The 56,242-nt window shown below is 72.4% G+C and carries 49 protein-coding genes and 2 pseudogenes (2 of these 51 running past the window's edge); 27 read left to right on the top strand and 24 right to left on the bottom strand.

The annotated features are described in order from the left end of the window. The 10 genes from AC3CH1_RS05900 to AC3CH1_RS05855 all read right to left on the bottom strand — a co-directional run. Positions 1 to 44: the 5' portion of an aliphatic sulfonate ABC transporter substrate-binding protein gene (locus AC3CH1_RS05900; protein ID WP_488461884.1), read on the bottom strand. The gene continues 1,072 nt to the left of window position 1, outside the view; only the first 44 of its 1,116 coding nucleotides appear in the window; its start codon is at positions 42 to 44; the stop codon falls past the left edge of the window. Positions 45 to 272: 228 nt separating this feature from the next. Further along, positions 273 to 1,628, bottom strand: coding sequence for a sulfate adenylyltransferase subunit 1 (locus tag AC3CH1_RS05895; RefSeq protein WP_488461883.1), 1,356 nt, complete (start codon positions 1,626 to 1,628; stop codon positions 273 to 275). Between the two features lie 2 nt (positions 1,629 to 1,630). Continuing rightward, entirely contained in the window at positions 1,631 to 2,566 is a 936-nt protein-coding gene (gene cysD / locus AC3CH1_RS05890; RefSeq protein WP_488461882.1) for a sulfate adenylyltransferase subunit CysD, read from the bottom strand. Then, the gene (gene cysC, locus AC3CH1_RS05885; RefSeq protein WP_018956815.1) at positions 2,563 to 3,108 is read right to left on the bottom strand and encodes an adenylyl-sulfate kinase; all 546 of its coding nucleotides are present in this window, start codon (positions 3,106 to 3,108) and stop codon (positions 2,563 to 2,565) included. Before cysC ends, cysD begins: the two co-directional genes overlap by 4 nt. 23 nt (positions 3,109 to 3,131) lie before the next feature. Continuing rightward, complete coding sequence (locus AC3CH1_RS05880; RefSeq protein WP_488461881.1) at positions 3,132 to 3,848, bottom strand: phosphoadenylyl-sulfate reductase; 717 nt, start codon at positions 3,846 to 3,848, stop codon at positions 3,132 to 3,134. Further along, entirely contained in the window at positions 3,845 to 4,024 is a 180-nt protein-coding gene (locus AC3CH1_RS05875; protein WP_488461880.1) for a hypothetical protein, read from the bottom strand. Before AC3CH1_RS05875 ends, AC3CH1_RS05880 begins: the two co-directional genes overlap by 4 nt. Continuing rightward, positions 4,021 to 5,718, bottom strand: a complete 1,698-nt coding sequence (locus tag AC3CH1_RS05870; protein ID WP_488461879.1) for a nitrite/sulfite reductase — start codon at positions 5,716 to 5,718, stop codon at positions 4,021 to 4,023. The genes AC3CH1_RS05875 and AC3CH1_RS05870 overlap by 4 nt, the downstream gene beginning before the upstream one ends. Positions 5,719 to 5,832: 114 nt before the next feature. Then, the gene (locus tag AC3CH1_RS05865; RefSeq protein WP_310738857.1) at positions 5,833 to 5,916 is read right to left on the bottom strand and encodes a putative leader peptide; all 84 of its coding nucleotides are present in this window, start codon (positions 5,914 to 5,916) and stop codon (positions 5,833 to 5,835) included. A 190-nt stretch (positions 5,917 to 6,106) separates the two neighbouring features. Further along, the gene (locus AC3CH1_RS05860; protein WP_488461878.1) at positions 6,107 to 6,703 is read right to left on the bottom strand and encodes a GNAT family N-acetyltransferase; all 597 of its coding nucleotides are present in this window, start codon (positions 6,701 to 6,703) and stop codon (positions 6,107 to 6,109) included. 305 nt (positions 6,704 to 7,008) lie between these two features. Next, positions 7,009 to 8,304, bottom strand: a complete 1,296-nt coding sequence (locus AC3CH1_RS05855) for a helix-turn-helix domain-containing protein (protein WP_488461877.1) — start codon at positions 8,302 to 8,304, stop codon at positions 7,009 to 7,011. A 641-nt stretch (positions 8,305 to 8,945) separates the two neighbouring features. On the opposite strand from AC3CH1_RS05855, the gene AC3CH1_RS05850 reads away from it, so the two are divergent. Both AC3CH1_RS05850 and AC3CH1_RS05845 read left to right on the top strand, forming a co-directional pair. Continuing rightward, positions 8,946 to 10,094 (top strand): YihY/virulence factor BrkB family protein, encoded by a 1,149-nt coding sequence (locus AC3CH1_RS05850; protein ID WP_488462159.1) that lies wholly within the window; start codon positions 8,946 to 8,948, stop codon positions 10,092 to 10,094. A 91-nt stretch (positions 10,095 to 10,185) separates the two neighbouring features. Then, on the top strand, positions 10,186 to 10,992 hold the full coding sequence (locus AC3CH1_RS05845) for a DUF6597 domain-containing transcriptional factor (protein WP_488461876.1): 807 nt from the start codon (positions 10,186 to 10,188) through the stop codon (positions 10,990 to 10,992). Here the strand turns inward: AC3CH1_RS05845 and AC3CH1_RS05840 are convergent. Then, complete coding sequence (locus tag AC3CH1_RS05840; RefSeq protein WP_488461875.1) at positions 10,920 to 11,324, bottom strand: VOC family protein; 405 nt, start codon at positions 11,322 to 11,324, stop codon at positions 10,920 to 10,922. The two genes, AC3CH1_RS05845 and AC3CH1_RS05840, sit on opposite strands and share 73 nt — an antisense overlap. 64 nt (positions 11,325 to 11,388) lie before the next feature. Next, the gene (locus AC3CH1_RS05835; protein ID WP_488461874.1) at positions 11,389 to 12,939 is read right to left on the bottom strand and encodes a 3-hydroxyacyl-CoA dehydrogenase NAD-binding domain-containing protein; all 1,551 of its coding nucleotides are present in this window, start codon (positions 12,937 to 12,939) and stop codon (positions 11,389 to 11,391) included. A 357-nt stretch (positions 12,940 to 13,296) separates the two neighbouring features. Between AC3CH1_RS05835 and AC3CH1_RS05830 the strand changes: the two genes are divergently transcribed. Together AC3CH1_RS05830 and AC3CH1_RS05825 are read left to right on the top strand one after the other, a co-directional pair. After that, a complete protein-coding gene (locus tag AC3CH1_RS05830) occupies positions 13,297 to 14,229 on the top strand; it encodes a LysR substrate-binding domain-containing protein (RefSeq protein ID WP_488461873.1) in 933 nt (310 codons plus the stop codon). 147 nt (positions 14,230 to 14,376) lie between these two features. Further along, on the top strand, positions 14,377 to 15,597 hold the full coding sequence (locus AC3CH1_RS05825) for an acetyl-CoA C-acetyltransferase (protein ID WP_488461872.1): 1,221 nt from the start codon (positions 14,377 to 14,379) through the stop codon (positions 15,595 to 15,597). 320 nt (positions 15,598 to 15,917) lie between these two features. On the opposite strand, the gene AC3CH1_RS05820 is transcribed toward AC3CH1_RS05825, so the two are convergent. Beyond that, positions 15,918 to 16,628, bottom strand: coding sequence for a chaplin (locus AC3CH1_RS05820; protein ID WP_488461871.1), 711 nt, complete (start codon positions 16,626 to 16,628; stop codon positions 15,918 to 15,920). Positions 16,629 to 17,170: 542 nt separating this feature from the next. On the opposite strand from AC3CH1_RS05820, the gene AC3CH1_RS05815 reads away from it, so the two are divergent. The 6 genes from AC3CH1_RS05815 to AC3CH1_RS05790 all read left to right on the top strand — a co-directional run bounded on the left by AC3CH1_RS05815 (position 17,171) and on the right by AC3CH1_RS05790 (position 19,875). Further along, positions 17,171 to 17,572 (top strand): rodlin, encoded by a 402-nt coding sequence (locus AC3CH1_RS05815; protein WP_361874722.1) that lies wholly within the window; start codon positions 17,171 to 17,173, stop codon positions 17,570 to 17,572. Between the two features lie 143 nt (positions 17,573 to 17,715). Beyond that, positions 17,716 to 17,904: a chaplin gene (locus AC3CH1_RS05810; RefSeq protein ID WP_488462158.1), complete on the top strand. Its 189-nt coding sequence runs from the start codon at positions 17,716 to 17,718 to the stop codon at positions 17,902 to 17,904. Between the two features lie 251 nt (positions 17,905 to 18,155). Continuing rightward, positions 18,156 to 18,446: a hypothetical protein gene (locus tag AC3CH1_RS05805; protein ID WP_488461870.1), complete on the top strand. Its 291-nt coding sequence runs from the start codon at positions 18,156 to 18,158 to the stop codon at positions 18,444 to 18,446. Between the two features lie 69 nt (positions 18,447 to 18,515). Beyond that, positions 18,516 to 18,926, top strand: a complete 411-nt coding sequence (locus AC3CH1_RS05800; protein WP_018956796.1) for a rodlin — start codon at positions 18,516 to 18,518, stop codon at positions 18,924 to 18,926. 189 nt (positions 18,927 to 19,115) lie between these two features. Beyond that, positions 19,116 to 19,334 carry a hypothetical protein gene (locus AC3CH1_RS05795; RefSeq protein ID WP_488461869.1) on the top strand — a complete coding sequence of 73 codons (219 nt, stop codon included), beginning with the start codon at positions 19,116 to 19,118 and terminating at the stop codon, positions 19,332 to 19,334. Between the two features lie 133 nt (positions 19,335 to 19,467). Beyond that, positions 19,468 to 19,875, top strand: a complete 408-nt coding sequence (locus AC3CH1_RS05790) for a rodlin (RefSeq protein WP_329161201.1) — start codon at positions 19,468 to 19,470, stop codon at positions 19,873 to 19,875. A 180-nt stretch (positions 19,876 to 20,055) separates the two neighbouring features. Here AC3CH1_RS05790 and AC3CH1_RS05785 read toward each other — a convergent pair whose 3' ends face one another. Next, complete coding sequence (locus tag AC3CH1_RS05785) at positions 20,056 to 20,556, bottom strand: DUF5949 family protein (RefSeq protein WP_488461868.1); 501 nt, start codon at positions 20,554 to 20,556, stop codon at positions 20,056 to 20,058. Positions 20,557 to 20,919: 363 nt separating this feature from the next. On the opposite strand from AC3CH1_RS05785, the gene rsgA reads away from it, so the two are divergent. Continuing rightward, complete coding sequence (gene rsgA / locus AC3CH1_RS05780; RefSeq protein ID WP_488461867.1) at positions 20,920 to 22,071, top strand: ribosome small subunit-dependent GTPase A; 1,152 nt, start codon at positions 20,920 to 20,922, stop codon at positions 22,069 to 22,071. A 72-nt stretch (positions 22,072 to 22,143) separates the two neighbouring features. Further along, a complete protein-coding gene (locus tag AC3CH1_RS05775; protein ID WP_488461866.1) occupies positions 22,144 to 23,517 on the top strand; it encodes a DNA-3-methyladenine glycosylase 2 family protein in 1,374 nt (457 codons plus the stop codon). Positions 23,518 to 23,539: 22 nt separating this feature from the next. On the opposite strand, the gene AC3CH1_RS05770 is transcribed toward AC3CH1_RS05775, so the two are convergent. Both AC3CH1_RS05770 and AC3CH1_RS05765 read right to left on the bottom strand, forming a co-directional pair. Next, positions 23,540 to 24,022 carry a DUF456 domain-containing protein gene (locus tag AC3CH1_RS05770; protein ID WP_488461865.1) on the bottom strand — a complete coding sequence of 161 codons (483 nt, stop codon included), beginning with the start codon at positions 24,020 to 24,022 and terminating at the stop codon, positions 23,540 to 23,542. An 81-nt stretch (positions 24,023 to 24,103) separates the two neighbouring features. Continuing rightward, a complete protein-coding gene (locus tag AC3CH1_RS05765) occupies positions 24,104 to 25,093 on the bottom strand; it encodes a helix-turn-helix domain-containing protein (protein ID WP_488461864.1) in 990 nt (329 codons plus the stop codon). 412 nt (positions 25,094 to 25,505) lie between these two features. Here AC3CH1_RS05765 and AC3CH1_RS05760 point away from each other — a divergent pair, with 412 nt between their 5' ends. The 3 genes from AC3CH1_RS05760 (at position 25,506) to AC3CH1_RS05750 (ending at position 29,827) form a co-directional block, all read left to right on the top strand. After that, positions 25,506 to 27,245: a protein phosphatase 2C domain-containing protein gene (locus AC3CH1_RS05760; RefSeq protein ID WP_488461863.1), complete on the top strand. Its 1,740-nt coding sequence runs from the start codon at positions 25,506 to 25,508 to the stop codon at positions 27,243 to 27,245. 111 nt (positions 27,246 to 27,356) lie between these two features. Continuing rightward, complete coding sequence (locus tag AC3CH1_RS05755; RefSeq protein WP_488461862.1) at positions 27,357 to 29,099, top strand: pyruvate dehydrogenase; 1,743 nt, start codon at positions 27,357 to 27,359, stop codon at positions 29,097 to 29,099. 362 nt (positions 29,100 to 29,461) lie between these two features. Then, the gene (locus AC3CH1_RS05750; RefSeq protein WP_488462157.1) at positions 29,462 to 29,827 is read left to right on the top strand and encodes an ATP-binding protein; all 366 of its coding nucleotides are present in this window, start codon (positions 29,462 to 29,464) and stop codon (positions 29,825 to 29,827) included. Between the two features lie 24 nt (positions 29,828 to 29,851). On the opposite strand, the gene AC3CH1_RS05745 is transcribed toward AC3CH1_RS05750, so the two are convergent. Together AC3CH1_RS05745 and AC3CH1_RS05740 are read right to left on the bottom strand one after the other, a co-directional pair. Further along, positions 29,852 to 30,946, bottom strand: a complete 1,095-nt coding sequence (locus AC3CH1_RS05745; protein WP_488461861.1) for a DUF2637 domain-containing protein — start codon at positions 30,944 to 30,946, stop codon at positions 29,852 to 29,854. Positions 30,947 to 31,138: 192 nt separating this feature from the next. Beyond that, complete coding sequence (locus tag AC3CH1_RS05740) at positions 31,139 to 31,987, bottom strand: (2Fe-2S)-binding protein (RefSeq protein WP_488461860.1); 849 nt, start codon at positions 31,985 to 31,987, stop codon at positions 31,139 to 31,141. Positions 31,988 to 32,133: 146 nt separating this feature from the next. Here AC3CH1_RS05740 and AC3CH1_RS05735 point away from each other — a divergent pair, with 146 nt between their 5' ends. Beyond that, positions 32,134 to 32,988 carry a GntR family transcriptional regulator gene (locus AC3CH1_RS05735; RefSeq protein WP_488461859.1) on the top strand — a complete coding sequence of 285 codons (855 nt, stop codon included), beginning with the start codon at positions 32,134 to 32,136 and terminating at the stop codon, positions 32,986 to 32,988. Positions 32,989 to 33,099: 111 nt separating this feature from the next. Here AC3CH1_RS05735 and AC3CH1_RS05730 read toward each other — a convergent pair whose 3' ends face one another. Both AC3CH1_RS05730 and AC3CH1_RS05725 read right to left on the bottom strand, forming a co-directional pair. After that, a complete protein-coding gene (locus AC3CH1_RS05730; protein ID WP_488461858.1) occupies positions 33,100 to 33,882 on the bottom strand; it encodes a hypothetical protein in 783 nt (260 codons plus the stop codon). Between the two features lie 173 nt (positions 33,883 to 34,055). Next, positions 34,056 to 35,807 (bottom strand): PucR family transcriptional regulator, encoded by a 1,752-nt coding sequence (locus AC3CH1_RS05725; RefSeq protein ID WP_488462156.1) that lies wholly within the window; start codon positions 35,805 to 35,807, stop codon positions 34,056 to 34,058. Positions 35,808 to 36,145: 338 nt separating this feature from the next. Here AC3CH1_RS05725 and AC3CH1_RS05720 point away from each other — a divergent pair, with 338 nt between their 5' ends. From AC3CH1_RS05720 to AC3CH1_RS05685, 8 genes and pseudogenes are all read left to right on the top strand, one after another. Then, positions 36,146 to 37,036 carry an FAD binding domain-containing protein gene (locus tag AC3CH1_RS05720; protein WP_488461857.1) on the top strand — a complete coding sequence of 297 codons (891 nt, stop codon included), beginning with the start codon at positions 36,146 to 36,148 and terminating at the stop codon, positions 37,034 to 37,036. A gap of 2 nt (positions 37,037 to 37,038) precedes the next feature. After that, positions 37,039 to 37,638: a (2Fe-2S)-binding protein gene (locus AC3CH1_RS05715; protein ID WP_018956779.1), complete on the top strand. Its 600-nt coding sequence runs from the start codon at positions 37,039 to 37,041 to the stop codon at positions 37,636 to 37,638. Next, positions 37,635 to 40,052, top strand: coding sequence for a xanthine dehydrogenase subunit D (pucD, locus tag AC3CH1_RS05710; protein ID WP_488461856.1), 2,418 nt, complete (start codon positions 37,635 to 37,637; stop codon positions 40,050 to 40,052). Before AC3CH1_RS05715 ends, pucD begins: the two co-directional genes overlap by 4 nt. 370 nt (positions 40,053 to 40,422) lie before the next feature. Further along, complete coding sequence (locus AC3CH1_RS05705; RefSeq protein WP_488461855.1) at positions 40,423 to 41,880, top strand: NCS2 family permease; 1,458 nt, start codon at positions 40,423 to 40,425, stop codon at positions 41,878 to 41,880. A gap of 36 nt (positions 41,881 to 41,916) precedes the next feature. Next, positions 41,917 to 43,059 carry an XdhC family protein gene (locus tag AC3CH1_RS05700; RefSeq protein WP_488461854.1) on the top strand — a complete coding sequence of 381 codons (1,143 nt, stop codon included), beginning with the start codon at positions 41,917 to 41,919 and terminating at the stop codon, positions 43,057 to 43,059. A gap of 205 nt (positions 43,060 to 43,264) precedes the next feature. Next, positions 43,265 to 46,920 (top strand): annotated as a pseudogene (locus tag AC3CH1_RS05695) (S8 family serine peptidase). A gap of 172 nt (positions 46,921 to 47,092) precedes the next feature. Continuing rightward, entirely contained in the window at positions 47,093 to 47,791 is a 699-nt protein-coding gene (locus tag AC3CH1_RS05690) for a DUF1326 domain-containing protein (protein WP_488461853.1), read from the top strand. A gap of 86 nt (positions 47,792 to 47,877) precedes the next feature. Beyond that, positions 47,878 to 48,549, top strand: a pseudogene (locus AC3CH1_RS05685) (hypothetical protein). A gap of 203 nt (positions 48,550 to 48,752) precedes the next feature. Here AC3CH1_RS05685 and AC3CH1_RS05680 read toward each other — a convergent pair. The 3 genes from AC3CH1_RS05680 to AC3CH1_RS05670 all read right to left on the bottom strand — a co-directional run bounded on the left by AC3CH1_RS05680 (position 48,753) and on the right by AC3CH1_RS05670 (position 52,135). Beyond that, positions 48,753 to 50,306 (bottom strand): peptidoglycan-binding protein, encoded by a 1,554-nt coding sequence (locus AC3CH1_RS05680; RefSeq protein WP_488461852.1) that lies wholly within the window; start codon positions 50,304 to 50,306, stop codon positions 48,753 to 48,755. Between the two features lie 314 nt (positions 50,307 to 50,620). After that, entirely contained in the window at positions 50,621 to 51,352 is a 732-nt protein-coding gene (locus AC3CH1_RS05675; protein WP_488461851.1) for a nitroreductase family protein, read from the bottom strand. 336 nt (positions 51,353 to 51,688) lie between these two features. After that, the gene (locus tag AC3CH1_RS05670) at positions 51,689 to 52,135 is read right to left on the bottom strand and encodes a nitroreductase family deazaflavin-dependent oxidoreductase (RefSeq protein WP_361874805.1); all 447 of its coding nucleotides are present in this window, start codon (positions 52,133 to 52,135) and stop codon (positions 51,689 to 51,691) included. Between the two features lie 242 nt (positions 52,136 to 52,377). Here AC3CH1_RS05670 and AC3CH1_RS05665 point away from each other — a divergent pair, with 242 nt between their 5' ends. From AC3CH1_RS05665 to AC3CH1_RS05655, 3 genes are read left to right on the top strand one after another with little or no spacing between them, the layout of a single operon-like run. Then, entirely contained in the window at positions 52,378 to 52,611 is a 234-nt protein-coding gene (locus AC3CH1_RS05665) for an acyl carrier protein (protein WP_488461850.1), read from the top strand. Beyond that, positions 52,608 to 53,873, top strand: coding sequence for a beta-ketoacyl-[acyl-carrier-protein] synthase family protein (locus AC3CH1_RS05660; protein WP_488461849.1), 1,266 nt, complete (start codon positions 52,608 to 52,610; stop codon positions 53,871 to 53,873). Before AC3CH1_RS05665 ends, AC3CH1_RS05660 begins: the two co-directional genes overlap by 4 nt. A gap of 22 nt (positions 53,874 to 53,895) precedes the next feature. Then, positions 53,896 to 54,804 (top strand): alpha/beta fold hydrolase, encoded by a 909-nt coding sequence (locus AC3CH1_RS05655; protein ID WP_488461848.1) that lies wholly within the window; start codon positions 53,896 to 53,898, stop codon positions 54,802 to 54,804. A gap of 97 nt (positions 54,805 to 54,901) precedes the next feature. Here the strand turns inward: AC3CH1_RS05655 and AC3CH1_RS05650 are convergent, their stop codons facing one another. After that, positions 54,902 to 56,242 carry the 3' portion of an endonuclease/exonuclease/phosphatase family protein gene (locus tag AC3CH1_RS05650; RefSeq protein WP_488461847.1) on the bottom strand. It continues 1,068 nt past the right edge of the window, so the window shows 1,341 of its 2,409 coding nt (coding positions 1,069-2,409); its start codon lies off the right edge, out of view; it ends in the stop codon at positions 54,902 to 54,904.

Genomic DNA, 56,242 nt, shown 5'->3' with positions numbered 1-56,242 from the left:
ACGGCGGCGATGGAGCGGCGAACGGTGGAACGGGGGGCAGGCACGGGAGGCTTTCCTCTCGTTGGCCCGGCGCTCACGTCCCGCTGTCTTCTCAGGGGGGCGTGGCCGGGAGGTCGGCAGGTCTTCGGCGGTACGGACGGTGCGGGAGGGCGCGCGAGCAGTGCGCGTACGTCATCACGCACATCGCCCGACCCCGCCCTGACCGCTGCCGAGGGCGCCGCTGCCGACCCGGCCGCCCTCCTTCGCGAAGGTGGAGAAGAAGTCGGTGGCCATCAGAAGTCCCATGCGGCGTCGTCGTCGGCGGCCGGGGCGGCGGCTTCGGCGACCGCGGCGAACGAGGCGCCCGCCATGCCGGCGCTCAGCGTCGTACCGTCCGCCGGGTCGATCAGGAGGAACGAACCCGTGCGCCGGGAGTCGGCGTAGGCGTCGAGGGCGAGCGGTTCGGCGGTGCGCACGACGACCCGGCCGATGTCGTTGGCGACCAGCTGCCCGGGCGCCGGGTGCTGGGAGAGGTCGTCCAGGGTGAGCCGGGAGGGGATGTCCTTGACGATCGCCTTGACCGTACGGGTGGTGTGCTTGAGCAGCACCCGCTGGCCCACCGAGAGCGGCTGGTCGGCGACGTGGCAGACGGTCGCCTCGACGTCCTGCGTGACGGCGGGGGAGTCGTCGACCGGGGCGATCAGGTCGCCGCGCGAGATGTCGATGTCGTCGGCCAGCCGGAGCGTCACCGACTGCGGCGCCCAGGCGACGTCGACGCTCTCCCCGAGCGCGTCGATGCCCGTGATGGTGGTGGTGCGACCCGAGGGGAGTACGGAGACGGACTCGCCGACCCGGAACACCCCGGCCGCGATCTGACCGGCGTAGCCCCGGTAGTCGGGGTGCTCGGCGCTCTGCGGGCGGATCACGTACTGCACGGGAAAGCGCGCGTGGCAGGCGGTGAGGTCGTGGCTGACCGGCACCGTCTCCAGGTGCTCCAGGACGGTCGGCCCGCCGTACCAGTCCATGTGCGCGGACGGCTCCACCACGTTGTCCCCGGCCAGCGCCGAGATCGGGATCGCGGTGATCTCCGGGACGCCGAGCGAGGCGGCGTACGCGGTGAACTCCTCGGCTATCGCGGCGAACACGGGCTCCGCGTAGTCGACGAGATCCATCTTGTTGACCGCCAGCACCACGTGCGGGACGCGCAGCAGCGCGGCGACGGCGGCGTGCCGGCGGGTCTGCTCGACGACGCCGTTGCGGGCGTCCACCAGGACCACGGCCAGCTCCGCCGTGGAGGCGCCGGTCACCATGTTGCGGGTGTACTGCACATGGCCCGGGGTGTCGGCGAGGATGAACCGGCGACGGGCGGTGGCGAAGTAGCGGTAGGCGACGTCGATGGTGATGCCCTGCTCGCGCTCGGCCCGCAGCCCGTCGGTCAGCAGCGCCAGGTCCGGCGCTTCCTGACCCCTTTTCAGCGAGGCCTGCTCGACGGCCTCCAACTGGTCGGTGAGGACCGACTTGGAGTCGTGCAGCAGGCGTCCCACGAGGGTGGACTTGCCGTCGTCGACCGACCCGGCCGTGGCGAAGCGCAGCAGGGTGGTGGACGACACGTCGGCGAACTGCTCGGCCGACTGGAGTTGGGTGGTCATGGTTAGAAGTACCCCTCGCGCTTGCGGTCTTCCATCGCGGCCTCGGACATCTTGTCGTCGGCACGGGTCGCGCCCCGCTCGGTGAGCCGGGAGGCGGCGATCTCGGTGATCACGGCGTCCAGCGTGGTGGCGTCGGAGTCGACGGCGCCGGTGCAGGACATGTCGCCGACCGTGCGGTAGCGCACCAGACGGGTCTCGGTGGTCTCGTGCTCCTTGGGACCGCCCCAGTGCCCGGCGGTCAGCCACATGCCGTTGCGGTCGAAGACCTCGCGCTCATGGGCGAAGTAGATCTCCGGGAGCTCGATCCCCTCGCGCTCGATGTACTGCCAGACGTCCAGCTCGGTCCAGTTGGAGATCGGGAAGACCCGCACGTGCTCGCCCGGGGCGTGCCGGCCGTTGTAGAGCTGCCACAGCTCGGGCCGCTGCCGGCGCGGGTCCCACTGGGAGAACTCGTCGCGCAGCGAGAAGACCCGCTCCTTGGCCCGCGCCTTCTCCTCGTCGCGCCGCCCGCCGCCGAACACCGCGTCGAAGCGGTGCTGCTGGATCGCCTCGGTGAGCGGGACCGTCTGGAGCGGGTTGCGGGTGCCGTCGGGGCGCTCGCGGAGCTTCCCGGCGTCGATGTACTCCTGCACGGAGGCGACGTGCAGCCGCAGCCCGTGCTTCTTCACCGCACGGTCGCGGTACTCCAGGACCTCGGGGAAGTTGTGCCCGGTGTCCACGTGCAGCAGGGTGAACGGCACCGGCGCGGGCGCGAACGCCTTGAGCGCCAGGTGCAGCATCACGATGGAGTCCTTGCCGCCGGAGAACAGGATCACCGGCCGCTCGAACTCTCCCGCCACCTCACGGAAGATGTGGACCGCCTCCGACTCCAGGGAGTCCAGGTGGCTGAGCGCGTACGGGTTGACGGTGCCTTCCGGCACGGTGGCGACGGTGCTCACGCCAGGCCCCTCTCGGTGAGCAGCGCGTGGAGCGCCGCTGCGGACTCCTGCACGGTCTGCTGGTGCGACTCGATCCGCAGGTCGGGCGATTCGGGCGCCTCGTAGGGGTCGTCGACCCCGGTGAGACCGCTGATCTCGCCGGCCGCCTGCTTGGCGTACAGCCCCTTCACATCGCGTACGGAGCACACCTCGACGGGGGTCGCGACGTGCACCTCCAGATAGGTGGTGGACTCGGTGGCGTGCCGCTTGCGGACGGCCTCGCGGCTGTCGGCGAACGGGGCGATGACGGGGACCAGCACCTTCACGCCGTTGGCGGCGAGCAGTTCGGCGACGAAGCCGATCCGGGCCACGTTCGTGTGCCGGTCCTCGCGGGAGAAGCCGAGGCCCGCGGAGAGGAACTCGCGGATCTCGTCGCCGTCGAGCACCTCCACCCGGTGTCCCTCGGTCCGCAGCCGGCCCGCCAGCTCGTACGCGATGGTGGTCTTGCCCGCGCTCGGCAGACCGGTCAGCCAGATCGTGGCTCCCGTCTCCGTCACGCTCATCGAACTCTCCTGATCAGTCGTCATCAGCCGTGCAGCCCGCATTCGGTCTTGCCCCGTCCGGCCCAGCGGCCGGCCCGTGCGTCCTCGCCCTCCAGCACCCGGCGGGTGCAGGGCGCGCAGCCGACGGAGGCGTAACCGTCCATCAGCAGCGGGTTGGTGAGCACCCCGTGCTCGGCGACGTAGGCGTCCACGTCGTCCTGGGTCCACCGGGCGATGGGGGAGACCTTCACCTTGCGGCGCTTGGCGTCCCAGCCGACGACCGGGGTGTTCGCCCGGGTCGGGGACTCGTCGCGGCGCAGGCCCGTCGCCCACGCGGCGTACGCGGTCAGGCCGTCCTCCAACGGCTTGACCTTGCGCAGCGCGCAGCACAGGTCGGGGTCACGGTCGTGCAGCCTCTCGCCGTGCTCGGCGTCCTGTTCGGCCACGGTCCGCCGAGGGGTGAGCGTGATGACGTTGACGTCCATCACCGCGTCCACCGCGTCCCGGGTCCCGATGGTCTCCGGGAAGTGGTAGCCGGTGTCCAGGAAGACCACGTCCACGCCCGGCATCACCCGCGACGCCAGATGCGCGACCACGGCGTCCTCCATCGAGGAGGTGACGCAGAAGCGCGGCCCGAAGGTGTCGGTCGCCCACTTCAGGATCGTGGACGCGGAGGCGTCCTCCAGCTCCCGTCCGGCCTCCTCGGCCAGATCCCGGAGGTCCTCGTCGCTGAGTTGTCCGATCAGCAGAGCGTCCGTCATATCCCGTCTCCCTCACCGTCGTTGCGCCGAACGCCCCGGGTCAGCAGACCCAGGAACTTCAGCTGGAACGCACGGTTGCAGGAAGCGCATTCCCAGGCGCCGTGACCGGTCTCGTTGGGACGCAGGTCCTCGTCGCCGCAGTACGGGCAGTGGAACGGGGCGGCTCGCTCGCTCATGACAGCGACTCCGCACTGGCCCGGGCCGCCCAGGTCGCGAAGCGCTCGCCGTCCTCGCGCTCCTCCTGGAAGCGGCCGAGCACCCGCTCGACGTAGTCGGGCAGTTCGGCCGAGGTGACCTTCAGTCCGCGGACCTTGCGGCCGAACCCGGCCTCCAGGCCCAGCGCGCCGCCGAGGTGCACCTGGTAGCCCTCGACCTGGTTGCCGCTCTCGTCCAGCATCAACTGGCCCTTGAGGCCGATGTCCGCGACCTGGATGCGGGCGCAGGCGTTCGGGCAGCCGTTGATGTTGATGGTGATGGGGTGGTCGAACTCCGGGATGCGGCGTTCCAGTTCGTCGATGAGGGCGGCGCCGCGCGCCTTCGTCTCGACGATCGCCAGCTTGCAGAACTCGATGCCGGTGCAGGCCATCGTGCCGCGCCGGAACGGGGACGGGGTGACCTTGAGGTCGAGCGCCTCCAGCCCGGAGACCAGGGACTCCACCTGCTCCTCGGCCACGTCGAGCACGATCATCTTCTGCTCGGCGGTGGTCCGCACCCGGCCGGAGCCGTGCGCGTCGGCCAGCTCGGCGATCTTGGTGAGGGTGGATCCGTCGACCCGGCCGACCCGCGCGGCGAAGCCGACGTAGAAGCGGCCGTCCTTCTGCCGGTGCACCCCGAGGTGGTCGCGCCAGGTCTGGGCGGGCTCCTCGGGCGCGGGGCCGTCGATCAGCTCACGCTTCAGGTACTCGTCCTGGAGGACCTGGCGGAACTTCTCCGGGCCCCAGTCCGCGACCAGGAACTTCAGGCGGGCGCGGGTGCGCAGCCGCCGGTAGCCGTAGTCGCGGAAGATCGCGATGACCCCGCCGTACACGTCGGGCACCTCGTCGAGCGGCACCCAGGCGCCGAGCCGCACCCCGAGCTTCGGGTTGGTGGAGAGACCGCCGCCGACCCAGAGGTCGAAGCCGGGCCCGTGCTCCGGGTGGTTCACGCCGACGAAGGCGATGTCGTTGATCTCGTGTGCCACGTCCAGGTGCGGGGAGCCGGAGATCGCCGTCTTGAACTTGCGGGGCAGGTTGGAGAAGTCGGGGTTGCCGATGAACCGCCGCTGGATCTCGTCGATGGCGGGCGTGCCGTCGATGATCTCGTTCTCCGCGACGCCCGCCACGGGCGAGCCGAGGATGGTGCGGGGCGTGTCACCGCAGGCCTCGGTGGTGGACAGGCCCACCTCTTCGAGCCGCCGCCAGATCTCCGGCACGTCCTCGATGCGGATCCAGTGGTACTGCACGTTCTGCCGGTCGGTGAGGTCGGCGGTGCCCCGCGCGAACTCCTGGGAGATCTCCCCGATCACCCGCAGCTGCTGGGTGGTCAGCCGGCCGCCGTCGATGCGGACGCGCAGCATGAAGAACTCGTCGTCCAGCTCCTCCGGCTCCAGCACGGCCGTCTTGCCGCCGTCGATGCCGGGCTTGCGCTGGGTGTACAGCCCCCACCAGCGCATGCGTCCGCGCAGGTCGTTCGGGTCGATGGAGTCGAAGCCGCGCTTGGAGTAGATCGTCTCAATACGTGTCCGTACGTTGAGACCGTCGTCGTCCTTCTTGAACTGCTCGTTCCCGTTCAGGGGGGTGTGGTGGCCCACGGCCCACTGGCCCTCGCCGCGGTGGCGTCCGGCCTTGCGGCGGGGCGTGGTGGTCGCAGGCTGTTCCGGGGTAGCGGCCATGACAATACGTCCTTCGGGACTGCGGGAGGGCGGCTCTGAGCGGCACACTCGCGCTGAGGCGCGGCGGTGCGCAGGGCGGTTCAGAGGGCAGAGGGGGCGGCGGTGCTGGGACTCTCAGCTCGCCGGACAGATGGCGCTGGACATGCGGCAGAGGTCGACGTGGCGTCGACTCACCAAGGCGATTCCAGTTCCAGGCATGGCGGAAGCGTGTCACGCGCATCTCGGGGCAGTCCACCACTATCCGCTATGTGGACGGCTGAGTCTCGAAGCGTGGGACGATGTGGCGCTGGTCACGGAGTACGGCACCCGCAATGGCGACAAACCGCCCACCTGGCAGCCCTGAGGGCGGTGGAGCCACCGCTCCACCGCCCTCAGGGGTCGCGGGTGATCAGGAGGAGTACGCCCCGGGCCAAGGCCCCGGCGTCGCCACGTCCGGCTCCACCTCGGTCTTCGTGTCGAAGAGCCGGAAGCCGCGCCGGAGATAGTTGTCCATCGCGTGCGGGCCGTCCTTCGAGCAGGTGTGCAGCCACACCCGCTTCGTCGTCGGCCGCTCCGGCCAGCGCTCCGCGAGGTCCCAGGCGCGCGCCACCCCGTAACCGAGGAGGTGGCCGCCGATCCGCCGGCCCCGGAACGCCGGGATCAGCCCGAAGTACATGATCTCGACCACGCCGTCGTCCTGCGGGTCCAGCTCGACGTACCCGGCCGGCGTCCCGTTCTCGTACGCCACCCAGGTCTCGGCTCCCGGCCGCTGAAGAGCCTCCTGCCACTGGGCGTACGTCATCCCGAGCCGGTCGGTCCACTGGATGTCGCCGCCCACGGCGGAGTAGAGGAACCGGCTGAACTCCGGCAGCACCACCTCGGACCGGACGATGCGCAGATCGCCCTCCGGTACGGCGGCGGGCCGGAGATCGTCGGGCGAGGTCTGCTCCAGCGACCAGACGGTCACCTCGGTGGTCGGGGCTGCGGGCTGCGGGGTATCGCTCATGACGGCCAGAGAACCATGCCACCCCCCATCCCCGCACGGCGGCCCCGGCCCGGGAATGCCCCATCCCCGCACGGCGGCCCCCCGCCCGGAGATGCCCCACCCCCGCACGGCGGCCCCGGCCCGGGAATGCCCCACCCCCGCACGGCGGCCCCCCGCCCGGAGATGCCCCACCCCCGCACGGCGGGCCCCGGCCCCGGGAAAGCCCCACCCCCAACGGCGGCCCCCGCCCGGGAGCCCACGCCCCCGACGCCCCCCCGCACGGGTGGCCCCGCCCCGGAAGGCCACGCCCCCGTCGGCCGCCCCGCTCAGGCCGGCGGAGCCGCCCCGCGGGACTCCGTCACCACGGGCGCCCTGGAGTGCGGCAGCAGATCCGCGCGGTCCTCCGGGTGGATCACCTCCACCTCCACCCCGTCCCCGAAGCGGTACGGGCGGTGGGCCAGCACCTCCGCCAGCTGACGCCGCAGCCGGGAGATCTCGGCCCGGACCGTCACCGTCCGGGTCCCGTCCCCGAAGATGTCCCGCGCCAGCTCCGAGGCCGACCGCCCCTGCCGGTGCACCGCCAGCGCGTACAACAGCTCCGCGTGACGCGGCGAGAGCCGCTCGGTGCGGCTCCCCAGCGGCCCGGTCACCCGCACGACGAGCGCCCGGGGCCGGCTCAGGTCCAGCACCACCCGTCGCGGCGCCCCCTCCGTACAGCCGTCGTCGACCTGTACCAGCCAGCCGCCCGGCAGCGGCTCGACCCGGCACATACCGAGCGAGGGCAGCCACACCGGACCCGGCCCCAGCGACTTCGGCAACGGCAGCCGGTCCACCGGAGCCATCCCGGTCACCGCCGCCAGCCGCCCGTGCACGTCCACCGCCAGCGCCCGCCCGCCGATCCGGCACAGGATCGGCGCGGCCACCGCGCGCAGCCGCTCGATCTCCGCCAGGTGACGGGTGCGGATCTCACCCTCGGCGAGCCGGGCCACCGAGTCGACCAGGGCCAGCGTCGCCGGGTGGAACGTGGACGCCGGACCGCTGATGTCAACGATTCCGATCAGCCTGCCGTCGCGCGGATCCCGCACCGGGGCCGCCGCACAGGTCCAGCCGTGCAGGGCCCGGATGAAGTGCTCCGCCGAGTGGACCTGGACGGGGACCCGGGCGGCCAGCGCCGTCCCGATCGCGTTCGTCCCGGTCGCCGCCTCGGCCCAGTCCGCCCCTTCCTCCAGGCAGATGGCGTGAGCCCGGCGCAGCACCCCCGTATGGCCCTGCCGCCACAGCACCCGGCCCTCGGTGTCGGTCACCACCAGGATCTGCTGCGCGGCATCCGCTATCGAGGCCAGCCCCGACCGCAGCAACGGCATCAGCTCGCCGAGCGCCGTGCTGTGGCGCCGGTGCTCGATCTCGTCCGCCCGCAACAGCTCACTCTCCGGCGACTGGTCGGGGTCGACACCGCTGCGCACCACCCGGTCCCAGGAGGCGTCGATCTCCACCCGGGGCGCGACCTCGGACCGGGCCCCCGCCAGCCGCGCCTCCCGTGCCCGGTGGAGCGACCGGGTCGCCTGGCGGCCCGCCCCCTGGCCCGTCACTCGCGCCACCCCCGCAGAACCTTTCTCCGTCATGGTCCCCGTTCCCCCCGAACGCTTCCCCGCCCGGCACCACCCGCCGGTCACCTGGCCGAACCGCCGATCAGTCCACACAATCGTTGCAACCCTTTGCAACTCTGGTCAGTTCCCGCGGCCCCGTACGAGAGTGGCGGGAACGCTGTGCGCCGGGTCTGTCCCGGTCGCCCGGTGTCGCAGAAGCATGGAGGGTGGTGCCGTGTCGGCGCAGCACCACCCTCCGTCGCTTCTCCACCCTCCTTCGCTTCCCCGCCCTCCTTCGCTGCGCGCCGTCCGGCCGGGCCCGTGTCACCACCGACGCCAGGTCCGGACCGCGCGGCAGCGTCCCGAACACCGAGCCCCGGCCCAGGCATCGGCGGCGAACAGAACCACTGGTGACGGGTGAGCGGATACGCGCCCTGGGCCCGCGGCCCGGCCGAGCTCGCCGAGTGCCTCCAGCGCCACGGGCCGGACCCCGGGCGCGACCTGCCGTCCAACGGCCCCGGACAGGGCCCGGTCCACGGCGAGGACGTCATGGCCGACCAGCGGGGGAACCTGATCGGTCACGGTGCGGGGGGCGGCTGCCATGCCGATACGGTAAGGAGGTGCAGGCAGCAGATGAAACACCCGAGCGGCCACCGGGTCGGCTCCACCGGGCGCGAGTGCTCTACCGCAACGTCTCCAAACGACGGATGGCGTGGCACTTGCTCAAGGACACCGTCAACTCGTGCATCGAGTACCGCATTCTGGGACTCGCGGCCGAGGCGGCGTTCTTCACCCTGCTCTCGCTGCCCCCGCTGCTGCTCGGCATGATCGGACTGCTCGGTTACGTCGACGAGTGGACCACGACCACCACCGTCGCCTCCATCGAGCGCAACATCCTCTCCGCCGCCCAGACGGTGCTGTCCGAGCGCGGGGTCAACGACTTCGCCAAACCGCTGCTCGCCGACGTCACGACCGGGGCCCGCCCCGACATCATCTCCATCGGCTTCGCCATCGCCCTGTGGTCCGGCTCCCGCGCGGTGAACGTCTTCATCGACACCATCACCGTCATGTACGGACTCGACGGCCACCGCGGCATCGTCAAGACCCGGTTGCTCGCCTTCCTGCTGTACGTCGTCGCCCTGCTGATCGGCGCTGTGGTGCTGCCGCTGCTGGTCGTCGGCCCGGACCGGGTGGTCGAGCTGGTTCCGTGGGGCACCGAGGTCATAGCCGTCCTGTACTGGCCGCTCGTGATACTGCTGGGCGTCGCCTTCCTCACGACGCTGTACCACGTGTCCGTGCCGGTGCGTTCGCCCTGGATCGAGGACGTCCCCGGGGCCCTGATGGCGCTCGGCATGTGGGTCCTTGGCAGCTTCCTGCTCCGGATCTACCTGACCAACACGGTCGAAGGCCCCACCATCTACGGCTCCTTGGCGGCGCCGATCGCCGTCCTGCTCTGGATCGGCATCTCCGCCTTCGCGGTCCTGGTCGGCGCCGCGGTCAACGCGGCCATCGACCGGGTGTGGCCCTCGCTCGCTACGGCCGCCGCCCGCGAGGCCACCGAACGCGTCCGGGCCGCGCAGGCCGCCGAGTTCGTCGCCCGTACCCGCTCGGCCGCCTATGCCGGAGCGGACGACGATGACGAGGACGACGGCCCCGCGTACATGCCCTCCGAGTTCCCCGAACGCTGGTCCCGCTTCCTGCCGCCCGACGACGTGAAGTCCCGGCTGCACGCGACCTGGGAGAAGGACCCCAGGGACGCGAAGGAGAGCAGGGAGTCCAAGGAGCCCACGTCGTCGGAGGATCCATCCTCCGACCGGCCGCGTTAGGCCCCGTCGTCGAACTCCCGTCGTCGAACTCCCGTCGTCGCCCGGAGGGCGGCCCTGAGGGGTCGGGCGGGACAGCCCTTAGCGTGGAAGCATGCCCCGGGAACACCAGCGCGACCAGCAACACCAGCGCGACCAACAACGGCAGCACTACCAGGAACGGCCGTCCCGGCTGGCCGGGGCCGTCGTCTGGACCCTGGACGTCCCGCCCGGACCGCCGGGCCCCGACCGGTCCGTCCTTCCCGACGGCTGCATGGACCTGATCTGGTCCGCCGGCCGCCTGGTCGTCGCCGGACCCGACACCCACGCCTTCCGGGTCGACCCCCGCGACCGCGCCTCCTGCGCCGCGATCCGCTTCCCGCCCGGAGCCGCCCCCGTCCTCCTCGGCGTACCGGCCGACGAACTGCGCGACCACCGGGTCGAGCTCGCCGACCTCTGGCCCCGTGCCGCCGTCAGCGGGCTCGTCGACCGGATCGACCGGGCCGCCGACCCCGCGGCCGCCCTGGAGGAGTACGCCCTGGGCCTGGCCGCCGAGACCGGCCCCCCGGACCCGCTCACGGCGGCGGTCGCCGACCGGCTGCGGCGCGGGGGCTCCGTCGCGGCGACGGCCGCCGAGGTCGGCCTGGGGGCCCGCCAACTGCACCGCCGCTCCCTGGCAGCCTTCGGCTACGGGCCCAAGACCCTGGCCCGGATCCTCCGCCTCCAGCGCGCCCTGTCCCTCGTCCGCGCCGGCCTGCCGTACGCCGAGGCGGCCCCAGCGGCAGGCTGCGTCGACCAGGCGCACCTGTCCCGCGAGATGCGCGCCCTCGCCGGGACGACGCTCGGGGCCTACTTCTCGGCGCGTGACGCGGAAGCGAACAGCGACACCCCGCAGCCGTCCGGGTCCAGGACGACCGCGTAGCGCTGCCCCCACACCGCGTCCCAGGGTTTCAAATGCCCGGTGTACCCGGCGTCGACCAGCTCCGCGTACACCGAGTCCACCTCCCGCGGGCTGTCGCAGACGAAGGCCAGGGCGACCCGCTCACCGCCCGCCGGGCGCTTCCAGTCCGGATCGAACGAGGCGATGACCTCCTCCGTGTCCCACAGCAGCCGCTGCCCGCCAGGCAGGGCCACCTCGACATGCGGGGCGGACTCGGCCCCTTCGGGGATGTCGAGGCCGAGCCTGCGGTAGAAGGCGAGCGAGGCCGCCAGGTCCGCCGTGATGATGCTGATCGCGTCAAGTCGTGGAGTCATGCCCCGACCGTACGGACGCGGCGCCCCGACGGTCTTGTACGAATCGGTCGCCCGCGCCGGGACCTCACCCCAGGCAGTCGGCCGGCGAGGTCCCGGGGTCGGTCACGGCCAGGCCCAGGGCGGCCCGCTCGGTGAGCCACCGCGTCGGCCGGTGGCGCGGGTCGCCCGTCGTCGCGTGCAGCGACCGCTGGAGCTCCAGCAGCCTCGCCGCCCCGACCCGCTCGCCCCAGGCCAGCGGCCCGTACGGATATCCGAGCCCCGTGGTCACCGCCAGATCGATGTCACCGGGCGCGGCGAGTGAGCGCTCCGCGATCGAGCAGCCGACCGCGACGACGGAGGACAGCAGCCGCTGCGCGACCGTGCCCGCCGTGTCCCGCACCACCGACACCGCGTACGGGTCGTCGCCCTCGGCGGCCCGCGCCAGCACCGCCCGAGCGTCCCGGGCGGCCAGCGGGTCGCCGGCCGCCGTCACCGCGAGGACCCGCCGCCGCCCCGCCGGGGGCAGCACCTCCACCCCGAACGTACGCTCCCGGGGCCACCCGCCCGCCGCGACCGCCGCCGACACCGGCGTCCCCCATACGGGCACCAGCACCACGGCCCGCGCGGACGGTCCCGTGCCCCGCTCGACCCGGACCCCCGCCGCCTCCAGGGACCCGGCCAGGGCCTCCTCGTAGGCGGCGGTCTCCGGCCGACCGCCCGGGACCAGGAAAACCGGGCGCTCCGCGTCCCCGGTGACCGCGCTCTCCGGCGCGGAGCCGGACTCCCCCTCGCCGTACGCGTACCAGCCCCGGCCCGTCTTACGGCCGTGCAGCCCCGCCACCACCCGGTTCGGGGTCAGGAAGGACGGGCGCAGCCGGTCCTCGTACCGGAAGCCCTCCCAGATCGAGTCGATCACCGCGGCCGTCACGTCGAGACCGGTCAGGTCCATCAGCTCGAAGGGGCCCATGCGCAGCCCCAGCACATCCCGGGCGATCCGGTCGATCTCCGCCGGGTCCGCCACCGACTCCTCCAGCAGCGCGAGGGCCTCGGTCACCAACCCCCGCCCGGCGTGGTTGACCAGGAAGCCGGGGGTGTCGGCGACGGTCACCGCACGGTGCCCGCAGCCCTCCACCAGCTCGGTCAGCAGGGCCGGGATCTCCGGCCGGGTGGCCGCGCCCGGCACCACCTCGACGATCCTCATCAGCGGCACCGGGTTGAAGAAGTGCAGCCCGGCCAGGCGCGAGGGGTCCTGGAGCGTCGCGGCGATCCGGGTCACCGACAGGGAGGAGGTGTTGGTCGCGAAGACGGCGGAGGCGGGCAGCGCCCGCTCCAGCTTCCCGAACACCTCGGCCTTGGTCGCCAGGTCCTCCCGTACGGCCTCGATCACCAGCTCCACCTCCGGGCCCGCCGCCCAGGGCTCGACGAGCGGCACCAGCCGGGCCACGGCCGCGTCCCGCCCGGCGGCCGGCATCCGGCCCTTGGCGACGGCCCGGTCCAACATCGAGGCGACGAAGTCCAGGGCATCCGTCACCGCTTCGGGCCGTACGTCCCCGAGCTCGACGGTGTGACCGGCGCCGGCCGCCCACTGGGCGATGCCGCGGCCCATGGCCCCGGCTCCGACGATCCTGATACGCATGGCGGTGGGAGCCCTTTCGGCGGAGACAGAGACGGTTCTCAACGGAGGCAGAGAGAGACAGAGACAGAGACAGAGACGATTCTCTACGGGAGCCAGAGGCAGTTCTTAGAGGGGGACGGACAGAGGTGGTTCGCCGACGGGGACACAGGCGGTTCGTCCACGGGAACGGACGCGGTCCTCAGCGGAGGTAGACGCGGTCGGGGTCGACATCGTCCCGCAGGAGCCGCAGCGCGGCGGTTCTCCTCATCGTCCGCATACGCGGACCCCACGGTGTCAGCACCCATTGATGGCTGTCCAATACCGAATTAGGGTCGGATCAAGACCCAGGGCATATCAATGGAGCGAGGGGGTGTCCCCATGGAACTGCGCCACCTGAAGGCCTTCCTCGCCGTGGCCGAGGAGCTGCACTTCGGCCGGGCCGCCCAACGCCTCCAGATGGCACAGCCGCCCCTGAGCCAGCAGATCCGGCAGCTGGAGAAGGAACTCGGCGTCCAGTTGTTCCGCCGCAACACGCGCTCCGTCCGGCTCACCGGCGCGGGGGAGACCTTCCTCGACCCCGTACGGACCGTCCTCGACGATCTCGACACCGCCGTCCGGGCCGCCCGCTCGGCGGGCCGGGGCGAGTACGGCCGAGTGACCATCGGCTTCGCCGGAGCCTCCAGCCACGAGACGCTGCCTCGCCTCACCCGCGCCGTGCGCGCCGCGCACCCCGGCCTCGAACTGGTCATGACCGGTCAGACGTACGCCAACGTCGCGCTGGACCGGGTCGCCGACGGCTCCCTCGACCTGGGCTTCGTCCGGCTGCCGGTGACCCGGCCCGGAGTGGAGCACCGGGTGATCGACGAGGAGGAGCTGCTGTGCGCCCTGCCGTTCGACCACCCGCTCGCCCGGCACGCGGCGGTGTCGCTCGGCGCGCTGGCGGACGAACCGTTCGTCTCCTTCCCCGCCAACTCCGGCTCCACCGTGCGCGACGCCATGACCGAGGCCTGCGAGAGCGCCGGGTTCACCCCGCGCGTCGTCCAGGAGGCTCCCGACTCGTACACGATCATGGCGCTCGTCGCCGCCGGGGTCGGCGTCACCCTCACGGTCACCTCCGTACGCCACATCCAGCAGAGCGGACTGGTCTACCGGCCCCTCACCGGACCGCCCATCCGCCGCCAGGCGGCCCTCGCCTGGCGGGCCGACAACCCCTCCGCCGCCCTGCACGCCGTGCTCGCCGTCGCCCGGGGCGCCCTGCCGACCCCCGTACGCGGACCGTGCGCAGGACCGATTGAGACGCCTGGCCTCTGAAAAGGGGGGATATCCGGTATTGGACCCGCCAAGTCCCCGGATGCGAAGGTCACCCCACCGCTCACCGCCGCCGCCCACCACCGCTCACCGCTCCCACCACCCGCGCCGCGCCCGTCACCCTGATCGCCCTGAAGGAAAGGCCCCGCCGTGCCGCTCGACGTCGTCATCTGCGAACCTCTGCGCACCCCCATCGGCCGGTTCGGCGGGGCCTTCGCCCAGCAGACCCCCGCCGCGCTGGCCGCACAGGTCATCGCGGAGATCGTCGCCCGCACCGGCATCGACCCCACCCGGGTCGACGAGGTGATCCTCGGCCACGCCTACCCCACCAGCGAGGCCCCCGCCATCGGTCGGGTCGCCGCCCTGGACGCCGGACTGCCCACCACGGTCACCGGCTCCCAGATCGACCGCCGCTGCGGCTCCGGACTCCAGGCGGTGCTGGACGCGGCGATGCAGATCCGGGCCGGATTCAGCGACGTGGTGATCGCGGGCGGCGTCGACGTGATGAGCGCCGCCCCCTACTACACCCACGACGGACGCTGGGGCATCAAGGGCCCCGGCCTCCAGCTCCACGACGCGCTCGCCCGGGGCCGCGTCACCGCCGGGGGCGTCAACCACCCGGTCCCCGGCGGCATGATCGAGACGGCGGAGAACCTGCGCCGGGAGTACGGGATCAGCCGGGCCGACCAGGACGCCCTGGCCCTGCGCTCCCAGCAGCGCGTCGCCCGCGCCGCGGCCGAGGGCCGTTACGACGCGGAGACCGTCCCCGTCACCGTGCGCACCCGGAAGGGCGAACACGTCGTCACCGCCGACGAGCACCCCCGGCCCGAGACCACCGCGGAACAACTCGCGGCGCTCCGGCCGGTGATGGCGAAGTCCGACCCGGACGCCACGGTCACCGCGGGCAACGCCAGCGGCCAGAACGACGCGGCCGCCGCCTGCCTGGTCACCAGCGCCACGACCGCCGAACGCCTCGGCCTCACCCCGCTCGTCCGCCTCGTCTCCTTCGCCCGCGCCGGGGTGCCCGCCGCGACGATGGGCATCGCCCCCGTCGCCGCCACCCGCACCGCGCTCGACCGGGCGGGCCTCTCCCTCGCCGACCTCGACCTGATCGAGCTGAACGAGGCTTTCGCCGCCCAGGTGCTGGCCTGCACCAGGGAGTTGGGCCTCGGCGAGAAGGACCACGACGAGCGGATCAACGTCAACGGCTCGGGCATCTCGCTGGGCCACCCGGTCGGCGCCACCGGAGCCCGCATCCTCGCCACCCTCACCCGCGAACTCCACCGCCGCGAGGGCCGGTACGGACTGGAGACGATGTGCATCGGCGGCGGCCAGGGCCTCGCCGCGGTCTTCGAACGCATCGCGGAGTGACGGACAGGAACTCCCATGAGCGCCAGCGATCCGGTTCCCGTGATCTTCGAAGCCGACCTCACGTTCCGGGTGCGGAGAAATGGTCGGGAACTGCTGGACAGGCCTCAGGTGCGCTGCGCGCGATCACCGCCGAACGGCGACCGGGGGAGAGCGCCTCGGGTCCCGATCCGGACGGGCCGCGCGACGTTCTGCGGAGCCTTCGTCCGTAGCCCGCATCCGTCGGCGTGACTGCCGCAGGCGCAGGCGCAGACGCAGACGCAAAGGTCCGGCCGGACAGTCCCCGCTGTCCGGCCGGACCTCGTTCTCCCGCAGGAGGTCTATCAGTCCCGCGCGCTGCGGGTACGGCGCATCAGCACCGCACCGCCGAGCAGCAGCGCGGCGCTCGCGCCGGCGGCCAGGCCCAGGTCGGCGGCACCGGTGTCGGCCAGGTGCGCGCCCGGGGCGTCGGAACCGGGCGTACCGGACCCGGGCGTGCCCGAGCCGGGGGTGTCGGTACCGGGCGTGTCGGTCGGCGGCTCGTCGACGGGCGGCTGGTCCACCGGCGGCTCGTCGACGGGGGGCTCGTCGACCGGCGGCTCGTCCACGGGGGGTTCATCGACCGGCGGCTCGTCGACCGGCGGTTCGTCCACGGGGGGCTCGTCGACCGGCGGTTCGTCGACCGGCGGCTCATCCACCGGCGGCTCATCGACCGGGGGCTCATCGACCGGGGGCTCGTCCACCGGCGGCTTGTCCACCGGGGGCTTGTCCACCGGGGGCTTGTCCACCGGCGGGTGGTTGTGCTTCGGACCGTCGGCGTTCACGCACTTGTTGCCGAAGGCGGGGTTCAGCAGAGCGATCACATTGACGGTGTTCCCGCACACGTTGACCGGGACGTGCACCGGCACCTGCACCGCGTTGCCCGAACCGACCCCCGGCGAACCGACGGCCGCGCCCTCGGCCGACGCGTCGGCGTGTGCGGTGCCGCCGACCGCCGCCAGGAGACCGGATGCGGCCGCCATGACGATAATGCTTTTGTTCAAGACCTGTCGCATTACTTGCCCTTCCTTAGGACATTCGCGAGGACTTCGCGTGGGTGCTTCGCGCGGGGGGACGGGCAGCCGTCGGGAGGAGCCGCGGCACGGCCGGACCCCGCGGCGAAGCCATGGTGAAAGTGATGAAGACGTGCGCGCTGGACGACTGCCATAACGACTCGGGTTCTGGTGGGAAACTCGGATGTGCGTGGAAATTGTGTAATCACCTGAACGGGTGGTGCCGTCGAACCCTGAGTATCCCGGTTCACGGAGGGAGAGAAACGATTCGCCGTCACCTGCGCGGTTTGCCGCGAGTGTTGACGGCAGAGAAGCGCCCTCTCCCTTACAGGCCACGGCCTCGGAGTCGCTCGCCCTCGCTCGCCCGTTCGGGCGAGGGGTGCCGGAGGGGTGGGCGCAATTCCTTCACGAACAGGAGGTCGTACGAACAGAGGTGGGGGCGGCTCCCGTGTCCGGCAATCGGGTGAATGGGCGGAACCTAACGCCGGGCGGCGAGTTGACCAGGGTGCTCCGCTACGGGGCGATCGGTACGAGAAGGGTTAATCGTGATCAAGAAGGTTCTGGCTACGGGCGCTGTCGCCGCCTCCATCCTCGGTCTCGGCACGACGCAGGCCATGGCCATCGCCAACGACGGCGGCACCACCACGGTCAACGGCAACGGCGCCTCGCAGGCGTACGGCAACTCCGAGACCCACGGTGACTGGAGCCCGCAGTTCGCGCTCATCCAGGGCTCGCTCAACAAGCCCTGCATCGCCCTGCCGGCCAAGGCGAACCTCGGTTCGCTCATCGGCATCGTGCCGATCACGGTCCAGGACATCAACGTCCTGTCCTCCCCGCAGAACCAGCAGTGCACCGAGAACTCCACCCAGGCCAAGGGTGACGAGGCTCTGTCGCACATCCTGGAGGACATCCCGATCCTCTCCGGCAACGGCGCCGGCAACAACTGATCCGCAGCCGCCCTACTCGGGCCCGAGTCCTCGGAGTTCCTCCACCGAGCGGCTCGGGCCCGTCGCCGTTCCGGGACGCGCGCACGGGTTTCCCCGCCCGCGTTCGTCGCCGCGGTCCCGCGGGCGTTGCGGCATTCGGGAGGATATTCGGGAATCCGCCCGTCGAACAGTTCCCCTCGGGTGCCGAGGCCGTTGTCGCGCACACCCCGGGCGTGCTGTCCGGCAACGTCCTCCAGGCCCCGATCCATATTCCGGTCAACGTCTGCGGCAACACCATCAACGTGATCGGTGCGCCGAACCCGGCGTTCGGCGACACCTGCATCAACAAGTGACCCCCTGACCGGCCGGGCCCCGTGCCCGTAACCGGTGGGCCCCGGGCGGTGGATGCCGTCCGGGGCTTTTTCGCGGCCCTTGGGAGGCCGGAAACGCGGAAGGCGCCGGAGAAAGTCGTCGCCCCGCAGTTTCCCGAATGCGGCCGGGTCGTTGATCAGGGAGAAAGCGGCAGAAGTCACAGGTAAAGAAAGCTTGTGTGCGGCACGGGAACGTGACCGAAACAGATGCCGCGCAGAAGGGAACCAGAAAAGTGAAGTACGCGAAGACCGCCGCCCTCGTTGCCGGTTCCGTGGCTGCCCTCGGAGCGGCCGCCCCCGCCTTCGCCGCTACTACGCCCACGGCCCCCAACTTCAGCCTCGACAGCGGCCTCAACCAGGTGATGGCCAGTGCCCCGCAGGTCGTGGACCCGGTGGTGGGCACGGTCGCCGAGACCGCCGAGGCGGTCTCGAAGGACGGCACGGTCGGCAAGCTGGCGGGCCAGGCAACCGGGGTGGCCGAGGGTGCCACTCCGCTGCTGGGCGGAGTTCCCCTCGGCGGCTGACCGCCGCAGCACACCCTTTCCACCTGGTTCTTTCACCGATCCGCATCACTCCCTCAGAAGGGCTCCTTCATGTTCAAGAAGATCATGGCCTCGGCCGCCGTCGCCGCCTCGATCGTCGGTGTCTCCGCCGCTGCCGCCGCACCTGCCATGGCGATCGCCAACGACGGTGGCACCACCACGGTCAACGGCAACGGCGCCTCGCAGGCGTACGGCAACTCCGAGACCCACGGTGACTGGAGCCCGCAGTTCGCGCTCATCCAGGGCTCGCTCAACAAGCCCTGCATCGCCCTGCCGGCCAAGGCGAACCTCGGTTCGCTCATCGGCGTCGTGCCGATCTCGCTCCAGGACATCAACGTCCTGTCCTCCCCGCAGAACCAGCAGTGCACCGAGAACTCCACCCAGGCCAAGGGTGACGAGGCTCTGTCGCACCTGCTGAACGACATCCCGATCCTCTCCGGCAACGGCGCCGGCAACAACTGAGACCGGGTAGACCGGGTCCGCTCCGGCCGACCCGCGTGGGGCCAGTCCATCCGTACGGCGATCGTTCCTTCGCCGCATCGGACGGACTGGCCCTTCGTCGTGTGTCAACGCCTCCGGCCGGGTTGTCCGGTTGGGCCGGATGCCGCAGCGTCGGCTGACGATCCGGTCCGGGCCGGGTAGGGCCTCCGTATGGATCCGTACGACAGTCAGACCCCCCAGGGCGGAGAGCGGTCGCCCGCGTCGGGCGGCACACCGATCTACGACCGGCTCGTCGCCGAGTGGCAGGCGGCCGGAGGCGTTCGCCCCCTGCCGGAACCGCACCGGGACCAGGCGCCCCGGTGCGGCGGTTTCGTGCCGGCGGCGCGCACCTCGAACGAGGTTCCCGGACCCGGGGCCCCCGGAGGGTGAGCCCCCGAGCACCGGGGAGCGGCGTCGACCTTGCGCCGGAACGAACCCATTTGAGTGGTGCTGCGCAACCGATCCGGGGTGGTGGCAGTTGATCAGTACGTTCCACAACGGGACGCTCCGAAAGGTGAAGTTGATGAAGAAGATGATGGCCGGCGCTGCAGTGGCCGTGTCCCTGCTCGGTCTGTCCGCAGTCGCGGCTCCCACGGCCATGGCGATCGGCAACGACGGTGGCACCACCACGGTCAACGGCAACGGTGCCGAGTCGGAGATCGGCAACGCCGAGACGGAGGGCAACTGGAGCCCGCAGAACCAGCTCGTCCAGGGCACCCTGAACAAGCTCTGCGTCGGCCTGCCCCTCAAGGCCAACGTCGGTTCGCTCATCGGCATCGTGCCGATCACGGTCCAGGACATCAACGTCCTGTCCAACCCGCAGAACCAGCAGTGCACCGACAACTCCACCCAGGCCAAGGGCGACGAGCCGCTGTCGCACATCCTGGACGACATCCCGGTCCTCTCGGGCAACGGCGTCGGCAACAACTGACGCACCACAGCCTGAGGTGTTGAGTGCGGGCGGTCCGGAGATCACACTCCGGGCCGCCCGTCCTCGTTCCGCGACAACGGCCCCGTCGAGCGCCGCCGGTCGCGCACCGCACGGGTGAGGCCCACCACTCCACGGGGGGTGGTGGGCCTCGTCGTGTGTCCGGGGCGGCGGAAGGGCTCCTCAGCCCAGGGAGCGGACCGGGAGCAGGCAGTGGGCGGCGGTGCGGACGACCTCCACGTCGGTGGCGAAGGCCCGCAGCCGGTCCTCGCTGACCGGCTGCCCGGGCACGGCGTCCGGCCAGGGGCTGGTGGCGAACATCCCGTACACCTGGCCCTGTGCCTGCGCGGCGGCCAGCCACTCCTCGGGGGCCGGGTACTGCGCCGAGAGGTGAGGAAGCGTCAGGACGGCCTGCCCCGCCTGGACGAGGAGCTTCGCCTGGATGGCCGGGGTCTCGCCCGCGTCCTGGATCGGGCCGCCGACGCGGAGGCCCGCGCGCTCCAGCATGGCGCGCATGGCCTCGCGGCCGACCACCGGACCGTCCTGCCCGTCGCCCAGCGAATAGGCGAGGAGGAAGGCGGTGTCCTGGTCGGCGTCGGGCTGCCGGCCGCTCCAGCCGATCAGGATCTGCGTGCCCAACTGGGCTTGGTTGAACGTGCTGGTGGAGGCCTGGGGTGTGGTCATGCTCGGCACCCTAACGGCCCCGGACCAGGCTCTATGCATGCGTATCACCCGATCGGGGGAGATCTGCGTCCAACTCCGGCGAACACCCCGGTCCGGGCCGTCTTCATCGGAGGTGCGCGGAAAAGCTGTTGACGCCTCTCCGGGGGGCCCGGCTAGTCTGGCCACTGTTCCGGGCGTCGCCATGACGTCCGCGGCACGGAAACGGAAAGAACCAGGAGGTGAGGACATTGATGACTGTCGTTGCGATGGGCACTGCCCACAACCGGAAGAGCATCGTCCTCATCCCCGTGGCCACCGGCTGACCGACTTCCCTCATTCCCGCGCCCAGCGCGCGTGCCGGGGCCACCCTGTGAAGGGTTTCCCTTGTCTTTCTCGTTCCTCACCGCTCCTTCCTCCTCGCACCCGCTGACTCCGTACGGCTGGGACGAGGACTGGGCGGCAGCTTTCTCCGCCTACGCCGAGCAGGGGCTCGTGCCGGGACGCGTCGTGCGCGTGGACCGCGGTCAGTGCGACGTGATCACCGCCGACGGCCCCGTCCGCGCCGACACCGCGTTCGTCGTGCCCCGTGACCCGATGCGGATCGTCTGCACCGGCGACTGGGTGGCGCTCGACGCCGGCGGCGATCCGCGCTTCGTCCGTACGCTGCTGCCCCGCCGCACCGCCTTCGTCCGCTCCACCTCCTCCCAGCGGTCCGATGGGCAGGTGCTCGCCACCAACGTCGACCACATCGCCATCTGCGTCTCGCTCGCCGTCGAGCTGGACCTCGGCCGACTGGAGCGCTTCCTCGCGCTCGCCCTCTCCAGCTCCAGCGGCGCCGCCCTGCTCGGCGACGGCCGGGGCGCGGGCCAGGGCCCCGAACCGATCGTGCTGCTCACCAAGGCGGACCTGGTGCCCGACGCGGTCACGCTCTCCCACCTCGTCGGGGACGTCGAGGCCATCGCCCCCGGCGTCCAGGTGCTGCCGGTCAGCTCCACCACGGGCGAGGGGCTCGACGTCTTCGGCGCCGTCGTCTCCGGCGGTACGAGCGTGCTCCTCGGCATCTCCGGCGCGGGCAAGTCGACCCTCGCCAACACCCTGCTCGGCCAGGACGTCATGGACGTACAGGCCGCCCGGGACGTCGACGGCAAGGGCCGGCACACCACGACGACCCGTAACCTGCTCGTCCTGCCGCACGGGGGCGTCCTCATCGACACCCCCGGGCTCCGCGGAGTGGGCCTGTACGACGCGGGGACCGGGGTCGGCGAGGTGTTCTCCGAGATCGAGGAGCTGGCCACCCGATGCCGGTTCCACGACTGCGCCCACCAGGCCGAACCGGGGTGCGCCGTCCTCGGCGCGCTGGCGGACGGGATCCTGCCCGAGCGGCGGCTCGACAGCTACCGCAAACTGATCCGCGAGAACCAGCGGATCGTCGCCAAGACCGACGCCCGGGTGCGCTCCGAGATCCTGCGGGACTGGAAGCGCAAGGGCGCGGAGGGGCGCGCGGCCGTGCAGGCCAAGCGCGGCCGGGTGCGGTAGCCCGGAGCGGCCGGTTCGTCGTCCGAAAACCGCGAGTGCGGCGGTCCCGGCTGCCGCACACTGGACGGTGTGATGGACGAACGGACCAGGTACGAGGCGGTCAGCAGCCGCGACGCGCGGTTCGACGGCGCGTTCTTCTTCGCCGTCGTGACCACCGGCATCTACTGCCGGCCGAGCTGCCCCGCCGTCACGCCCAAACGCACCAACGTGCGCTTCTATCCGACCGCGGCGGCGGCCCAGGCCGGCGGCTTCCGGGCCTGCCGCCGCTGCCGGCCGGACGCCGTGCCCGGCTCCGCCGACTGGAACGTCCGCGCGGACGTCGTCGGCCGCGCCATGCGCCTCATCGGCGACGGCGTGGTGGACCGCGAGGGCGTCCCCGGACTCGCCGGGCGGCTCGGCTACAGCGCCCGCCAGGTCCAGCGCCAGCTCAACGCCGAGCTGGGCGCGGGACCCGTCGCGCTCGCCCGCGCCCAGCGCTCCCACACCGCCCGGGTGCTCCTCCAGACCACCGGGCTGCCGGTCACCGAGATCGCCTTCGCCGCGGGGTTCGCCAGCGTCCGGCAGTTCAACGACACCGTCCGGCAGATCTACGCCCGCACGCCGAGCGCCCTGCGCGCCGAGGCGGGTACGGGGCTCGGCGGCGGACGCCGCGAGGGGGCCAGGGCCGGGATCCCGCTGCGGCTCGCCCACCGGGGCCCGTACGCCACCGCCGCCCTGTTCGACCTGCTGGCCGCCGGCGTGGTCGCCCGGGTCGAGGAGGTGACGGGCCCGCCCTGCCGCCGCGTCTACCGGCGCACCCTGCGACTGCCGTACGGGGCCGGGCTCGTCGCGGTCGACGAGGCCTCGCCCGGCGGCCCCTGGCTGGAGGCCCGGATCCAGCTCACCGACCTCCGCGACCTGACCACCGCCGTCCAGCGGGTGCGCCGCCTGTTCGACCTGGACGCCGACCCGTACGCCGTGGACGAGGCGCTGGCCGCCGACCCCCGGCTCGCCCCGCTGGTCGCCGCCCGCCCCGGGCTGCGGTCGCCGGGCGCGGCCGACCCGGAGGAGGCCGCGGTGCGGACCCTGGTGGGGCGCGAGGCCGCCGGGGAGCTGGTCGAGCGGTACGGGAAGGCGCTGGACGTGCCGTGCGGCGGGCTCACCCACGTGTTCCCGGAGCCGGACGCGCTCGCCGGCAGCGCCGAGGACCCGGCCCTCGCGGCCCTCGCCGCCGCGCTCGCCGACGGCGGGCTGCGGCTGGACGCCGGGGCCGACCGCGACGAGGCGGAACGGGCGCTGCTGACGCTGCCCGGGATCGACCGCCGCACCGCAGCCCTGATCCGGATGCGGGCGCTCGGCGACCCCGACGTGGACCCGTACGGAACGCCGGGCGCGGAGCGGTGGCGGCCCTGGCGCTCCTACGCGGTACGTCATCTGGAGGCGGCGGGGGCGGCGGTCCCCGGCTGACCGGGGCCCCGGGGTGCTCCGGTCAGCCCCAGAGCACCGCGCCCAGCCAGGCGCCCGCCACCAGCAGACAGCAGAACAGCTCCACCAGCACCGCGTAGCCCGTCGCCCGCATGACCGAGCGCACCGACGCCCAGCCCGCGCCGCGGCTCCCCAGCCGCAGCCGCTCAGCGCCGAAGATGGCCCCCACGTACCCGAGGACCCCGCCGACCACGGGCACGACGAAGAAGCCCACGATCCCAGCGACCCCGCCGATCATCAAGGTCCGGCGAGGCGCCCCGGACTCACCCGGGCGGCGCGGTGGCAGCAGCGGTTTGAGGGCCTGGTTCAGCAGCATCAGCGCCGTCGCGCCGATCAGGACGCCCCAGGCGGCCGGCGTCATGTCCGTCAGCGCCCACCACAGCACCGCCGCCCAGACGATCGCCTGACCCGGCACGCCCGGCACCAGCACCCCGACCAGACCCAGCAGCATGACCAGGCCCACGGCGACGAGCTGCCACACACTCATCTGACCAGCCTGCCGGAGAGTGCCCCGCTCCGCCCGTCAGCGCACCCCCGCCCACCCGCGTCGACCTGCGCCGACGCCGTCTCAGGCCGACTCGCTACGGGCCACCCAGCCACGTTCGTACGCGTGCCAGCCCAGCTGGAGCCGCGTCGAGACCCCGGTGAGCTCCATCAGGCCCTTGACGCGGCGCTGCACGGTCCGCAGCCCCAGATCCAGCTGCTTGGCCACGCTGGCGTCCGTGAGACCCGCCAACAGCAACGACAGGATCTCCAGATCCGTCGGATCCGGCCCGACCCCGTCCTCGCGCACCCCGCCGCCCTCGCCCAGCCGCAGCGGCATCGCCTCCCGCCACACCGCCTCGAAGAGGCCCATCAGCGACTCCAGCAGACCGCTGGCGTGCACGACCAGAGCGGCGGGCTCCGCGCCCCGAGCGGTCAGCGGGACCATCGCGAGGCTTCCGTCGGCCACCACCAGCTTCGTCGGCACCCGGTCCACCACCCGGCACTGCTCGTCCCGGCTCAGCGCCGCCGACAGCTCCAGGATTCCGAACGGCGTCGACAGCACCTCACGCTCGACCACCACCCGGTAGCTGACCCCGCGCGACGTCGCCCGCTCCTCGGACTCGTTCTCCATCCCGGTCACCGCGATCGGTTTGCCCGTCACCAGGGCGCACACCTCCGACACCGCTCCCAGCTGCAACTGGTGGAAGCGCTGGGCGACGGCGCTCGCGCCCGTCACCACCTCCACCAGGTCGTGCACCGCCGGTTCGCTCGCCTCGGCCCGGTACTCCTCGGCGAGCAGCGCTGACGCCAGCTCCGCCTGCTCCAGCTCGTGCCGCTGCTGGATCAGCAGCGCGCCGAGCGCCACGCCGGGCGGCGCCGCCACCCAGCGGCCAGGCCGGGCCGAGGACTGCGCGGCCAGGCCCTGCTGCTCCAGCCGCCGCAGCACCCGTTCGGTGTCCGCCTCGGGCAGCGCCAGCCGGTGCGCGAGATCGGCGAGCTCCGCGGCTCCCGCCGCGACGAGCGCGCGGTACGCGGTTTCCTGTCTCTCGTCGAGACCTATGGCCCCCAGCATTCTCCGACCTCCCCGGGTGTGGTGATCGCGCATCGAGGCGCCCCTGCGACGGGTCCCGGGTGGCGGGTAGAGGCCACGGCGTAAACCCGCCGCCCACATCATCCCCCGTACCTCCGGCCCCTCTGCCACGGTGGTGCCACCGCAGCACCAACAACCTCCGGAATGCGACCTCTTGGGCTGCTTCGTTCATGATTGACCCGGGAAGAGCGATGCGCCCGATATCGCGTACGGCACTCGGGGCGGCGACCGCCGCGGCCGGAACTGGGCGACGCGAACAGTGACTTCGTGCTCCAGACCGTCAACGACGCGTACGCCGTGCGCTGAAGAGGTGGGCAGCCCGGCCGGCCCCTTCATGCGCCACATTTTCCCGATGTCCCGTTCTCGGGCCGTCTTCGCGGTGAACAATATGGGCATGAGTCAGCAGGGGGAGAAGCCCGCCGCCCACGAGGACGACTGGTGGCGCAAGCTGTACGACGAGACCGCGCACGACACCGGTCCCGGCCGTGCGGCCGACAGCCTCGACGACCGCTTCGACTCCGTGTCGGACACGGTGAGCAGCCCGGTGGGCGACCACCGGGACACCCAGGGCGAGACTGTCCGGGACCCGTACGGCGACGCGTACGAGGACCCCTACGCCGACCGCAACGAGGAGCAGGACAGGGACCGTTACGAGGATCCCCACGCGGACGCGTACCGGCCGCCGCCCGGACGGAGCCGGCCCGTGGTGGCGCAGCGGGAGCCGTTGCCGGGCTGCGTCCCGGATCCCGTCCCGGACCCCGTCCCGGATCTTGAAGCGGCTCCGGAGCTCATGCCCGACCCCCGGTCGGCCTGGGACGCGTATGCGCAGTGCGACCGGCAGCCGGAGCGGGCCGCTGATGCCGAACCGGAGCGGGATCCGGCTCCGGAAACGGTTCCGAATCCGGCTCCGGCTCCGGAACCGAACCCTGTGCCGCCGCTGATGCGGAATCCGGTGCCGGTGCCGGAATCGGCCGCTCCCGCCGGGCCCGAGCCGGTCGCCCCCCGCACCACCGTCTTTCCCGCCCCCTGGGAGGCGCCCGCCGGGCAGCCGGGGCCCCGGACGTTCGCCGCGCCGCGCGTGCCGGAGGCGCCCGGGCCCGCCCTCGCGCCCGACCCCAGCGCCCTGCACGCACGTCCGCCGGATCCCGCCGACGACGAGGCGACCGACGGCCGGCCGTCGGTCGGCCACCTCGGGGACCGGCCGCCCACCTACGACGCCGAGCCCGCCGCACTGCCGTCCGCCACCTCGGAGAATCTGGACGGCCTCGCCCCCGACACCGTCCTGGACGGCGCGCGGTACGGGACGTACACCCTGCGCACCGCCTCCGTACGCGGTGACTCCGCCCGCTTCCGGGGAGAGCCCCGGCGCGACGGGCTGCTCACCGCCCGCTTCGGGGCGGCCGAGAGCGCCCTCGTCCTCGTCGCCGTGGCCGGCGGCAACCGGGCCGGCGCAGCGGCGCACCTCGCAGCGGCCGACGCCTGCCGCTGGATCGGCGGTGCCGTCGCCCGCAGCCACCTCCGGCTCTCCGAGGACATAAGAGCGGGCCGCCGGGGCGACCTGAGGGCCGGACTGCACCGGCTCACCGACCGTACGTACGGCAAGCTGCGCGCCCGCGCCGCCGAACTCGGCATCGCGCCGGACGCGTACACCGCGAGCCTCCGGTGCCTCCTGCTGTCCGCCGACCCCGACTGTCGCACCCGGGTCTTCTTCGGCGTCGGCGGCGGCGGCCTCTTCCGCCTCCGCGACGGACTCTGGCAGGACCTGGAGCCCTTCGTCCCGGAGGGCGGCGGCCCGGGGGCGGGCGACGAGCAGGAGGAGGGCCCGGACGGGGACCGGCTGACCCTGGACCTCCAGATCGCCGCACCGCCGTCCCCGAACGCCGACGGCCCCGCGCGGCAGCCCGCCGAGCCCTTCCGCTTCCGGGCCTCCGTGGCGCGCCCCGGCGACACGCTGCTGCTGTGCAGCAACGGACTCGCCGAGCCGATGCGGGGCGAGCCGGCGCTCCCCGGCGAGCTCGCCGAGCGCTGGGGCAGCGCCGGACCGCCCGGACTGCCCGCCTTCCTCGCCGACACCCAGCTGCGGATCAAGGGGTACGCCGACGACCGCACCTGTGCCGCGGTCTGGGAGGCGTAACCGCGCACGCCGTGGGTTGATGGATCCCGGAGCCCGCCGCAACGGTGTTTCGGGCTCCGGAGTCCGGACAACCGAAGTGCACGGAGCACGGGCAAGGAAGGGTGCGCACCCATGGCCAAGCAGAACGTGGCGGAGCAGTTCGTCGACATCCTCGCCAGGGCAGGCGTCAAACGCCTGTACGGCGTCGTCGGCGACAGCCTGAATCCCGTCGTGGACGCCATCCGGCGTAACCCGGCCATCGACTGGATCCACGTCCGCCACGAGGAGACCGCCGCCTTCGCGGCCGGGGCGGAAGCGCAGGTCACCGGCGAGCTAGCGGCCTGCGCCGGCTCCTGCGGGCCGGGCAACCTGCACCTCATCAACGGCCTGTACGACGCGCACCGCTCGATGGCCCCGGTGCTGGCCCTCGCCTCGCACATCCCCTCCAGCGAGATCGGTCTCGGCTACTTCCAGGCAACCCATCCGGAGCTGCTGTTCCAGGAGTGCAGCCACTACAACGAGATGATCTCCAACCCGGAGCAGATGCCGAGGCTGCTCCAGACGGCGATCCAGCACGCCATCGGGCGCGGCGGCGTCAGCGTCGTCTCGATGCCGGGCGACATCGCCTCCAAGCCCGCCCCCGAGAAGAGCATCGAGCACGCCCTCGTCACCGCGCGGCCGACCGTACGGCCCGGCGACGACGAGATCGACAAGCTCTGCCGCATGGTCGACGAGGCCAAACGGGTGACGCTGTTCTGCGGCAGCGGCACGGCCGGGGCGCACGCCGAGGTCATGGAGTTCGCCGAGAAGATCAAGTCCCCGGTCGGGCACGCGCTGCGCGGCAAGGAGTGGATCCAGTACGACAACCCGTACGACGTCGGGATGAGCGGGCTGCTCGGCTACGGCGCCGCGTACGAGGCGACCAACGAGTGCGACCTTCTCGTCCTGCTCGGCACGGACTTCCCGTACAACGCCTTCCTCCCGGACGACGTGAAGATCGTCCAGGTCGATGTGCGCCCCGAGCACCTCGGCCGCCGCTCCAAGCTCGACCTCGCGGTCTGGGGCGATGTGCGCGAGACCCTGCGCTGCCTGACGCCCCGCGTGAAACCCAAGTCCGACCGCAAGTTCCTCGACCGGATGCTGAAGAAGCACGCGAACGCCCTGGAGGGCGTGGTCAAGGCCTACACCCGCAAGGTCGACAAGCACGTCCCGATCCACCCCGAGTACGTCGCCTCCGTGCTGGACGAGATGGCGGACGAGGACGCCGTGTTCACCGTCGACACCGGGATGAACAACGTGTGGGCCGCCCGCTATCTGACGCCGAACGGCAAGCGTCGGGTGATCGGTTCGTTCAGCCACGGCTCGATGGCCAACGCCCTGCCGCAGGCGATCGGCGCACAGTTCACCGACCGGAACCGGCAGGTCGTCGCGATGTCCGGCGACGGCGGATTCTCCATGCTGATGGGCGACTTCCTCACCCTGGTCCAGCACGACCTGCCGGTGAAGGTCGTCCTGTTCAACAACTCCTCGCTCGGCATGGTCGAGTTGGAGATGCTGGTGGCGGGCCTGCCGTCGTACGGGACGGACAACGCGAACACCGACTACGCCGCCATCGCGCGCGCGGCCGGCGCCTACGGCGTACGCGTGGAGAAGCCCAAGCAGTTGCAGGGCGCGCTCAAGGACGCCTTCAAGCACAAGGGCCCCGCGCTCGTCGACGTGGTCACCGACCCGAACGCGCTCTCCATCCCGCCGAAGATCAGCGCGGACATGGTCACCGGCTTCGCGCTCTCCGCGAGCAAGATCGTGCTGGACGGCGGAGTGGGCCGGATGCTCCAGATGGCCCGCTCCAACCTCCGTAACGTGCCCCGCCCTTGAGCCGGGCGGGGGGTCGGCCCGACCCCGTGGAACCGGGCGCGCATGGCAACTCAGGTGCATGCGCCGCACGCTGACCGGAGCTGCGCCCATGCGGTGATGGCGTGCGCGGGGGAGATGTTCCGTGCGCCCCTCGCCGCTCCTGACCGTTCACCTCTTGACGAGTCGCCAAGCGTGACCGTGTACGTACAGGGGCATGCATCCCGTGAGGCTGTTCGACGAGCGGCCGGATCAGAGGAGGTCGGTGCGCTGTGCGGGCGGGGGAGATGGCGAAGCGTCAGAGAAGGACCGCGGTCATAGAGGGGCGTGGCCCCCGGGGCCGGAGACCGGGCGAGGCGCCACCGCCGACCCGGATGCGCCGCAGGGTGGGCCACACCGAACGGTCGGCGGTGGGCGAAGTGCGCCGGGAGCTGAGGGAGTTCCTCCGGGACAGCTCCGACGAGGAGCGGACCGAGGCCGCGGAGCTGCTGGTGAGCGAGCTGGTGACCAACGCTCTCATCCACACCCGGCACGGGGCCGTGGTCACCGCCACGGCGACGCCGGCCCGACTGCGGGTGGAGGTCCAGGACTTCGCCTCGGAGGATCTGCCCGCGCCGTACGTACCGAACGCCGACGACGGTACGCACGGCAGGGGCCTGATCCTGGTCCGGAGCCTGGCCGACGCCTGGGGCGTGGAGGCACAGGCCCTGGGCAAGGTCGTCTGGTTCGAGCTGCACGGCAAAAGGCCCTGAGGAGCCCTCCGCCGCGCGGTGCTCTCAGCCGAACTGCTGCTCCAGATCCTTCAGTTTCTGTTCCAGCGAGTCGAGCCGGGGGAGTGTCTGGGTGTCGTCCTCGGCGGTGAGGTCGACGGTCCGCGGGTCACTTCCCCGGCTCGAAGCGTCCAGGCTCTTCGAGCTCGAACCGTCCGCCTGCTTCGGGCCGACGGCTTGCAGGGATGGCCGGGGTCGCAGAGGCAGCTGACCCGGCTCTGTTATGGCGGGCTCCGCGACGGCCGGCGCCGCGCCGCCCGCGGCGAGGGCGGGCACGTCCAGCTGTCGGCCGCCCCGTCCACCGCGTCCCCAGACCCGGTTCTGCCGGTTCAGGGCCTTGATACGGGCCCGGTCCAGCTTCTCCTGGTCGCGTCGGCGCAGCCGGTCCTGCTCACGCTCCCTGCGGTCCTCCCGCACCTCGTCCACCGCCTCGTCCAGGGTGCGGACGCCCTCCAGGAGCATCAGCGACCAGGCGCCGAAGGTCTCCCTGGGGGCCCGCAGCCAGCGGACGATGCGGATCTGCGGCAACGGCCGGGGTACCAGGCCCTGTTCGCGGAGCGCGGCGCGGCGGGTCTGCTTCAGGGCGCGGTCGAAGAGCACCGCGGCCGAGAGGGACATCCCCGCGAAGAAGTGCGGAGCGCCCGCGTGGTCCATGCCCCGGGGGGCGTGCACCCAGTTGAACCAGGCGGCGGCCCCGGCGAACGTCCACACCAGCAGCCGGGAGCCGAGCGCCGCGTCTCCGTGGCTCGCCTCCCGTACGGCCAGCACGGAACAGAACATCGCGGCCCCGTCCAGCCCGAACGGGACCAGATACTCCCAGCCTCCGGTGAGGTTCAGGTTCTGTCGGCCGAAGCCGACGAGCCCGTGGAAGGAGAGCGCGGCGGCGACCGCCGCGCAGCAGAACAGCAGGACGTAACTGGCGGTGGCGTACAGCGCTTCCTTGCGTCTGCGGCGCTCCTCGCTGCGTTCCCAGGAGTCGTCGGCCGCGGCCTTGCCGGCGGCACGCTTGCCGCGTGCGACCACCGTCACCGCCGCCATGACCCCCACGAGCAGTACGGCGCCCGGAAGCAGCCAGTCAAGCGATATGTCGGTCAGTCTCATGCGCGGTCCCTTGCGTCACGTAGGGCGTTTCGTGCGCCATCGTGACGGAATTCCCGTCCCGCTCCGGTGGTTTCGGGACAAGAGCACGCCATGGGGGTGGGAGAGGCTATCGATGGGTGGAATCTTCTCGAACGATCACTCGATCGAGCCGGGTCGCGTTCGATTCCGCGTCATCCGGACGGGCGGTGTGGATCAGGAAGCTGCGGCGAGCTTTCGCACCCGGTCCGTGTCACAGGTACGCGGACAGGTCACACAGGTGTCCTCGGGGCGCAGCGTGTAGAAGAGGCAGCAGCTCGCCCGGTCCCGGGTCGGCAGCGACCGGCCGTCGGGTCCGGCCAGCTCGCGGAAGCCGGCGGTGCCGACGTACGGCTTGGTCGTGCCGGGGAGCAGCAGCTCCAGCTCGGCCATGGCGCGGCGCTCCTCGCCCAGCAGATGCGCGACGTACCAGAGGCCCTCGACGATCTCGTCGGTCGCCATCCCCCACAGGGCCCGCTTCCCGCGCCGCATGCGCGGCCCGAAGCCCTCCAGCACCGGACCGAGGTGCTCGGTCAGGGAGGCCAGGACCTCGGCCCGCAGCGCCGCCTCGTCCGCGACGACCCGGGCCCCGGGCAGGGTGGCGGCCGGGTCGTCCGGCAGGCAGGCGAATTCCCGGACCCGCACGGTCAGATGCCCCAGCGCCCGCTGGAAGGCCACGTCCTCCACCGGGATCCGCGGCACCCGGCGCTGCAGGAACCAGGGGACCGTCACCAGGAGACAGGCGGGCCAGGCGTACCGGTGGAGACCGAAGCTCGCCACCACGTCCGGACGGGCCTGCTGCCCGTAGTCACGCAGCACCTGGGCGTCGTCCCAGGCGAGGAAGGCGTCCACGGCGGGGCCACCGGCGGCCAGCTCCGCCGCGCCGACCCAGCCCGCTCCGGACGGGGCCACGGCGTCGCCTTCGAGCACGTCGGCCCGCAGCCCGGGGAACACCTCGGTCAGGCGGGTGTACGCGGCGGTCACGGGGGACGTCGCGGTGCCGGTGAACGGCGGGGAGAGGGTCATGCAGGGGACCACCGAATCGGGATCGTTTGCAGGTAAGGCTTACCTTACCCGATGCCATCGATGTTTGAACCGCAGCCTCCTCCCTCTATCGTGCACAGGAGGTCCGGCGCACGCGAGTCGGCCCGTGGCAGGCGGAGGAGGTCCGGGTGGAGCAGGGCAGCGCGCGCGAGAGCGCACGTCAGGCGTACGCCCTGGGAGCGTTCCCGCGCACCCGGGCGGAAGGCCGGACGCCGGAGTGCCGGGTGCCGGAACAGGCCCGGGGCGAGCGGGCCGGATGCGAGCAGGCGGGAGCCCAACGGACCGGCGGGCGCCCGGCCGAGGGGGAACAGGCGGCCCGGGGCGAGCACACCCACGGTGAGCCTCCCGCGCCGCGCGCCGTCGTCCAGCGCCACTCCGTCCGCGGCCAGATCCTGGACGCCCTGCGCGCCGCCCTCGTCGACGGTGAGCTGGTGCCCGGCCAGGTGTACTCCGCCCCCGCGCTCGGCGCCCGCTTCGGCGTCTCCGCCACGCCGGTGCGCGAGGCCATGCAGCGGCTGGCCGTCGAGGGAGCCGTCGAGGTCGTGCCGAACCGCGGCTTCCGGGTCAGCGAACGCGGCCCCCGCGAACTGGCCGAACTGGCCGAGGTGCGGGCGTTGATCGAGGTCCCGGTGATGCTGGGCCTGGCCCGTACGGTCCCGGCGCACCGCTGGAGCGGTCTGCGCCCGCTGGCGGAGGCCACGGTCACGGCGGCGGCCGTCGGCGACCGGGCCGCCTACGCCGAGTCCGACCGGGCCTTCCACCGCGCGGTCCTCGCGCTGTCGGACAACGAGCAGCTCGTGACCGTCGCCGACGAACTGCACCGACGCTCCCAGTGGCCGCTGGTCTCGGGCCCCGCGACCCGCCGGGCCGACCTGCTGGCCGACGCCTCCGAGCACACCGCCCTGCTCGACGCCCTCGTCTCCCAGGACCTCGCCGTCGTCCAGGCCCTGGTCCGCGAACACTTCGCCGGCGCCGACGGCTGACCGGAGCGGTGTCCGCGGCCCCGGGGCCAGGGCCTGCCCGCAAAGTCGCGTCCGGCCCGCGAAGAGGACGGACGACGATACTTCGCGGACCCTCCCCGGGCGCGACCTGCCTCAGCTCGCCTCGGCGGTGCGCGGGGCCGGGGGGCCCAGGTGGGGCGCCAGCCACGTGGGCACGCCGCCCAGCAGCCGGAACAGCCGGCCTGCCTCGGCCCGCAGCCGCGCCGCCTCCGGCTCCTCCTCCGTCTTCGCGAGGGAGATCAGCGCCGGGGCCGTACCGACCAGGAACCCCAGCTCCTCCCGGATCCGCAGGGACTCCGCGAAGCCGTGCCGGGCCTCGGCCAGCTCCCCCTCGCGCAGGGCGAGCGCCGCCAGATGCCGCCAGGTGGACGAGAGGAGCAGCTCGTCGCCCCGGTTCGCCGCACCGGCGTGCGCCCGGCGGAACGCGGCGCGCGCCGACTGCGGCGACTCCGCGATGTTCTGGGCGATCAGCCCGCGCCGGAAGTCCAGCAGCGGCCGGGCCGGGGACGCGGGCGCCAGCAGCGCCGCCGACCGGCTCAGCGCCACGCTCGCCTCGTCGGCCCGGTCCCGTACCGCCAGGAGGGTCGAGGCGTACGCCAGATGGCCCCGCTCGGAGGCGGCGGACCCGCGCTCGTCATCGCTGCGGGCGATGGCCTCCGCCGTGCGCAGGGCGTCCTCGGCGTCGGTCCAGCCCTCCCCCGTGTAGAGGCACCGCTCGGTCAGCAGCGCGGTGCGCTGGAGAGCGGCGGCCGGTTCCGTGCTCGCGTCGTGCTCCAGCAGTGCGGCCGCGTCCGTCCAGCAGGCGCGTGAGCGCAGCCGCCATACCGCGGTCTGGAGCGGAGGATCGTCATCTGCTGTCGTTCCGGAACCAGACATGGCGGTATGCGCCACATTGCCCTCCCCGAGCGCGCCATTGTGCTGTTGGGTACGGCGCATCTCAGCACGGATTGGCACGCCGGGCCAAGGGGTCCGGGCAATGTCAGGTGAAAGATTTCACAATCGGCCGGGGCGCGACGGGCCCACCGGGCCCCCGTCGCGCGGCCCGAAGGTCAGCTCATGCGCAGGGCGAGGAAGAAGTCGAGCTTGTCCTCCAGGCGCGAAAGGTCACGCCCCGTCAACTGCTCGATCCGCCCGACGCGATAGCGCAACGTGTTGACGTGCAGGTGCAGCCGGGCCGCGCAGCGGGTCCAGGACCCGTCGCAGTCCAGGAAGGCCTCCAGCGTCTCGATCAGCTCCGCCCGATGGCGCCGGTCGTAGTCGCGCAGCGGGTCCAGCAGCCGGGCGGTGAAGGCGCGCCGGACGTCGTCGGGGACGAACGGCAGCAGCAGCACGTGCGAGGCCAGCTCGTGGTGACCGGCCGCGCAGACCCGCCCCGGACGGGCCGCGGCCACCCGGCGGGCGTGCCGGGCCTCCTCCAGCGCGCCGCGCAGCCCTTCGGCGGAATGCACGGCCGCGCTGACACCCAGTGTCAGCCGACCGTCGTCGGCGAGTCCCGCGGAGAGCGGTTCGCGCACGGAGGCGAGCAGCGCGTCGGCGTGCAGCCCGGGGTCCTCGTCCAGGGCGTCGGCGTCCTCGACGTCCGCCCGCGCGGCCTCGCCCGGAGCGCCTTTGCCGGAGCCCGCGGCCGCGGTGGTGGCCGTGGGCAGCGGCACCAGGGCGATGGCCTCCTCGCCCGTGTGGGCGACGGCGATCCGGTCGGCCGAGTCGGGACCGCTGACCGCCGGGTCGACGAGGATCTCCTCCAGCAGCGCCTGGGCCACCGGACCGCTCGCGATGTCGCCCGCGCCGGCCGCCTGGCCCCCGGCGCTCCAGTCGACCCGGGCCACCACGACCTGCCACTGCGGGGCCACGCCGAGGCCGGGCAGCAGGACCGGCGCGGCGACCCGCAGCCTGGCCGCGATCTCGGCGGGGGCGGCGCCCGCCTGGACCAGCTCCAGGACCTCCTGGGCGAGCCTGCGGCGTACCGTACGGGCCGCGTCGCGGCGGTCGCGCTCGACCGCGATCAGCTGGGTGACGCCCTGGAGCAGGTCGAGCCGGGCGGCGGGCCAGTCCGAGGCGTCCGCCTCGACCGCCAGCAGCCAGTCGGAGAGCACCGATTCCCGAACGTCGCGGGCGGCCGGCACCGCGCCCCGGCCGGTGTTCCGGATCGGGAAGAGCGAATACGTCGTGCCGGAGACCGCCGCCCGGTGCGGGCCCCGGCGGCCGGTACGGGTCGCGGCCAGATGGTGCCCGGCCAGCGCCGCGCCCAGCGGTCCGGGCAGCGGGGCGCCCGCCCCCGCGATCTGGCGGCCGGTGGGGGAGAGGACCCAGGCCCGCAGGTCCAGGTCGGAGGTGAGGAGGTCCAGGACCACCTCGGGGCCGCCGCCCGCCGGGCCCGAGGTCATCAGCCGTCGGTGCCGGTCCACCACGGCCGCCAGGTCGCCCGCCCGCTCACCGGATACCTGGCGGACGACGTACTCGGTGATCGTCGCGAAAGCAACGGTCTCGTTCACGGCGAAGAGGGGGAGGCGGTGCTGCGCGCACGCCTCGACCAGATCGCCGGGGATGTCGCCGAGCTCCGCCTCGCCGGCCGCGAGACCGGCCACCCCGGCGCCCGCCAGGATGCGGACGAACGGTTCGGAGTCCGCCGCGTCCCGGCGCCAGGCGAGCCCCGTGAGCACCAGCTCCCCGCCGGAGAGATAGCGGCTGGGATCGCGCAGGTCGGTCGTCATGACGCCCCGGACCGAGCGATCCAGCTCGTCCTCGCCGCCGAGCAGCCGCAGGCCCAGCGCGTCGTTCTCCAGCAGTGCGCGCAGCCGCATCTCGTCGCCGCCGATCTTTCCGTAGGGGAGCAGGTGAAGTTCGTGAAGGAGCAGGTGGGGGTGGAAGTGGGTGAAGGAGGGCGTGGGGTGGGGGAGCCGTGAGGGATACGGGTATCTGTTGATTGCGGCGAGGTTACTGATTCCCGCCATTCGTTCGAATCTACAAGACGAGGGCGGACACCAGCCAACTCCTTCAGTGTTTCGGTGACTGCACCGGTAGGAGCAGGGCTTGTGTACTGGGCCACACACCACGTGAACACCATATGAACGAGCCAGTCGAGGGCCGGCCGTCCCCAGCCCCCCGGCGAACGACCCGATTGAGAAGAAGAGAGCCACTCATGGACTTCCTTCGCCCCGCCAGCTGGGAGGAGGCGCTCGCCGCCAAGGCCGAGCACCCCACCGCTGTGCCCATCGCGGGCGGCACCGATGTGATGGTCGAGATCAACTTCGACCACCGGCGGCCCGAGTACCTCCTGGACCTGAACCGCATCGGTGAGCTGTCCGAGTGGGAGGTGGGCCAGGAGAGCGTGCGGCTCGGCGCCTCCGTGCCGTACAGCAGCATCATGGAGCACCTGCGCACCGAGCTGCCCGGTCTGGCGCTCGCCTCGCACACCGTCGCCTCCCCGCAGATCCGCAACCGCGGCGGCGTCGGCGGCAACCTCGGCACCGCGTCGCCGGCGGGTGACGCCCACCCGGCCCTGCTCGCGGCCGACTGCGAGGTCGAGGCCGAATCCGTACGCGGAACGCGGCTGATCCCCATCGACGCCTTCTACACCGGGGTCAAGCGCAACGCCCTGGCGCCGGACGAGCTGATCCGCGCCGTGCACATCAGGAAGGCCGACGGACCCCAGCAGTACTCCAAGGTCGGCACCCGCAACGCCATGGTCATCGCCGTCTGCGCGTTCGGCATCGCCCTGCACCCCGAGACCCGCACCGTGCGCACCGGCATCGGCTCGGCCGCCCCGACCCCGGTCCGGGCCAAGGAGGCCGAGGAGTTCCTGAACGCCGCGCTCGATGAGGGCGGGTTCTGGGAGAACGGCAAGATCATCACCCCCGCGATCGCCCAGCAGTTCGCCACCCTCGCGGCCGGCGCCTGCAACCCGATCGACGACGTGCGCGGCACGGCGAAGTACCGCAGGCACGCGGTCGGCATCATGGCCCGCCGCACGCTCGGCTGGACCTGGGAGCAGTACCGCGGCGCGGGCCGCACGCTGGAAGGAGCTGCGTAACCATGCGAGTCAATTTCACGGTCAACGGCCGTCAGCAGGAAGCAGACGACGTGTGGGAGGGCGAGTCCCTCCTGTACGTCCTGCGCGAGCGCATGGGCCTGCCCGGCTCCAAGAACGCCTGCGAGCAGGGCGAGTGCGGATCCTGCACCGTCCGCCTCGACGGCGTACCGGTCTGCGCGTGCCTCGTCGCCGCCGGCCAGGTCCAGGACCGCGAGGTCGTCACCGTCGAGGGCCTGGCCGACTACGCCAAGCACCGCGAGGACGCCCACCCCGGCGGCGGCTGCGCCTCCGGCGCCTGCGGCACCAGCCTGGACGCCGCCAAGCGCTGGCAGTCCAGGCCCACCGACGGCCAGACCGGCGAGGCCGTCGAGCTCTCCCCGATCCAGCAGGCGTTCATCGACGCGGGAGCCGTCCAGTGCGGCTTCTGCACCCCCGGCCTCCTGGTCGCCGCCGACGAGCTGCTGGAGAACACCCCCTCGCCGTCCGACCAGGACATCCGTGAGGCGCTCTCCGGCAACCTCTGCCGCTGCACCGGCTACGAGAAGATTCTCGACGCGGTCCGCCTCGCGGCCGCCCGTCAGGAAGAGGCGGTCCAGTCATGACGACGACACCCCGGGCCCGGACCGCACCGGCCGGCACGCCCACCAAGATCACCCAGGGTTCGCCCACCAAGGGCGGCATCGGCGAGTCCACGCTCCGCCCCGACGGCACCCTCAAGGTCACCGGGGAGTTCGCCTACTCCTCCGACATGTGGCACGAGGACATGCTCTGGGGCCAGACGCTGCGCTCCACCGTCGCGCACGCCGAGATCGTCTCCATCGACACCTCCGAGGCGCTGGCGACATCCGGCGTCTACGCCGTGATGACCTACGACGACCTGCCCGCCGAGATGAAGAACTACGGCCTGGAGATCCAGGACACCCCCGTTCTCGCCCACGGCAAGGTCCGCCACCACGGCGAGCCGGTCGCCATCGTGGCCGCCGACCACCCGGAGACCGCGCGCCGCGCCGCCGCCAAGATCAGGATCGAGTACCGCGAGCTGCCCCTCATCACCGACGAGGCCTCGGCGACCGCTCCCGACGCCGTGCTCGTGCACGAGGGCCGCGACGACCACCACATCGGCCACGTCCCGCACCCCAACATCGTGCACCGCCAGCCGATCATCCGCGGCGACGCCGACGAGGCCGCCAAGCGGGCCGACGTCATCGTCACCGGCGACTACACCTTCGGCATGCAGGACCAGGCCTTCCTCGGCCCCGAGTCCGGCCTCGCGGTGCCCTCCGAGGACGGCGGCGTCGAGCTGTACGTCGCCACCCAGTGGCTGCACTCGGACCTCGGCCAGATCGCCCCCGTCCTCGGCCTGCCCGAGGAGAAGGTCCGGATGACGCTCTCCGGCGTCGGCGGGGCCTTCGGCGGCCGCGAGGACATCTCGATGCAGATCCACGCCTGTCTGCTGGCGCTCCGCACCGGCAAGCCGGTCAAGATCGTCTACAACCGGTTCGAGTCCTTCTTCGGACACGTCCACCGGCACCCGGCGAAGCTCCACTACGAGCACGGCGCCACCAAGGACGGCAAGCTCACGCACATGAAGTGCCGCATCGTCCTGGACGGCGGGGCCTACGCCTCCGCCTCCCCGGCGGTCGTCGGCAACGCCTCCTCGCTCTCGGTCGGCCCGTACGTCATCGAGGACGTCGACATCGAGGCGATCGCGCTCTACACCAACAACCCGCCCTGCGGCGCGATGCGCGGCTTCGGCGCGGTCCAGGCGTGCTTCGCCTACGAGGCGCAGATGGACAAGCTCGCCGCGAAGCTGGGCATGGACCCGGTGGAGTTCCGGCAGCTCAACGCCATGGAACAGGGCACCCTGCTGCCCACCGGACAGCCCTGCGACTCGCCGGCCCCGGTCGCCGAACTGCTGCGCCGGGTCAAGTCCCGGCCGCTGCCGCCCGAGCAGCAGTGGCTGGCGGCGGGCAGCGAGGGCACCTCCGTCGACGTCCGCGCGCTGCCCGGCGGGCTCTCCAACACCACCCACGGCGAGGGCGTCGTGCGGGGTGTCGGCTACGCGGTCGGCCTGAAGAACGTCGGCTTCTCCGAAGGCTTCGACGACTACTCCACCGCCCGGGTCCGGATGGAGGTCATCAACGGCGAACCGGTCGCGACCGTGCACACCGCGATGGCCGAGGTCGGCCAGGGCGGCGTCACCGTCCACGCCCAGATCGCCCGTACCGAACTCGGCGTCAACCAGGTCACCATCCACCCCGCCGACACCCGGGTCGGCTCCGCCGGGTCCACCTCAGCCTCCCGCCAGACGTATGTCACCGGCGGCGCGGTCAAGAACTCCTGCGAAGCCGTACGCGAGAAGGTCCTGGAGCTGGGCCGCACCAGGTTCGGCACCTACCACCCGGCCTGGGCCACCGCCGAACTCCTCCTGGAGGGCGGCAAGGTCGTCACCGACGGCGGCGAGGTGCTGGCCGATCTCGCCGACGTCCTGGAGGACGAGGCGATCGACATCGAGCTGGAGTGGCGCCACCGGCCCACCGAGGCGTTCGACCTGCGCACCGGACAGGGCAACGGCCACGTCCAGTACTCCTTCGCCGCGCACCGCGCGGTCGTCGAGGTCGACACCGAACTGGGCCTGGTCAAGGTCATCGAACTGGCCTGCGCCCAGGACGTCGGCAAGGCGCTCAACCCGCTCTCCGTCCTCGGCCAGATCCAGGGCGGCACCCTCCAGGGCATGGGCGTCGCCGTGATGGAGGAGATCATCGTCGACCCGAAGACCGCGAAGGTGCGCAACCCGTCCTTCACGGACTACCTCCTGCCCACCATCCTCGACACGCCGACCATCCCCGTCGACGTGCTCGAACTCGCCGACGAGAACGCCCCGTACGGGCTCCGCGGCATCGGTGAGGCCCCCACCCTGTCGTCCACCCCGGCCGTCCTCGCGGCGATCCGGAACGCGACGGGTCTCGAGCTCAACAGGACGCCGGTGCGGCCCGAACACCTCACCGGCACCTGAGAGACCCGCCGGGCGACCTCCCACCGGTCGTCGCCCGGCGGCCTTCCGGGGCCCGTCGTCACCTTCCCGCCCGCCGGGCGACGACAGGCCCTGCCCCCCGAACTCTCCGGGCGGTGCGCAGCGCCGAGAACGTCACACTTTTCCGCACCCCGCACCGTCCGGAGGCAGCAAGTACCGCACCGCTCGCGGTTCTTCGCCGTGCCGCGCGCACGGCAACGCCTCACGGACCCTCCGTGCCGCCGGCACATCCGTTCTGCTTCAACAGTCCGTCCCGGCCGTCCCCGGGTCGTGCAGCCGACGCAGTCATCCCAAATCCCGCATTCAGGAATCTCCAAGCGGGTGCCCCTGTGAACCTTGGGAGTCAGGCATCATGACCCAGCAGTCAGTGGAACCGAAGACCAGCGCGGAGGCCGCGGGCCCCGGCTCGCGCGTCCCCGCCGGAAGATCATGGCTCGACCGGTACTTCCACATATCCGAACGAGGATCCACCGTCGCGCGCGAGCTGCGCGGCGGCGTCACGACCTTCATGGCCATGGCGTACATCCTCCTGCTCAACCCGCTGATCCTGGGCGGGGAGGACGTCAACGGCAACCTCCTCAGCCAGCCCGGCCTGATCACCGCGACCGCGTTCGCGGCGGCCGCGACGACCCTGCTCATGGGCTTCGTCGGGAAGGTGCCCCTGGCGCTCGCCGCCGGGCTCAGCGTCTCCGGTGTGCTCGCCTCGCAGGTCGCGCCCAACATGACCTGGCCGCAGGCCATGGGCATGTGTGTGATCTACGGTGTGGTGATCTGCCTCCTGGTGGTCACCGGCCTCCGCGAGCTGATCATGAACGCGATCCCGCTCGCGCTCAAGCACGGCATCACCATGGGCATCGGGCTCTTCATCGCCCTCATCGGCCTCTACAAGGCCGGATTCGTCCACCAGGGCGCGGCGACCCCGGTCTCCCTCGGTCCGGCCGGTGAACTCGCCGGCTGGCCCGTCCTGATCTTCTGCGTGACGCTCCTGCTCATCTTCATGCTCCAGGCGCGCAACATCCCCGGCGCGATCCTGATCGGCATCGCCGTCGGCACCCTGGTCGCGATCGTCATCAACGCGATCGTCGACATCGACCCCAAGAAGTGGAGCAGCGGCCCGCCGGAGCTGGAGGGCAGCGCGGTCTCCGCACCCGACTTCTCGCTCTTCGGGAACGTCGAGTTCGGCGGCTGGGGAGACGTCGGTGTGATGACGGTCGGCATGATCGTCTTCACCCTGGTGCTGGCCGGCTTCTTCGACGCCATGGCCACCATCATCGGCGTCGGCACCGAGGCCAAGCTCGCCGACGACAAGGGCCGCATGCCGGGCCTCTCCAAGGCGCTGTTCATCGACGGCGCCGGCGGCGTCATCGGCGGCGTCGCCTCGGGCTCCGGCCAGACGGTCTTCGTGGAGTCGGCCACCGGCGTCGGCGAAGGCGCCCGGACCGGGCTCGCCTCCGCCGTCACCGGACTCTTCTTCGCCGCCTGCCTCTTCTTCACCCCGCTCACCGCGATCGTGCCGACCGAGGTGGCCTCCGCCGCCCTCGTCGTCATCGGCGCGATGATGATGCAGAACGCCCGGCACGTGGACTGGAGCGACCGCTCGGTCGCCATCCCGGTCTTCCTGACCGTGGTCCTGATGCCCTTCACGTACACCATCACCACCGGTGTCGCCGCGGGCGTCATCGCGTACAGCGCCATCAAGCTCGCCCAGGGCCGGGCCCGCGAGGTCGGGGCCTTCATGTGGGGGCTGACGGTGATCTTCATCGTCTTCTTCGCCCTCAACCCCATCGAGAGCTGGCTGGGCGTCCACTGACGCCCGGGCCCCCTTCCACGCCTAAGGAGATACGCCATGCTGGACATCGCCGAAGAGCTGCACCGGTGGGTCTCGCAGGGACGCGAGTTCGCCGTCGCCACCGTCGTGGCGGTCGGCGGCAGCGCGCCCCGGCAGCCAGGAGCCGCCCTCGCCGTCGACCGCGACGGCACGGCCATCGGTTCGGTGTCCGGCGGATGCGTGGAGGGGGCCGTCTACGAACTGTGCCAACAGGCCCTGGACGACGGGAAATCCGTCCGCGAGCGCTTCGGCTACAGCGACGAGGACGCCTTCGCGGTCGGTCTGACCTGCGGCGGCGTCATCGACATCCTGGTGACACCGGTACGCGACGACGACCCCGCCCGCCCGGTGTTCGCCGCCGCGCTCGCGGCCGCCGCGGAGGGGACGGCGGCCGCGCTGGCGCGGGTCACGGACGGACCCGGCGAACTGCTCGGACTCCCGCTCCTGGTCCGCGCCGACGGCAGCCACGAGGGCGGGCTCGGCGGCCATCCGGCGCTCGACCGGACCGCCGCAGCCGAGGCCCGCGCCCTGCTGGACGCGGGCCGCACCGGGCCGCTCGCCATCGGCGCGGAGGGATCGCGCTGCGGCCGGCCGATCGAGGTGCTGGTCGAGTCCAGCGTTCCGCCGCCCCGCATGATCGTGTTCGGCGCCATCGACTTCGCCGCCGCGCTGGTCCGCGCCGGGAAGTTCCTCGGCTACCGGGTCACCGTCTGCGACGCCCGCCCGGTCTTCGCCACCGCGGCACGCTTCCCCGAGGCCGACGAGATCGTCGTCGACTGGCCCCACCGCTACCTCGCCGAGACCGCGACCGACGCGCGCACCGTGCTCTGCGTCCTCACCCACGACGCCAAGTTCGACATCCCGCTGCTGGAGGCCGCCCTGCGCCTCCCGGTCGCCTACGTCGGCGCGATGGGCTCCCGCCGCACCCACCTGGACCGCAACGACCGACTGCGCGAGGTCGGGCTCACCGACCGTGAACTGGCCAGGTTGCGCTCGCCGATCGGCCTCGACCTCGGCGCCCGTACGCCGGAGGAGACGGCCCTGTCCATCGCCGCCGAGATCGTCGCGGTCCGGCGCGGCGGCAGCGGCGTACCGCTCACCGGGGCGCACACCCCCATCCATCACGACAGCAGCGGACAGCCGCTCGCCTCGGTGGCCTGAACCGCCCGTCAAACATCCTGTCCACCCCGGGCGGGTTGCCGCCACGGCGGTTTCCCGCCCGTCGGATACGCAGCGGTCGCCCCGGATCTACCGGTAGATCAGCTGCATGACTTCTTCCCCCTCCTCCGTTCCCGGCCGGGCGAGATCCGCTCGCCCGGGACGCAGAGCCCTGCTCCTGGCGACCTCGGCGGCCCTGCTGGGCGGCATGCTGGTCCCCTTCGCGGGCGCCGCCGGCGCGCCCCCGTACCCCGCGCGGAAACCCCGCGCTCCGACGTACGCACCGAGAGCCACACCGTCACCCTGGTCACCGGTGACGTCGTGCGCTACGTGGACGGCCCCGGCGACCAGGACACCGTCACCGTGGACCGCCCCGAGGGCGCGGAAGGCGGTGTCCGCATCCAGCAGGCGGGCGAGGACGTGTACGTCCTGCCCGACGAGGCCACCACGCTGATCGCGTCCGGCGTCCTGGACCGGCGGCTGTTCAACGTCTCGGCCCTGGTGCGGATGGGCTACGACGACGAGGGCACCGGCTCCGTCCCGCTCATCGCCACCTATCCGCCCGCCCGCGCCAAGGCCCTGCCCGCCGCCCCGCGCGGTGCGAAGAAGGTCCGCACCCTCGCATCCGTCAACGGGGCCGCGCTCACGGCCGACAAGGACGACGCGCGGACGTTCTGGAGCGCCGTCACCCGTCCCGACAAGGCCCGCTCGCTCGACGGCGGGATCGCGAAGCTCTGGCTGGACGGCCGCTCCCAGGCGCTGCTGACCGAGTCGGTCCCGCAGGTGGGCGCCCCGCGGGCGTGGGCCGACGGCTTCGACGGCAAGGGCGCCAAGGTCGCCGTCCTGGACACCGGCATCGACGCCGACCACCCGGACGTCAAGGACCGCGTCGTCGGCGCCCGCAGCTTCGTCCCGGGCGAGGAGGTCGACGACAAGAACGGTCACGGCACGCACGTCGCCTCCACCATCGCCGGATCCGGCGCCGCCTCCGACGGCGCCAACAAGGGCGTCGCCCCGGCCGCCGACCTGCTCGTCGGCAAGGTCCTCGGCGACGAGGGCTCCGGCGCGGACTCCGGGATCATCGAAGCCATGGAGTGGGCCAAGGCCGAAGGGGCCGACGTCGTCTCCATGAGCCTCGGCTCCCCGGTGCCCGACGACGGCGCCGACCCGATGTCCCAGGCCGTGAACTCCCTCTCGGCGGACGGCGGCCCGCTCTTCGTGATCGCCGCCGGCAACGCGTACGGGGCGGGCACCATCGGCTCGCCCGGCTCCGCGGAACAGGCGCTCACCATCGCCGCCGTCGACAAGCGGGACGGTCGCGCCGGCTTCTCCTCGATGGGGCCGCTCGTCCGCTCCCACGGCCTGAAGCCCGACCTGTCGGCCCCCGGCGTCGACATCAACGCGGCGGCCTCGCAGTCGATCCCCGGCATCGAGGGCATGTACCAGTCGTTGTCCGGCACCTCGATGGCCACGCCCCATGTCGCGGGCGCCGCGGCGATCCTGAAGCAGCGTCACCCCGACTGGTCCGGTCAGCGCGTCAAGGACGCGCTGATGACCTCGTCCGAGAAGCTCGACGCCTACACCCCGTACGAGCAGGGCACCGGCCGGCTCGACGTGAAGGCGGCGATCGACACGACGGTCGAGGCCACCGGCTCGGTCGAGGTCGCCTCCTACGACTGGCCGCACAGCCCGTCCGACCAGGTAGCCGAGCGCACCATCACCTACCGCAACGCGGGTGACACGGACATCACGCTGAACCTGGCCACCGACACGGACGAGGCGGCGTACACCCTCTCCACCGACACCCTGACCGTCCCGGCCGGCGGCACCGCCGAGGCGGTCCTGTCCCTGGACCCGGCGAAGGTCGCCAACGACACCACCTTCTCCGGCCAGGTCGTCGCGACCGACGCGGCGGGCACCATGGTCGCGCACACCGGCTTCGCGCTCACCAAGGAGAAGGAGCTGCACGACCTGACGGTGAAGCTCCGCGACCGCTCGGGCAAGCCGATGGACGGCGTCGTCGTCCTCGCCGAGCTGGGCGACCCGCAGCTCGGCCTCGTCCAGGTCAGCGGCGGCGAGACCACCCTGCGCCTGCCCCCCGGCAACTACACCTCCTGGGCCTCCGTGGACATCGACGGCGACCGCCCCGACTCCAGGGCCGTCGCGTTCCTCGCGGCCCCCGAGACGATCCTGAACGGCTCCACCACCGTCACCCTCGACGCCTCCAAGGCCCGCAAGATCGACGTGCGCACCCCCAAGGAGACGGAGACCCGCCAGCTCCGCTACGACATGGCACGCACCGCCCCGGACGGCACCGTCCAGCGTGACGCGTTCCAGATGCCGCTGACGTACGACCAGCTGTGGGCGAGCCCCACCAAGAAGGTCACGCAGGGCAGCTTCAGCTTCCTGACCCGCTGGCGACAGGGCGAGGAGCTGATCGACGTCGAGGCCGACGGCCGTGACGTGCCGGTCTTCGTCCAGGGCGGTGCGGCGGTCGCCGAGGACAGCAGCCGGAAGCTGAAGGCCGTGTACGCGGGCCAGGGCACGCCGGCGGACTACCGGGGGGTGAACGCGCGCGGCAAGGCGGTCGTCATCACCCGCAGCGCCGCCGTCGCCCCCGCCGAACGCCTCGCGGCCGCGCTGGCGGCCGGGGCCGATGCCCTGTTCGTCGTCAACGACGAGCGCGGCGTGGCGATGGAGAGCTACACCCCGTGGGGTGAGCAGACCACGATTCCCGTCGCCTCCGTCCAGAGGTCCGCGGGCGAGAGCCTGATCCGGGCGGCGCAGCGCGGAAAGAAGGTCCAGGTCGACCAGAAGAGGTTCGCGGACTACCTGTACGACCTGGTGGACCGCCACGACGGCACGATCCCGGACCGCTCGCTGGCGTTCGCCCCCTCGACGCGTCAGCTCGCCGAGGTGGAGAACACCTTCTACGGCCACGAGAAGACGCTCGGCGGCGGCTACCGCTACGACATCCCGGACTACGGGCCCGGCCTCGGCTTCGAGGAGTACGAGCAGTTCCCGGACGTCCGCACCGAATGGGTCAACCCGCTGCCGGGCGACTCCTTCTGGTACGAGAACCACGCGGTCCTGGACGCGGAGCAGTCCGGCCCGGCGCACGAGATGCGCAGCGCCGAGCTGGACTACCGGGCGGGCGAGGACTACCGCGCCGAGTGGTTCGCCCCGGTGGTCCGCCCCCGTCTCGGCACCGGCTACTGGGGTCCGTTCCGTACGGCCTCCAACGACCTCCAGTTCAACATCACCCCGTGGACGGACGCGGGCGCGGGCCACTCCGGCTCGATGCCCGAGGACGAGTACGACACCACCTCCTACGCCTTCTACCAGGGCGACAAGGAGCTGAAGAAGGGTGCGGGCAGGGCCGGTTACGTCTGGGACCTCGCCGCGGAGAAGCTCCCGTACCGTCTGGTCATCGACTCGCAGCGGGACGCGGAGACCTGGAAGACGTCGACCCGCACCCACTCCGAGTGGGGCTTCGTCTCCGGCGCGCTGGACGAGGGCGCGTACCAGGCCGACATCCCGATGCTCCAGCTGGACTACGCCGTCGACACCGACCTGGCGGGCGAGGTCCGGGCCGGCCGCTCGACGGAGATCGGCCTCTCCTCCGCCACCCAGGAGTGGCTGCCGGGAGCGGTGAAGGCGGACAAGGCCTCGCTGTCGGTCAGTTACGACGACGGCAAGCACTGGTCGAAGGTGGACCTCCGCAAGGAGAAGTCCGGCGAGTGGGCCGCCACGTTCCGCACCCCGTCGAAGGGCGCGACCTCGGTCTCGCTCAAGGCGCACGCGGAGGGCCCCGGCGGGCTCGTCGTCGACCAGGAGATCATCCGGGCCTTCGGCCTGAAGTGACCTGCTGACGTGGTCCCGCACTCCCCTCGGGGGGTGCGGGACCACGTGCGCCAGTGAGCCGATTTGTATACCCCGTAGGGGTAGTTGACCCGGAAGTGGGCCGGGCTCTAGTCTCTTCCTTGTGAACGAGATACCCCCCGGGGGTATACGTGAGACATGATCTGGAGGCCCCATGTGCACCACTTCCGCCGCATCGCAGAGCGCCCCCGCCGTCGTCCGGGCGGGCACGAACGACGGCACGCTGCCCGACTGGCACCTGCGGGGTGAATGGTTCGACGTGTGCAGCTGTGTGCTGCCCTGCCCCTGCACGTTCGCCCAGACGCCGACCCATGGAGACTGCCTCTTCACGCTGGTCTGGCAGGTCCACGAGGGGCACTTCGGGGACGTCTCCCTGGACGGCCTGGGCGTGGTGGCACTGGGCGAGTTCGCCGGCAACATGTGGGTGGGCGACCCGCAGGCCACGATGAAGGTGATGCTCTACATCGACGCCAAGGGCGACCAGGCCCAGCGTGGAGCGCTGGAGCAGATCTTCGCCGGTCATGTCGGTGGCTGGCCGGGCCAGTTCGGCTCGCTCATCAGCGAACTGCGCGAGGTGCGGCACGCACCGGTCCACTTCGACGCCGCCGAGGATCTCTCGTACTGGCGGGCCCGGGTCGACGACAAGGTCTCCGTCGGCGCGACCGCCCTCACCGGTCCCACGGCCGACCCCTCCCGCCGCGTTCAGCTGGTCAATGCTCCGGGCTCCGAGGTCGGCCCCGGACAGATCGCCACGTGGGGCGTCGTCGAGAGCGATCACGCGGAAGGGTTCGACTTCTCGCACGAGTACCGCGGTGGATCCAGCAAGCACTTCCCCTTCGACTGGCGCCCCTGACCCCGGGGCGGGGGCACCGTCCGCCCGGCGGGTGTTCGGGGGAGCGCGCGAACGACCCCGCCGGGCCGGTGCGGTTGGATATGACCATGAGCGTTCACGACGTGGCCCGCAGGCTGCCGGGCATATCCGCCCTCACCGACCTCTGCCGTTCCCTGGCGATGCTCGACGCGATCCTGTGTCCCGAGTGGGACCACCGCTGGCACGGCTACGACGCGCACTGGTCGCCGACGGAGGCCCTGGCCTCGATGCGGGACGGTTCGGCGGCGAGTACTCCGTGGTCTTCTCCCGCCGACGGGGCATACGCGCGCGGCTTTGACCACGAGTCGCCGATGAGCCCGTACGTGGACGACGGGCCCTGGCCGGGGGTGCTCGACGAGGTGCCCGCCGTGTTCCGCCGTTACGTCGACGAGCCCTCGTTCACCGACGAGTTCGGCATGCCCGTCGTCACCGCCTGCCTCTGGCGTGCGAGCGGCGACGACCGCTGGCGGGCGGGCGCCGTCGAGTTCCCGGAGGACGGTGAGGACTCCGACGGGGCCGACTGGCTCTTCCAGCTCCTCGTCACGGGCACCCCCGAGTCCTACCAGGAGTGGGCCGAGGACCATTTCGAGGTCTCCGTCGACCTCGAAGCCGTACGCCACGTCTATGCGCTGCGACCGCTGACCGACGAGGTGATCGCCGCCCTCGCCCCCGAGCGGATCCCCGCCGAACTGGCCGAGGACGTCGAGGAGATCGGGTACCCCGTCGGCACGGGGGAGTAGGCCGCGCCCCGGACGCCGTGCGCCTCGTGCCCGGGGCGGTCAGTCCGCCTCCGGGGTCGCCGGGTCGCGGCGGGCCGGCGCCTCGGCGACCGGCAGCCCCGTCCGGGCCGCCACGGCCGGCCGGGCCCTGACCTGACCTCCGCACGCCTCCGGGGCCGGAATCGCGGCAGCTTGCCGCAGCCGCACGGCTCCAGACCCCGCGCTCACTTCCCGCTCTGCAACGCCTCCCACGTGGCCGGGCCCACCTTGCCGTCGACCGAGAGCTTCCGGCTGGTCTGGTAGCCGCGTACCGCCGTCTCCGTGGCCGGGCCGAAACTGCCGTCCACGCCGACGGTGGTCCCGAGCGCCGCCGTCAGGGACCGCTGGAGCCGCTTCACCGCCTCGCCCGAACCGCCCCGCGACAGCGCCGGGGTCGTGCCCGCCGACAGCAGGGCCGTCCAGCTCTTCGGGCCGACCACCCCGTCGGCCTCCAGCGCGCGGGCCCGCTGGAACGCCTGCACCGCGCTCTGCGTGGTGGGCCCGAAGCTGCCGTCCGCCGCGCCCGCCTGGTAACCCTGCGCGTTGAGCAGCGTCTGCACGGCCGTGACCTGCGGGCCGGTGGAGCCGGACCGCTGGGTCGTGTACGTGGGGAAGGTCAGGCCGTCGCCGCCGCTGCCCGGGTCGCCGTCGATCAGCTCCATGTAGTGGTTCCAGTCCCAGTTGGGGCCGGGGTCCGTGTGGTCGGCGCCGGGCGCCTCGCTGTGGCCGATGATGTGCGACCGGTTCTTCGGGATGCCGTACCGCGTTGCGAGGTGCTTGGTGAGGGCGGCGGAGGACCGGTACATCGTCTCCGTGTACCAGGCAGGGTTGTCGACGTAGCCCTCGTGCTCGATCCCGACGGACGAGGAGTTGGTGCCGCCGGCGTGCCAGGCGGTGTCCTTCTCCAGGACCGACTGGGTGACCTCACCGTCCGAGGAGCGGATCGTGTAGTGCGCGCTCACCTTCGAGGCCGGGTTCTGGTACCAGCTGATGGAACCGGCGTACGATCCCTGGGTGGTGTGGATGACCACCTTGTCGATGGCGGCCTTGCGGCCGACGACGAAGTTCCCGGAGTACGCGGGCACCCAGCGCGCCGAGGGATAGTCCGGACTCGCGGCGTAGACGTCGGACGCCGACAGCGCACGCTTGTCCGGGTCGACCGGCCGGGAGGGTACGAGGACCTCCTCGCCACCGGGCGCCGTGGCGGACACGCCCTCGGCGAGGGACGTGAAGACCGCGTCCGCGTAGAGCGCGGCGGCCGGACCCTCGGCGGCGCTGTAGCGGGCCACCGCCGGATACCAGGAGTTCACGTCCCGGCGCTCGGCGGCGTCCAGGCCCAGCGCGTCGGCGTGGTCGCGCAGGACGGCCGCGCCGCCGAGGATGTTGGCCGCCGTGTCCCGGCGCAGCCGCGCCGCGCTCTCGCCGGTCAGCTCGGAGGCCTTCTCCAGGGAGCGGTTGGCCGGGTTGCTCGCCAGATGCATCACGCCGTAGCCGTTCGCCTGACTGGGCGCGCCCGCGTGACCGTCGAGACGGCTCTCGCCGTAGCCGACGGCGGCCAGCAGATCGCGCGGTACGCCGTACGCGTCCGCAGCCTCGGCGAACGCGCGGTTCATCGGGTCGGGCGTGTCCGCTCGCGGGGCGGCGGTCGCCGGGTGCCCGGTCGCGAGGAGGGCCGTGGCCATGACGGCCGCCACGGCACAGGCGCGGGCCCGGGTTCGGGCGGCGGTGCGTAGGGGCATGAGGGCTCCTGCTCTGTGGGGTGGGCGTGGAGGGAAGAGAAAAGCCCTCGGGCCCGTGCCGGGTCAGAGGGATGCCGAACACGGTCAGGCTACCGAAGTGGAGTGGGCATGACAAAGAGCCGAAGGGGTGATTCTGCTGGCAACATCCTGCAAAATCACGGGTGTTGGCGGCACCCGCAAGCCCTGTCGGGTGACGACGGGTGTCACCCGACAGGGGGACAAGCGAGGGCGGCGCGGGGCCGGACGCCGGGGCGTGTTGCGAAAGTAGCGCCGTCCGCCAGGAGGGCGAGCAGGCGGGACTTTCGCAACACGCCCTACCAGCGGTCGCGGTGGATGACGTCCGCCACCGGCCGTCGCCGGACCGGGCCGAAGTTGCCCGCGGGCCACCCCACCGGCACGGCGGCGAACGTCGCCATCTCCTCCGGGATGCCCAGCTCCCGCTTCCACTCCTGCTCCAGCATCAGGTGCCAGATGGTGATGTTCGCCGCGAGCCCCAGCCCCCTGGCCGCGAGCAGCAGGTTCTGCACTCCCGGATAGACGCAGGACCCCTCGGCCAGCGCCTGGAAACGCGTCTGCGTGTTCATCATGTGCTCCGTGCCCGCCGGGCCGAGCGCCCGCGCCGACGCGGCCAGGCCCTCCTCGTCCAGGCGCGGCTCCGGGAACCGGTAGCACGGCACGATCAGTACCGGGGTGTCGGCGAAGTGGTCGCGCTGATGCTCGATCGCCGCGACCATCCGGCCGTACGCCGCCTCGTCCATGCCCGCGGGCGCGTACTTCCCGGTCGTCGCCAGATACGCGTCGACGCACCGCTTCCACAGCGGGGCGAGCCGCGCCATCACCTGGCGGTCGGTCACCACCACGTACTCGTAACACTGCATGTTGCCGCCGCTGGGGCCCCAGACGGCGGCCTGTACCAGCTGCTCGACCGTCTCCTCCGGCACCGCGTCCGGCTTGAGGCGGCGCATGGCGCGCATGGTGGACATGGTGTCGAAGAGAGCGGGGCCGCCGAGGGCGGACGGGTCGGCCTGAACCGTTTCCATGGTCATGATCGCGGAGTCTAGGCAGGCTCCTGGGCCGGTGTCTCCCCACCTCGCGTGCGAACGTGCGGCCCGCCCCGATTTCCGCTGCTGTGGCAGCAGTTGGCGTCGCGCGGGGCCCTGTGATGACTGACCGGTCAGGCAGCGACCCCACGCTGCCGGTCGCGGAACTGACGGAGCCTCTCCTCGACCTGTGAGCGGTGAACCCCGCGCTCGGCGCCGGCCGGCCCCCAGGGGGTGTCCGAACACTTCCGCGCGGGGCCGTGTCGGACACCCCCTGGCCCCCCACGACTCGGCGCCGCGTCAGCCGGACGACGGGGAAGCGCGCGTCAGCCGGACCACGACTCAGCGCCGCGTCAGCCGGACGACCGGGATGTCCCGCTCGGTGCCCGCCTGGTACTCCCCGTAGCGCGGGAACAGCTCCACCAGCCCCGGCCAGACCCGCGCCTTCTCCTCGGCCGGGAGCGTCGTCGCGACGGCCCCGAACCGCTCGGTGTTCACGCGGAGCTCGACCTCCGGGGTGGACTGGAGGTTCAGGTACCACAGCGGCGGGCGGTCCGAGCCGCCGTTGGACGCCACGATCAGATAGTCCTCGCCGTCCCGCCCGTACATCAGCACCGTGCGCCGCACCGTCCCGCTGCGCCGGCCGACGTAGTCCATCAGCAGGCAGGGGACACCCAGCTGAGTGGTGCCCTCCGTGCCGCCGGAGGACTCGTACAGCTCGGCCTGCCGGGCGACCCAGTCGGCGGGGCTCAGTGCGACCTCCGCGTTGGCGTCCTGCTCGGCCGTCATGGTTTCTCCTTCTCTCGTGCCGTCCCGTACGGGCTGCACCCCCATCCTGGCATCCACCCGAACCGCACCCGGGATTCGTACACCTGGACAGCCCTCCCACCGCACGGGGGAACGCGGACCGGGAACCCGCCCGGGAAGGCGTATAAAGGGTCCTTCCGGAGCAGCCGGCGTCCCCCGATGGCCCCTCCCCTCACCTCCCTCACGCGGCCGGCGTCACCGCGTCACCGATCCCAGGAGCGCCAATGAGCACTTCGGAAGAGATCAGCGCCCTGCTGGTAGCGAAGTTCGGAACCGACCCCGGGGCCATCCGCCCCGATGTTCCGCTGCACCGGCTGCGGCTGGACTCCCTCGCGCTGGAAGAGCTGCGGCTGCACATCGAGGACCGGCTGGACGTGGACCTGGAGGACGTCACGCTCACCTCGCGCGACACCTTCGACCGCCTCGTCGCGGCCGTGGACGGGAAGGTCTCCGCATGAGCGCGGCCCCAGGCCGGCCCTACCGCCGGGCGCCGCTCGCCCCGTTCGCCGCCGCCGTCACCGGCGTCGGCCTGGTCACAGCGGCCGGTACGGGAGCGGACGCCGCCTGGCACGGCGTCACCGAGGGCCTCGCGCCCTCCGCCGGCCCGCGGCCCGAACTGGACGGGCTGCCCTGCGACTTCTTCTACTCCGTCACCGACTGCGACCCGGGCGCCGTCCTCGGGGTGGCCGTCCAGCGGCTGATGGACCGCTTCGCCCAGCTCGCCGTCATCGCCGCCCGCGAGGCCGTCGCCGACGCCGGACTCGACCCGTCCGTCTGGGACAGCGGCCGCGTCGGCGTCGTCGTCGGCTCCGCCCACGGCGGGCTGCCCTTCTACGACGAGCAGCACGCCGCGCTCGCCGGGCGCGGACCCCGCCGGGTCTCCCCGAAGCTCGCCCCGCTCAGCGTCGTCAACGGCGCCGCCAGCAGCGTCAGCCTCGACCTCGGCGTCCACGGGCCCAGCCTGGCCGTCTCCACCGCCTGCTCCTCCGGCACCGTCGCCATCGGCACCGCCCACCAGATGCTCCGCTCCGGGGCCTGCGACATCGTCGTCGCCGGGGGCGCGGAATCCACCTGCACCCGCCTGCTGATCGCCAGCGCCTGCAGCCTCAAGGCCGCCTCCACCCGCCGCGAGGACCCCACGAGCGCCTGCCGTCCCTTCGACACCCACCGGGACGGCTTCGTCGTCGGCGAGGGCGCCGGGCTGATCGTCATGGAACACCCGGACCATGCCCGCGCCCGGGGCGCCGCGGTCCGCGCCCACGTGAGCGGCTACGGGGCGTCCAGCGACGCCCACTCCCCGGTCGCCCCCGACCCCGAGGGCCTCGGCATCGAGCGCGCCCTGCGCACCGCGCTCGCCGACGCGGGCCTCTCCCCGGCCGACGTCGGGCACGTCAACGCGCACGGCACCTCGACGCTCTCCAACGACCTGATCGAGGCGACGATGCTCCGCCGGGTCCTCGGCGAGAGCCCCCTGGTGACCTCCACCAAGGCGATGACCGGCCACACCCTCGGCGCGGCGGGCGGCATCGAGACCGCGCTCACCGTGCTCGCCCTCCAGCACCAACTGGTGCCGCCCACCGTCAACCTGGACGCGCCCGACCCGGAGATCACGATCGACGTGGTGGCCAAGGAAGCCCGCAGCGCCACCTTCGACTGCGCCGTCAAGACCTCGCTCGGCTTCGGCGGCCACAACGCGGCACTCGTCCTCACCAGGACCTGAACGGAAGGGAACGCAGGAGCACATGTCCGAGGAGATCATCCGGACCCTGTCGGTCGACGGAGTGCGCTACAGCTACCGCGTCCTGCCGGGCGCCCACCCCGGCGAGCCCCCGGCCACCGAACCGACGCTCATTCTCGGCGGCGCGCTCCAGGGCATGTTCGGCTGGCCCCAGATGGACGACCACCTGGGCCCGGCCGCCGACGTGGTCACCGCCGACCTGCCCGGCATGGGCAGCGCCGACCCGCTCCCGCCCGGCCCCAGCGCCGACCTGCTGCGCCGGGCCGTGCTCGGCATCGCCGACGACCTCGGCGCATCCCGGCTCAACATCTTCGGCTTCTCCTACGGCACCGCCATCGCCTTCGGCTTCGCCCGCCGCCACCGGGAACGGGTGGCACGCCTCGCCCTCGGCGGCGTCCCGGTCCACATCGACGCGGTCCAGGTCGCCGCCTGGGAGCACGCCAGGCAGCTGCTGACCGCAGGGGACCGCGAGGGGTTCGCCGCGACGGCTGCCGACGCCCTGATGTGTCTGGATCCGGAGCGCGCCGTACACCGCCGGGAGCTGGCCCGCCGCTATGTGCGGCGCTCCTTCCTCCACGTGGCCACCCACTCGCCGCACGTGGCGGACTCGCTCTACCGCGCGCTGGCCGACCGGCCCGACTTCTCCGGCGGTCTCACCGGCGTACCGGCACTGGTCTTCGCGGGGGAGCACGACACGGTGACGCCGCCCGCGCGGCAGCGGGAGTTCGCCGCGACGATCGAGGGCAGCCGGTTCCTGACGATCGGGGAGTCCGACCACTGGGTGATCCTGGAGCGGGCCGACGAAGTGGCCGCACTGGTCTCCCGGTTCCTCACCGGGCGGGAGCCGGTGGCCGACGAGGCCGGTGCCGTCACCCTGCCGCGCCAGGCGGGCGCCCCGGCCGGGCGGACCTGAGCGGGCCGGGGCAGCGCGATCCGAGCGGGGCCAAGGCGGGGCCTGGGCGGGGCGGACCTGGGATGCGGTCCGCCCCGCCGGGGGCGGCCTGGTCGTGTCAGTGCCGGAAGCCGCCGACCTTGATCCGCACCACCTGCGGGTCGTGGTCGCTCGCCTGGTCGGCGAACTCGGCGTTGATGTGCACCACGTCGTAGTCGGGGCGCCGGATGCCGGGGCTCGTCAGGATGTGGTCCAGCGTCTGCGAGTTGCCGTCGAAGACATAGCTGTACCGGTCCGACGAGGGGAGCGTCGTGATCAGCGGCTCGAGCGCCCCGTTCCTGGTCAGTGCCTTCATCGTCGGGGAGAACTCGAAGTCGTTGATGTCCCCGAGCGTGACGACCCGCGCGGACCTGTCCGCCTTCAGCAGGGAGGCGACGAAGGCGTTGACCTCGGCGGCCTGCTGGATCCGCTGGGTCTCCGAGGAACGCGTCGGCTCCTGGTGGCGGCCGTGCAGCGGCTGGTCGCCGCCCTTGGACGCGAAGTGGTTGCCGATGACGAAGACCGGCCTGCCCCGGAAGACGAACTCGCCCACCAGCGGCTTGCGGCTGTTGTCCCACGCCGGGCTCGCCGGGTTGATCCGGCCCGGGGAAGCGGAGAGCTCGACGCCCTTCCAGGTGTCGACGGCGCGCACCGGCGTGGTGGCGTCGCCGCCCGCGCGGCCGGTGAAGGACACCCGCTCGGGGTTGTAGAGGAAGACGTTGCGGATGTTGCCGCCGGGCTGGCCGCCGTCCTTGTTGTTCTCGGGGGCGATGTAGCGCCAGGCGTAGTGCGTCCCGCCCTTCGCGACGATCGCGTCGGCGAAACGCTTCAGCGTCGCCTCGGAGCCCACCGTGCCGTCGTTCACCGCACCGTTGTCGTCCTGGATCTCCTCCAGCGAGATGATGTCGGGGGAGGACAGGTTCACCGCGACGCCCTCGGCCAGGGTGTCGAACTTCGCCTGGTCGTCGTGCGCGTCGAGGTTCTCCACGTTGTACGTGGCGACCGCCAGCTCGTTCTTCTTCTGCTTGCGGGTCACCTCGCGCCGCAGCTTCTTGTCGACGACCGTGCCCAGCTCGGTGGCCTGCACGTTGTAGCCGCCGTAGCTCGCGTAGTCGAGCACGCCGGTGGTGCGGCCCTCCAGCACGTCCCCGACGTTCGCCGTCGGGACCGGCCGCGCCGGGTCCAGCGACATCACCTTGAGGCGGCCGGTGTTCTGGTCCTCGTACGAGGCGTAGCGCGTGCCGCCGCGCCGGGTCGGGTTCTCCCGCGGCTTCACGGTCACCCAGATCTCGTCGTACGCGGTCGTCGCCCCGGTCACCCGGGTGTCGGCGAACTCGACCCGAGAGCCCTCCAGCGCCTCGTACAGGTCCAGGGCGTACCGGGACGGGTCCAGGGGCAGCGCGTCGATCGCCCCGCCGCC

The organism is Streptomyces sp. MGP-P1 (assembly GCF_057766565.1).
This window is presented reverse-complemented; position numbering and strand designations above follow the sequence as displayed.

What these genes read in the sequence shown, in the direction of transcription:
- AC3CH1_RS05740 (WP_488461860.1), bottom strand. Translation starts at nt 31,987, where the DNA reads ATGACCCTCTCCCCGCCGTTCACCGGCACCGCGACGTCCCCCGTGACC.
- AC3CH1_RS05755 (WP_488461862.1), top strand. Translation starts at nt 27,357, where the DNA reads ATGGCCAAGCAGAACGTGGCGGAGCAGTTCGTCGACATCCTCGCCAGG.
- AC3CH1_RS05795 (WP_488461869.1), top strand. Translation starts at nt 19,116, where the DNA reads ATGGATCCGTACGACAGTCAGACCCCCCAGGGCGGAGAGCGGTCGCCC.
- AC3CH1_RS05655 (WP_488461848.1), top strand. Translation starts at nt 53,896, where the DNA reads ATGTCCGAGGAGATCATCCGGACCCTGTCGGTCGACGGAGTGCGCTAC.
- AC3CH1_RS05770 (WP_488461865.1), bottom strand. Translation starts at nt 24,022, where the DNA reads ATGAGTGTGTGGCAGCTCGTCGCCGTGGGCCTGGTCATGCTGCTGGGT.
- pucD (WP_488461856.1), top strand. Translation starts at nt 37,635, where the DNA reads ATGACGACGACACCCCGGGCCCGGACCGCACCGGCCGGCACGCCCACC.
- AC3CH1_RS05800 (WP_018956796.1), top strand. Translation starts at nt 18,516, where the DNA reads ATGTTCAAGAAGATCATGGCCTCGGCCGCCGTCGCCGCCTCGATCGTC.
- AC3CH1_RS05700 (WP_488461854.1), top strand. Translation starts at nt 41,917, where the DNA reads ATGCTGGACATCGCCGAAGAGCTGCACCGGTGGGTCTCGCAGGGACGC.
- AC3CH1_RS05715 (WP_018956779.1), top strand. Translation starts at nt 37,039, where the DNA reads ATGCGAGTCAATTTCACGGTCAACGGCCGTCAGCAGGAAGCAGACGAC.
- AC3CH1_RS05725 (WP_488462156.1), bottom strand. Translation starts at nt 35,807, where the DNA reads ATGCGGCTGCGCGCACTGCTGGAGAACGACGCGCTGGGCCTGCGGCTG.
- AC3CH1_RS05765 (WP_488461864.1), bottom strand. Translation starts at nt 25,093, where the DNA reads ATGCTGGGGGCCATAGGTCTCGACGAGAGACAGGAAACCGCGTACCGC.
- AC3CH1_RS05865 (WP_310738857.1), bottom strand. Translation starts at nt 5,916, where the DNA reads ATGCCTGGAACTGGAATCGCCTTGGTGAGTCGACGCCACGTCGACCTC.
- AC3CH1_RS05820 (WP_488461871.1), bottom strand. Translation starts at nt 16,628, where the DNA reads ATGCGACAGGTCTTGAACAAAAGCATTATCGTCATGGCGGCCGCATCC.
- AC3CH1_RS05835 (WP_488461874.1), bottom strand. Translation starts at nt 12,939, where the DNA reads ATGCGTATCAGGATCGTCGGAGCCGGGGCCATGGGCCGCGGCATCGCC.
- AC3CH1_RS05730 (WP_488461858.1), bottom strand. Translation starts at nt 33,882, where the DNA reads ATGTCTGGTTCCGGAACGACAGCAGATGACGATCCTCCGCTCCAGACC.
- AC3CH1_RS05705 (WP_488461855.1), top strand. Translation starts at nt 40,423, where the DNA reads ATGACCCAGCAGTCAGTGGAACCGAAGACCAGCGCGGAGGCCGCGGGC.
- AC3CH1_RS05670 (WP_361874805.1), bottom strand. Translation starts at nt 52,135, where the DNA reads ATGACGGCCGAGCAGGACGCCAACGCGGAGGTCGCACTGAGCCCCGCC.
- AC3CH1_RS05895 (WP_488461883.1), bottom strand. Translation starts at nt 1,628, where the DNA reads ATGACCACCCAACTCCAGTCGGCCGAGCAGTTCGCCGACGTGTCGTCC.
- AC3CH1_RS05760 (WP_488461863.1), top strand. Translation starts at nt 25,506, where the DNA reads ATGAGTCAGCAGGGGGAGAAGCCCGCCGCCCACGAGGACGACTGGTGG.
- AC3CH1_RS05785 (WP_488461868.1), bottom strand. Translation starts at nt 20,556, where the DNA reads ATGACCACACCCCAGGCCTCCACCAGCACGTTCAACCAAGCCCAGTTG.
- AC3CH1_RS05745 (WP_488461861.1), bottom strand. Translation starts at nt 30,946, where the DNA reads ATGAGACTGACCGACATATCGCTTGACTGGCTGCTTCCGGGCGCCGTA.
- AC3CH1_RS05840 (WP_488461875.1), bottom strand. Translation starts at nt 11,324, where the DNA reads ATGACTCCACGACTTGACGCGATCAGCATCATCACGGCGGACCTGGCG.
- AC3CH1_RS05675 (WP_488461851.1), bottom strand. Translation starts at nt 51,352, where the DNA reads ATGACCATGGAAACGGTTCAGGCCGACCCGTCCGCCCTCGGCGGCCCC.
- AC3CH1_RS05775 (WP_488461866.1), top strand. Translation starts at nt 22,144, where the DNA reads ATGGACGAACGGACCAGGTACGAGGCGGTCAGCAGCCGCGACGCGCGG.
- cysC (WP_018956815.1), bottom strand. Translation starts at nt 3,108, where the DNA reads ATGAGCGTGACGGAGACGGGAGCCACGATCTGGCTGACCGGTCTGCCG.
- AC3CH1_RS05830 (WP_488461873.1), top strand. Translation starts at nt 13,297, where the DNA reads ATGGAACTGCGCCACCTGAAGGCCTTCCTCGCCGTGGCCGAGGAGCTG.
- AC3CH1_RS05665 (WP_488461850.1), top strand. Translation starts at nt 52,378, where the DNA reads ATGAGCACTTCGGAAGAGATCAGCGCCCTGCTGGTAGCGAAGTTCGGA.
- AC3CH1_RS05880 (WP_488461881.1), bottom strand. Translation starts at nt 3,848, where the DNA reads ATGACGGACGCTCTGCTGATCGGACAACTCAGCGACGAGGACCTCCGG.
- AC3CH1_RS05845 (WP_488461876.1), top strand. Translation starts at nt 10,186, where the DNA reads ATGCCCCGGGAACACCAGCGCGACCAGCAACACCAGCGCGACCAACAA.
- AC3CH1_RS05875 (WP_488461880.1), bottom strand. Translation starts at nt 4,024, where the DNA reads ATGAGCGAGCGAGCCGCCCCGTTCCACTGCCCGTACTGCGGCGACGAG.
- AC3CH1_RS05690 (WP_488461853.1), top strand. Translation starts at nt 47,093, where the DNA reads ATGTGCACCACTTCCGCCGCATCGCAGAGCGCCCCCGCCGTCGTCCGG.
- AC3CH1_RS05720 (WP_488461857.1), top strand. Translation starts at nt 36,146, where the DNA reads ATGGACTTCCTTCGCCCCGCCAGCTGGGAGGAGGCGCTCGCCGCCAAG.
- AC3CH1_RS05860 (WP_488461878.1), bottom strand. Translation starts at nt 6,703, where the DNA reads ATGAGCGATACCCCGCAGCCCGCAGCCCCGACCACCGAGGTGACCGTC.
- AC3CH1_RS05790 (WP_329161201.1), top strand. Translation starts at nt 19,468, where the DNA reads ATGAAGAAGATGATGGCCGGCGCTGCAGTGGCCGTGTCCCTGCTCGGT.
- AC3CH1_RS05680 (WP_488461852.1), bottom strand. Translation starts at nt 50,306, where the DNA reads ATGCCCCTACGCACCGCCGCCCGAACCCGGGCCCGCGCCTGTGCCGTG.
- AC3CH1_RS05660 (WP_488461849.1), top strand. Translation starts at nt 52,608, where the DNA reads ATGAGCGCGGCCCCAGGCCGGCCCTACCGCCGGGCGCCGCTCGCCCCG.
- AC3CH1_RS05855 (WP_488461877.1), bottom strand. Translation starts at nt 8,304, where the DNA reads ATGACGGAGAAAGGTTCTGCGGGGGTGGCGCGAGTGACGGGCCAGGGG.
- AC3CH1_RS05870 (WP_488461879.1), bottom strand. Translation starts at nt 5,718, where the DNA reads ATGGCCGCTACCCCGGAACAGCCTGCGACCACCACGCCCCGCCGCAAG.